Source organism: Polynucleobacter sp. MG-28-Ekke-A2 (assembly GCF_035012985.1).
In the GTDB taxonomy this organism is placed as follows: domain Bacteria; phylum Pseudomonadota; class Gammaproteobacteria; order Burkholderiales; family Burkholderiaceae; genus Polynucleobacter.
In genome coordinates, this window is the sequence record NZ_JAYGQU010000005.1 from 1 (window position 1) to 57,671 (window position 57,671).

General features: G+C 46.2%; 52 protein-coding genes, 1 other RNA gene, 2 pseudogenes and 1 riboswitch (1 of these 56 running past the window's edge). Of the genes and pseudogenes, 21 read left to right on the forward strand and 34 right to left on the reverse strand.

Annotated features, from left to right (window positions below; genetic code table 11):
- Positions 1-444: 444 nt before the first annotated feature.
- The gene (locus tag VC188_RS04580; RefSeq protein ID WP_323483176.1) at positions 445-912 is read right to left on the reverse strand and encodes a DUF1854 domain-containing protein; all 468 of its coding nucleotides are present in this window, start codon (positions 910-912) and stop codon (positions 445-447) included.
- Positions 909-3,242, reverse strand: coding sequence for an ABC transporter ATP-binding protein (locus VC188_RS04585; protein ID WP_323483177.1), 2,334 nt, complete (start codon positions 3,240-3,242; stop codon positions 909-911). The genes VC188_RS04580 and VC188_RS04585 overlap by 4 nt, the downstream gene beginning before the upstream one ends.
- Before the next feature lie 204 nt (positions 3,243-3,446).
- Here VC188_RS04585 and cphA (VC188_RS04590) point away from each other — a divergent pair.
- Together cphA (VC188_RS04590) and cphA (VC188_RS04595) are read left to right on the forward strand one after the other, a co-directional pair.
- Positions 3,447-5,627: pseudogene (gene cphA / locus VC188_RS04590) on the forward strand (cyanophycin synthetase); the annotation flags it as partial.
- 12 nt (positions 5,628-5,639) lie between these two features.
- Complete coding sequence (gene cphA, locus VC188_RS04595; protein WP_323483179.1) at positions 5,640-8,210, forward strand: cyanophycin synthetase; 2,571 nt, start codon at positions 5,640-5,642, stop codon at positions 8,208-8,210.
- Positions 8,211-8,275: 65 nt separating this feature from the next.
- On the opposite strand, the gene VC188_RS04600 is transcribed toward cphA (VC188_RS04595), so the two are convergent.
- The gene (locus VC188_RS04600) at positions 8,276-9,274 is read right to left on the reverse strand and encodes a class 1 fructose-bisphosphatase (protein ID WP_416350489.1); all 999 of its coding nucleotides are present in this window, start codon (positions 9,272-9,274) and stop codon (positions 8,276-8,278) included.
- A gap of 169 nt (positions 9,275-9,443) precedes the next feature.
- Between VC188_RS04600 and VC188_RS04605 the strand changes: the two genes are divergently transcribed.
- Positions 9,444-9,647 carry a type II toxin-antitoxin system VapB family antitoxin gene (locus tag VC188_RS04605; RefSeq protein ID WP_215320319.1) on the forward strand — a complete coding sequence of 68 codons (204 nt, stop codon included), beginning with the start codon at positions 9,444-9,446 and terminating at the stop codon, positions 9,645-9,647.
- Between the two features lie 2 nt (positions 9,648-9,649).
- Positions 9,650-10,033 (forward strand): type II toxin-antitoxin system VapC family toxin, encoded by a 384-nt coding sequence (locus VC188_RS04610; protein WP_216155655.1) that lies wholly within the window; start codon positions 9,650-9,652, stop codon positions 10,031-10,033.
- A 4-nt stretch (positions 10,034-10,037) separates the two neighbouring features.
- Here the strand turns inward: VC188_RS04610 and pepN are convergent, their stop codons facing one another.
- The 5 genes from pepN to VC188_RS04635 form a co-directional block, all read right to left on the reverse strand.
- A complete protein-coding gene (pepN, locus tag VC188_RS04615) occupies positions 10,038-12,647 on the reverse strand; it encodes an aminopeptidase N (protein ID WP_323483180.1) in 2,610 nt (869 codons plus the stop codon).
- A gap of 45 nt (positions 12,648-12,692) precedes the next feature.
- Positions 12,693-13,268, reverse strand: coding sequence for a TMEM165/GDT1 family protein (locus tag VC188_RS04620; protein WP_323483181.1), 576 nt, complete (start codon positions 13,266-13,268; stop codon positions 12,693-12,695).
- A gap of 87 nt (positions 13,269-13,355) precedes the next feature.
- Positions 13,356-14,474 (reverse strand): alanine dehydrogenase, encoded by a 1,119-nt coding sequence (gene ald, locus VC188_RS04625; RefSeq protein WP_323483182.1) that lies wholly within the window; start codon positions 14,472-14,474, stop codon positions 13,356-13,358.
- Between the two features lie 12 nt (positions 14,475-14,486).
- A complete protein-coding gene (locus VC188_RS04630; protein ID WP_416350490.1) occupies positions 14,487-15,869 on the reverse strand; it encodes an amino acid permease in 1,383 nt (460 codons plus the stop codon).
- A 245-nt stretch (positions 15,870-16,114) separates the two neighbouring features.
- Complete coding sequence (locus VC188_RS04635) at positions 16,115-16,864, reverse strand: ThiF family adenylyltransferase (protein ID WP_215320332.1); 750 nt, start codon at positions 16,862-16,864, stop codon at positions 16,115-16,117.
- Positions 16,865-16,886: 22 nt separating this feature from the next.
- Between VC188_RS04635 and pdxH the strand changes: the two genes are divergently transcribed.
- Positions 16,887-17,522, forward strand: a complete 636-nt coding sequence (gene pdxH / locus VC188_RS04640; RefSeq protein ID WP_215320334.1) for a pyridoxamine 5'-phosphate oxidase — start codon at positions 16,887-16,889, stop codon at positions 17,520-17,522.
- 13 nt (positions 17,523-17,535) lie between these two features.
- Here the strand turns inward: pdxH and msrA are convergent, their stop codons facing one another.
- Positions 17,536-18,108, reverse strand: coding sequence for a peptide-methionine (S)-S-oxide reductase MsrA (gene msrA / locus VC188_RS04645; RefSeq protein WP_216155669.1), 573 nt, complete (start codon positions 18,106-18,108; stop codon positions 17,536-17,538).
- Between the two features lie 49 nt (positions 18,109-18,157).
- Here msrA and VC188_RS04650 point away from each other — a divergent pair, with 49 nt between their 5' ends.
- Positions 18,158-19,555 carry a coniferyl aldehyde dehydrogenase gene (locus tag VC188_RS04650; protein ID WP_323483183.1) on the forward strand — a complete coding sequence of 466 codons (1,398 nt, stop codon included), beginning with the start codon at positions 18,158-18,160 and terminating at the stop codon, positions 19,553-19,555.
- Between the two features lie 36 nt (positions 19,556-19,591).
- On the opposite strand, the gene VC188_RS04655 is transcribed toward VC188_RS04650, so the two are convergent.
- Positions 19,592-19,786 carry a hypothetical protein gene (locus VC188_RS04655; RefSeq protein ID WP_215320341.1) on the reverse strand — a complete coding sequence of 65 codons (195 nt, stop codon included), beginning with the start codon at positions 19,784-19,786 and terminating at the stop codon, positions 19,592-19,594.
- 65 nt (positions 19,787-19,851) lie between these two features.
- Here VC188_RS04655 and VC188_RS04660 point away from each other — a divergent pair, with 65 nt between their 5' ends.
- Positions 19,852-21,363: a DEAD/DEAH box helicase gene (locus VC188_RS04660; protein ID WP_323483184.1), complete on the forward strand. Its 1,512-nt coding sequence runs from the start codon at positions 19,852-19,854 to the stop codon at positions 21,361-21,363.
- Positions 21,364-21,365: 2 nt separating this feature from the next.
- Positions 21,366-21,938, forward strand: coding sequence for a chorismate--pyruvate lyase family protein (locus VC188_RS04665; RefSeq protein WP_323483185.1), 573 nt, complete (start codon positions 21,366-21,368; stop codon positions 21,936-21,938).
- 16 nt (positions 21,939-21,954) lie between these two features.
- Here the strand turns inward: VC188_RS04665 and VC188_RS04670 are convergent, their stop codons facing one another.
- Together VC188_RS04670 and hemC are read right to left on the reverse strand one after the other, a co-directional pair.
- The gene (locus tag VC188_RS04670) at positions 21,955-22,779 is read right to left on the reverse strand and encodes a uroporphyrinogen-III synthase (protein WP_323483186.1); all 825 of its coding nucleotides are present in this window, start codon (positions 22,777-22,779) and stop codon (positions 21,955-21,957) included.
- 34 nt (positions 22,780-22,813) lie between these two features.
- On the reverse strand, positions 22,814-23,779 hold the full coding sequence (gene hemC, locus VC188_RS04675) for a hydroxymethylbilane synthase (protein WP_323483187.1): 966 nt from the start codon (positions 23,777-23,779) through the stop codon (positions 22,814-22,816).
- A gap of 43 nt (positions 23,780-23,822) precedes the next feature.
- On the opposite strand from hemC, the gene argH reads away from it, so the two are divergent.
- From argH to VC188_RS04695, 4 genes are all read left to right on the forward strand, one after another.
- Positions 23,823-25,241: an argininosuccinate lyase gene (gene argH, locus VC188_RS04680; protein WP_323483188.1), complete on the forward strand. Its 1,419-nt coding sequence runs from the start codon at positions 23,823-23,825 to the stop codon at positions 25,239-25,241.
- A 5-nt stretch (positions 25,242-25,246) separates the two neighbouring features.
- Positions 25,247-25,798, forward strand: a complete 552-nt coding sequence (locus tag VC188_RS04685; RefSeq protein WP_323483189.1) for a TRAP transporter small permease subunit — start codon at positions 25,247-25,249, stop codon at positions 25,796-25,798.
- The gene (locus VC188_RS04690) at positions 25,795-27,327 is read left to right on the forward strand and encodes a TRAP transporter large permease subunit (RefSeq protein WP_323483190.1); all 1,533 of its coding nucleotides are present in this window, start codon (positions 25,795-25,797) and stop codon (positions 27,325-27,327) included. Before VC188_RS04685 ends, VC188_RS04690 begins: the two co-directional genes overlap by 4 nt.
- A 107-nt stretch (positions 27,328-27,434) precedes the next feature.
- A complete protein-coding gene (locus VC188_RS04695) occupies positions 27,435-28,691 on the forward strand; it encodes a hypothetical protein (protein ID WP_323483191.1) in 1,257 nt (418 codons plus the stop codon).
- Positions 28,692-28,753: 62 nt separating this feature from the next.
- On the opposite strand, the gene VC188_RS04700 is transcribed toward VC188_RS04695, so the two are convergent.
- The 6 genes from VC188_RS04700 to VC188_RS04725 all read right to left on the reverse strand — a co-directional run bounded on the left by VC188_RS04700 (position 28,754) and on the right by VC188_RS04725 (position 34,015).
- Positions 28,754-29,017: a Txe/YoeB family addiction module toxin gene (locus VC188_RS04700; protein ID WP_323483192.1), complete on the reverse strand. Its 264-nt coding sequence runs from the start codon at positions 29,015-29,017 to the stop codon at positions 28,754-28,756.
- Positions 29,007-29,264, reverse strand: coding sequence for a type II toxin-antitoxin system Phd/YefM family antitoxin (locus VC188_RS04705; protein ID WP_216262299.1), 258 nt, complete (start codon positions 29,262-29,264; stop codon positions 29,007-29,009). Before VC188_RS04705 ends, VC188_RS04700 begins: the two co-directional genes overlap by 11 nt.
- 110 nt (positions 29,265-29,374) lie before the next feature.
- Positions 29,375-31,642: an arginine/lysine/ornithine decarboxylase gene (locus tag VC188_RS04710; RefSeq protein WP_323472780.1), complete on the reverse strand. Its 2,268-nt coding sequence runs from the start codon at positions 31,640-31,642 to the stop codon at positions 29,375-29,377.
- Positions 31,639-32,553, reverse strand: a complete 915-nt coding sequence (locus VC188_RS04715; RefSeq protein WP_323483193.1) for an ion channel — start codon at positions 32,551-32,553, stop codon at positions 31,639-31,641. Before VC188_RS04715 ends, VC188_RS04710 begins: the two co-directional genes overlap by 4 nt.
- A 12-nt stretch (positions 32,554-32,565) precedes the next feature.
- A complete protein-coding gene (dcd, locus tag VC188_RS04720; protein WP_071464932.1) occupies positions 32,566-33,132 on the reverse strand; it encodes a dCTP deaminase in 567 nt (188 codons plus the stop codon).
- A 40-nt stretch (positions 33,133-33,172) separates the two neighbouring features.
- Entirely contained in the window at positions 33,173-34,015 is an 843-nt protein-coding gene (locus tag VC188_RS04725; protein ID WP_323483194.1) for a formate dehydrogenase accessory sulfurtransferase FdhD, read from the reverse strand.
- 161 nt (positions 34,016-34,176) lie between these two features.
- Here VC188_RS04725 and metG point away from each other — a divergent pair, with 161 nt between their 5' ends.
- The 4 genes from metG (at position 34,177) to panC (ending at position 37,844) form a co-directional block, all read left to right on the forward strand.
- Positions 34,177-35,847 carry a methionine--tRNA ligase gene (gene metG, locus VC188_RS04730; protein WP_323483195.1) on the forward strand — a complete coding sequence of 557 codons (1,671 nt, stop codon included), beginning with the start codon at positions 34,177-34,179 and terminating at the stop codon, positions 35,845-35,847.
- 104 nt (positions 35,848-35,951) lie between these two features.
- The gene (locus tag VC188_RS04735; RefSeq protein ID WP_215357447.1) at positions 35,952-36,140 is read left to right on the forward strand and encodes a DUF3460 family protein; all 189 of its coding nucleotides are present in this window, start codon (positions 35,952-35,954) and stop codon (positions 36,138-36,140) included.
- Positions 36,133-36,996, forward strand: a complete 864-nt coding sequence (locus VC188_RS04740; protein ID WP_323483196.1) for a ScpA family protein — start codon at positions 36,133-36,135, stop codon at positions 36,994-36,996. The genes VC188_RS04735 and VC188_RS04740 overlap by 8 nt, the downstream gene beginning before the upstream one ends.
- Positions 36,993-37,844, forward strand: a complete 852-nt coding sequence (panC, locus tag VC188_RS04745) for a pantoate--beta-alanine ligase (protein WP_216155709.1) — start codon at positions 36,993-36,995, stop codon at positions 37,842-37,844. The genes VC188_RS04740 and panC overlap by 4 nt, the downstream gene beginning before the upstream one ends.
- Positions 37,845-37,869: 25 nt before the next feature.
- On the opposite strand, the gene VC188_RS04750 is transcribed toward panC, so the two are convergent.
- The 12 genes from VC188_RS04750 to VC188_RS04805 all read right to left on the reverse strand — a co-directional run bounded on the left by VC188_RS04750 (position 37,870) and on the right by VC188_RS04805 (position 49,578).
- Positions 37,870-38,358, reverse strand: coding sequence for a cupin domain-containing protein (locus VC188_RS04750; RefSeq protein WP_323483197.1), 489 nt, complete (start codon positions 38,356-38,358; stop codon positions 37,870-37,872).
- Positions 38,359-38,364: 6 nt separating this feature from the next.
- Positions 38,365-39,804 carry an amino acid permease gene (locus VC188_RS04755; protein ID WP_323483198.1) on the reverse strand — a complete coding sequence of 480 codons (1,440 nt, stop codon included), beginning with the start codon at positions 39,802-39,804 and terminating at the stop codon, positions 38,365-38,367.
- 37 nt (positions 39,805-39,841) lie between these two features.
- A complete protein-coding gene (locus tag VC188_RS04760) occupies positions 39,842-40,513 on the reverse strand; it encodes an amino acid ABC transporter permease (protein ID WP_323483199.1) in 672 nt (223 codons plus the stop codon).
- Between the two features lie 2 nt (positions 40,514-40,515).
- On the reverse strand, positions 40,516-41,244 hold the full coding sequence (locus VC188_RS04765) for an amino acid ABC transporter ATP-binding protein (RefSeq protein ID WP_323483200.1): 729 nt from the start codon (positions 41,242-41,244) through the stop codon (positions 40,516-40,518).
- Positions 41,241-41,900: an amino acid ABC transporter permease gene (locus VC188_RS04770; protein ID WP_323483201.1), complete on the reverse strand. Its 660-nt coding sequence runs from the start codon at positions 41,898-41,900 to the stop codon at positions 41,241-41,243. Before VC188_RS04770 ends, VC188_RS04765 begins: the two co-directional genes overlap by 4 nt.
- 20 nt (positions 41,901-41,920) lie before the next feature.
- Entirely contained in the window at positions 41,921-42,673 is a 753-nt protein-coding gene (locus VC188_RS04775; RefSeq protein ID WP_215320391.1) for a transporter substrate-binding domain-containing protein, read from the reverse strand.
- A 209-nt stretch (positions 42,674-42,882) separates the two neighbouring features.
- The gene (locus VC188_RS04780; protein ID WP_323483202.1) at positions 42,883-43,815 is read right to left on the reverse strand and encodes a methionyl-tRNA formyltransferase; all 933 of its coding nucleotides are present in this window, start codon (positions 43,813-43,815) and stop codon (positions 42,883-42,885) included.
- Position 43,816: 1 nt separating this feature from the next.
- Positions 43,817-45,064: a formyl-CoA transferase gene (frc, locus tag VC188_RS04785; RefSeq protein WP_323483203.1), complete on the reverse strand. Its 1,248-nt coding sequence runs from the start codon at positions 45,062-45,064 to the stop codon at positions 43,817-43,819.
- Positions 45,065-45,203: 139 nt separating this feature from the next.
- Entirely contained in the window at positions 45,204-45,632 is a 429-nt protein-coding gene (locus VC188_RS04790) for a PAS domain S-box protein (protein WP_323483204.1), read from the reverse strand.
- A gap of 82 nt (positions 45,633-45,714) precedes the next feature.
- A complete protein-coding gene (gene frc, locus VC188_RS04795; RefSeq protein WP_215320399.1) occupies positions 45,715-46,965 on the reverse strand; it encodes a formyl-CoA transferase in 1,251 nt (416 codons plus the stop codon).
- Between the two features lie 81 nt (positions 46,966-47,046).
- Positions 47,047-48,756, reverse strand: coding sequence for an oxalyl-CoA decarboxylase (gene oxc, locus VC188_RS04800; RefSeq protein WP_323483205.1), 1,710 nt, complete (start codon positions 48,754-48,756; stop codon positions 47,047-47,049).
- Positions 48,757-48,960: 204 nt separating this feature from the next.
- Positions 48,961-49,578, reverse strand: a complete 618-nt coding sequence (locus VC188_RS04805; RefSeq protein ID WP_072583791.1) for a Crp/Fnr family transcriptional regulator — start codon at positions 49,576-49,578, stop codon at positions 48,961-48,963.
- A gap of 82 nt (positions 49,579-49,660) precedes the next feature.
- Positions 49,661-49,876: riboswitch (cobalamin riboswitch) on the forward strand.
- 142 nt (positions 49,877-50,018) lie between these two features.
- Here VC188_RS04805 and VC188_RS04810 point away from each other — a divergent pair.
- The 5 genes and pseudogenes from VC188_RS04810 (at position 50,019) to VC188_RS04825 (ending at position 53,634) form a co-directional block, all read left to right on the forward strand.
- The gene (locus VC188_RS04810) at positions 50,019-51,986 is read left to right on the forward strand and encodes a TonB-dependent receptor domain-containing protein (protein WP_215320403.1); all 1,968 of its coding nucleotides are present in this window, start codon (positions 50,019-50,021) and stop codon (positions 51,984-51,986) included.
- Between the two features lie 27 nt (positions 51,987-52,013).
- Complete coding sequence (locus tag VC188_RS04815) at positions 52,014-52,301, forward strand: hypothetical protein (protein WP_323483206.1); 288 nt, start codon at positions 52,014-52,016, stop codon at positions 52,299-52,301.
- A pseudogene (locus tag VC188_RS12045) lies at positions 52,282-52,497 on the forward strand (cell division protein ZapA); the annotation flags it as partial. The gene VC188_RS04815 and the pseudogene VC188_RS12045, both read left to right, overlap by 20 nt.
- Before the next feature lie 99 nt (positions 52,498-52,596).
- Positions 52,597-52,815, forward strand: a non-coding RNA gene (gene ssrS, locus VC188_RS04820) — 6S RNA.
- Positions 52,816-53,634, forward strand: a complete 819-nt coding sequence (locus VC188_RS04825; RefSeq protein ID WP_215320408.1) for a sulfite exporter TauE/SafE family protein — start codon at positions 52,816-52,818, stop codon at positions 53,632-53,634.
- On the opposite strand, the gene VC188_RS04830 is transcribed toward VC188_RS04825, so the two are convergent.
- The 4 genes in view from VC188_RS04830 to dctP are tightly spaced (at most 13 nt apart) and all read right to left on the reverse strand, a layout consistent with a single transcriptional unit that may run on beyond the window.
- Positions 53,635-55,164 (reverse strand): malonyl-CoA synthase, encoded by a 1,530-nt coding sequence (locus VC188_RS04830; protein WP_323483251.1) that lies wholly within the window; start codon positions 55,162-55,164, stop codon positions 53,635-53,637.
- Between the two features lie 13 nt (positions 55,165-55,177).
- Positions 55,178-56,533, reverse strand: coding sequence for a TRAP transporter large permease (locus VC188_RS04835; RefSeq protein ID WP_323483207.1), 1,356 nt, complete (start codon positions 56,531-56,533; stop codon positions 55,178-55,180).
- A 1-nt stretch (position 56,534) separates the two neighbouring features.
- Positions 56,535-57,053, reverse strand: coding sequence for a TRAP transporter small permease (locus VC188_RS04840; RefSeq protein WP_323483208.1), 519 nt, complete (start codon positions 57,051-57,053; stop codon positions 56,535-56,537).
- 1 nt (position 57,054) lies between these two features.
- Positions 57,055-57,671, reverse strand: the 3' portion of a protein-coding gene (gene dctP / locus VC188_RS04845) for a TRAP transporter substrate-binding protein DctP (protein WP_323483209.1). 418 nt of this gene lie beyond the right edge of the window; 617 of the gene's 1,035 nt are visible here — the last part of the coding sequence; the start codon falls outside the window, past its right edge; the stop codon is at positions 57,055-57,057.

Here is a 57,671-nt window from a genome sequence, read left to right on the forward strand (position 1 = left end):
ACCCGCTTAAGACCGCCTGACTTTAGAAACTCTTTAACTACCTTTAGCTTGAACTGCTTGCTGTACTTGCTCATAAAACAAAACCCCCTTGGTTGGACATAGCGTCCAACTTTTGGGGGTCAGTTCAGAGGGTGGCTTTTGAAATGCTGTAATTTTTTAAATTACATGCCGCGGTAAGCGCCGTCAAAATCATAGTGACGAGCAGGCTTGTCTTGGCTTGGTTTGCTTTCAGAAAAAAGCTGGTTAATCATATTCAATAAAACAGTCATTTGAATCTCCTTAAGGGTTAGTACCTAGATTATAACCCTAATACTATTGCGGTGCAACAGGCCAAAAAAACAGGAAAAAGTGTAGTAAGTCTCTGTTTTTGTAGGGAATTATCTCAATTTAGGGGGAATGCCCCAGTGACACCTGCCGAACTGGGATTGGCGTGGCAAATCCTTTTTAGCGGAAGCGATCTAGCAGCTTTTTACTAACTTTATCCAAGTGCGTAGAGTCTTTGATGAGAAATTGCAGTCCGTTGGAATCGGCAATAAGCAATGTATTGCCAGCAATTCGACGAATATCTTCCTCACCCTTGAGGCGAATTCGTGTTGGACCTCGATCCGTTTCGATATCCCAAATACTAGGAGTGGCGAACGTAGAAACCTTAGCGATCTTCTCAATGACTGGCATGAACTCGCGCTCCGCCAGTTCTTCCTCGATCAATCCAAGTTCTGCTTCAGAAATAGCGGTGACATCCGGGAACCAACAAAGCTCTTTTCCAGATTGATTCATGATGCCAATACCCGCAGCAGGCGCGGTAATTGGAAAAGCTCTGACAGGATGAACGCCAATGTGTCGCTCACCTTTGTTGTCGATAAAGACTAGACGGCCTAGCGCATCACGCTCTAACTGATGAGTCTGACTCATACTCCACCCCCAATGTGCTTAGCTACTTCTTCCAGTTTTTCTTCTTGCTCTTCTTCCAGACTTTCACCAATAGCACCGCCTTCAACGAGCTCTGCAGCATGACGCAGCTGGGCTTGATACAGGGTGTAATACGCGCCCCGGGCTTCCATCAGCTGATCGTGAGAGCCTATTTCCACAATCTCACCTTTATCTAGAACCACTAAGCGATCTGCTTTTCTTAAGGTGGAGAGGCGATGGGCGATTGCAATCGTAGTGCGGCCCTTAACCAGGTTATCCAAAGCACGCTGAATTTCTTTTTCAGTAGTGGTGTCAACCGATGATGTTGCTTCATCCAGGATCAAAATACTTGGATTAATCAGCAATGCACGAGCAATGGATATGCGCTGACGTTCGCCACCAGAAAGTGATTGACCGCGCTCCCCTACTAAGGAGTCATAACCTAAAGGAAGGCGAAGAATAAATTCATGGGCATGAGCGGCGCGTGCTGCCTCAATAATTTCTTCGCGAGTTGCATCTGGTTTGCCATAAGCAATATTTTCAGCAATCGTGCCAAAGAATAAGAACGGCTCTTGCAATACCAGACCAATACGTTTGCGATAGTCGGCAATGCCGATGCTGCGAATATCACGCCCATCCAATGAAATTGCACCAGAACTCACATCATAGAAGCGGCAAATCAAGTTCACCAAAGTACTCTTACCGGAACCACTGTGCCCCACTAAGCCAATCATTTCACCAGGGGCAATATCCAAATCAATGCCTTTGGAGACAGCACGGTTACCGTAGCGGAAACCTACGCCACGTAAAGAGATGCGACCCTTAACCTCACCTAGAGGCGCTGGATTAATCGGCTCCGGAACGCTAGAGACGTGATCCAAGATATCAAAGATGCGCTTAGCGCCAGCAGCCGCTTTCTGCGTATGAGAAACAATGCGACTCATGGAATCTAAGCGGATATAAAAACGTCCAATGTATGCCAAGAAAGCAATCAAAACACCAACAGAAATTTTCTGGTGCGCAACTTGCCAGATACCAAAACCCCACACCACTAGTAGACCGGTTTCAGTTAGCAAGGTTACCGTAGGAGAAAATAATCCCCATACGCGATTCACGCGATCATTGATTTGTAGATTATGTTTATTAGAATCCACGAAGCGCTTCAGCTCGCGATCCTCTTGGGCAAAGGCTTTGACTACCCGAATGCCTGGAATAGTGTCCGCCAAAATATTAGTTACTTCAGACCAGATGCGATCAATCTTTTCAAAACCAAAACGCAAACGATCGCGCACTATATGAATCATCCAAACAATGAATGGCAATGGTGCCAAGGTAACTAAGGCCAGCAAAGGATCAATGGATACCAGGATGGCCGCGGTCATGGTGATCATCAACACATCGGTAGCAAAGTCCAGCGCGTATAAGGAGAGGAAAACGCAAATACGATCGGTCTCAGCGCCAATGCGGGCAATCAAGTCACCAGTTCTCTTGCCGCCAAAGTATTCCAGCGAAAGTTTGAGTAGGTGCTCGAAAGTAGTATTGCGTAAATCAGCACCAATGCGCTCACTCACCAATGCAAGTAAATAGGTCTTCCACCAACCCAGACCCCAAGCAACAATTGCAGCGCCAAACAATGCCAACAGATACATGCTGGCCAAATGAAAATCAATAGGATTGCCGCGCTCATATGGAATCAACACATGATCCATTAATGGCATAGTGAGGTAAGGCGGAATTAAAGTCGCACCCGTAGATAGCAGGGTCAATACAAATCCCAGCAACAATTGTTTCTTGTAGGGCCGTGCAAAACGCCAGAGTTTAAATAGCGTCCAAGTAGATGGCGGTGCATCGTCCTCAGGATCACAAGTCGGACAAGAATCCGAATTCGCGGGCTTAGGACTTAAGCAAACTGGGCAAACTTGCTTGTCATACTCGCTGACCTCACCATTGCTAACTTCTTCACCACGAGTTAATTGCTTAAAACTGGACTGGAAGCGAAGCGCTTGGGGATTAACCGCCAAGGTGAAATTCCAGGAACTCAGCAATTTATCGGGGGTTTCTAGGCGTAGATGCCCTACTCCAGCATGATCACCGTGGATTAAATGGGTGTTTTTCTCCAACTTCCAGGAGTGAAATACCTTGCCGTCCATCCAAAATAGACCTTGTTCGTTGAGCAAAAGCAGGCTTTTTTCAAAGCGTAAATCGGCGCCTAAATCGAGCTCAACCCACGCTAACAGGGCTTCGGGGCTCTTTATCGGGGAAGTTTCAGCCTCCAAAATAGCCAGCCAATAGCTAGGTAGCACAGGGGCAAAAGGTAGGATTTGTGGCTTCATTGACCTTAAAAGTATAGTGGAGCTGAATTTTTTAGATTTATTGCTCCTGTCAACTTTAGAGGGTCAAAAGCCGTTAAATTGTCTAAGTAGGCCCTTTTATGAATTTTTGTCAATTTTGTGAGTTTTTCAAATAACTATTAGAAACAGAGAGACTGTCTGACGCGTCAACGCCAAAAGCTGGCGCCGACCATCGCAACACTGCATATGCCCCAATTACTAGATAAATCCATCGAGATTCTGAGCGTTAAGCATCTCCGTGGTCCCAATATGTGGACTTACCATCCCGTAATTGAGGTTTGGCTCGATATTGGCGATTTAGAGGACTACCCCTCTAACCTGATTCCCGGCTTTTATGACCGCCTAGTAAAAGCCCTTCCAAGTCTCGTTGAACATCGCTGTAGTTATGGTGAAACCGGCGGCTTCCTGAAACGCGTTGAAGAAGGCACATGGCCTGCACATATTATGGAGCACCTCACGCTTGAACTACAAAATTTAGCCGGCATACCTGGCGGCTTTGGTAAAGCACGTGACGGCGATAGGCGCGGTGTTTACAAAGTGATGGTTAGCGCAATAAATGAGGAGGTCACACTCACCGCCCTCAAATATGCGCGTGATCTTTATTTGGCCATAGCGCAAGACAATGCTGACTGCGTTGCTCTGGTGCAAACCATCATCGAAAATTTACGTGATCTTGGCGATGATCTTTTGCTGGGTCCAAGTACAGCATGCATTGTGAATGCAGCTGAAGAGCGCGGCATTCCATCAATTCGTTTATCTGAAGGCAACCTGGTTCAACTGGGTTACGGCGCTAAACAACGCCGCATCTGGACAGCAGAGACCGATCAAACAAGCGCAATAGCTGAAACCATTTCTCGCGATAAGGATTTAACTAAGAGCTTGCTATGTAGCGCTGGAGTTCCAACGCCTGAGGGCAGAACTGTTACCAGCCCTGATGATGCCTGGGAAGCGGCGCAAGATATTGGCTTACCTGTAGTGGTTAAGCCGATCGATGGCAATCATGGCCGCGGTGTATTTATCAATCTCTATACCCAACAAGAAATTGAAGCCGCTTACGCTGTTGCGATTGATGAAGGTAGCGAAGTATTAGTTGAGCGTCATATTGTTGGTGATGAGCATCGCTTACTAGTTGTAGGCAACAAAGTAGTTGCTGCGGCAAAAGGTGAAACCGTATGGGTCACTGGTGATGGCAAACATACCGTTCATGAGCTCATTCAAATACAGATTAATTCTGATCCCCGTCGCGGCACTGCGGAAGAACATCCTCTTAATCCTGTGCGCATAGATTCTGCAGTAGAGCTCGAGCTGGCACGTCAACAATTAAAGGGTGATAGTGTTCCTGCAATAGATCACAAAGTACTCATTCAGAGCAACGGCAACGTGGCATTTGACGTCACTGATTCAATTCATCCTGATGTTGCCAGTCAAGTAGCCTTAGCTGCTCGTGTCGTTGGTCTTGAAATTGCTGGCGTTGATTTAGTGGCTCAGGACATTAGCAAACCATTGGCAGATCAAAACGCTGCCATTGTTGAAGTCAATGCTGGTCCTGGCCTGCTGATGCATCTAAAGCCTGCCAGCGGCAAACCACAACCCGTTGGCAAAGAGATAGCAAATCACCTCTTCCCGCCTGGAGTGGATTTCCGCATTCCAGTAGTTGGCGTCTGTGGTGAACGAGGCAAAACCCCTGTCGCCGAAATGATTGCCCATTTCTTACGCTTAACTAATGTGTATGTTGGACTGTCTTGCAGTAAAGGATTGTTTTTCGGCAACCGCGCCATTCCCAATTCCAATGCATCGAATTGGGAAAATGCCCGACGCACTCTTCTGAATCGTGCAGTAGAAGCGGTGGTGATTGAGAACAATCATTTGTCAATGTTGATTGAAGGCTTAGCTTACGATCGTTGCCAAGTTGGCGTAGTTCTCAATGTCGATCCAACAGCCAACTTCCCGCAGTACGCTATTTACGATGAAGATCAAGTCTTTAGTGTCGTTCGTACTCAAGTTGATGTCGTTCTTCCAACAGGCGTTGCCGTACTCAATGCCGATGACCTAATGTGTGTGCAAATGGCCGAGCTTTGTGATGGTCAGGTGATTTTCTTTACTGAGAATTCGGACTCTGAGATTGTCAAAGCCCACTTAACAAACGGTGGTCGTGCCGTTGTCATTGGTAAACAGCAAATTACCTTGAAGTCTGGAATGCTGGATCAGAAATCTATTCCTGTGCCGCATCACTCAGAAGCCAACCACTCTACTCCTTGGAAAACCATGAATTTAGGTGCAGCTATAGCAGCAGCCTGGGCTCTGGAAATTCCATTTAACGTTATCGAAGCAGGCGCAGAAACATTCGTGCCTGACGCCACTACTGCTACAGGGGCTTAATTGGAAATTACCCGTATTCGCATGTTGCGCGGCCCAAATCTATGGAGCCGCCACACCGCCTTAGAAGCGATTGTTTCTTGTGATGAGTCTGAACGCTCAATCGACTCTATCCCTCAATTTGAAACCAAGATTCGCGAGCGCTTTCCTCAGCTAGGGAGCATGCGTCGCGGTGGCCACAATGAAGTGCTTTCTTTAGCCCATGCTCTTGAGCATGCAGCGCTTGGTCTTCAAGCTCAAGCGGGTTGCCCCGTTACCTTTAGTCGCACAGTGCAAACAGTCGATGTTGGTGTTTATCAAGTGGTAGTGGAATACACCGAAGAAGTCGTGGGTCGCATGGCTTTCGACTTTGGTTTTGCTTTGATTCAAGCAACACTCAACGATGCGCCATTTGATCTCGCTGCCGCCCTCTCAGAGTTAGAAGCTCTTTACGAAGACGTTCGCCTTGGACCAAGTACTGGATCCATTGTTGATGCCGCATTACAACGTAACATCCCCTACCGCCGCATGACTGAAGGCAGCATGGTGCAATTTGGTTGGGGCAGCAAACAAAAACGTATTCAAGCTGCAGAGACTAGCGATACCAGCGCAATTGCTGAAGCGATTGCCCAAGATAAAGAACTCACCAAGAACTTACTTGCCGCTGCTGGCGTGTCAGTTCCTATTGGCGAAGTAGTTACCACCGCTGATGATGCTTGGCGTGCCGCTCAAAAAATTGGTGGTCCGATTGTTTTAAAGCCGAAAGATGGCAATCAAGGCAAAGGCGTTGTTGCCAACATTCAAACTGAAGAAGAAGTGCGCGCTGGCTTTGTTGTCACTCAAGCCTTTGGCCGTGAAACGATTGTTGAGCGCTATCTTCCTGGTGCAGACTATCGCCTACTCGTCGTTGGCAACCGCCTCTCGGCCGCTGCTCGGCGTGAGCCAGCACAAGTAGTTGGTGATGGCAGTCACACCGTTGCCGAACTTGTTGAAATCGAGAATAAAAATCCATTGCGTGGTGATGGTCATGCAACAGCATTAACCAAAATTCGCTTTGATGACATTGCCATGGCGCATCTTGCAAGCTCTGGTCTTACCCCACAATACGTGCCCAAGACTGGCGAACGCGTTCTGCTCCGCAATAATGCCAATCTCAGTACAGGCGGAACCGCTACTGATGTTACCGATGATGTACACCCGGATGTAGCAGCGAGCGCAGTCGCGGCCGCCCAGATGATTGGACTTGATATTGCTGGTGTAGACATCCTTTGCGAAAATATCTACAAGCCATTGGAACAACAAGGTGGCGGTATTGTTGAAGTCAATGCTGCGCCTGGTTTACGTATGCATCTCAAGCCTTCGTATGGCAAAGGACGTCCCGTTGGCGAAGACATCATCAATATGATGTTCCCACTAGGTGAAGATGGCCGCATTCCAGTGGTAGCGGTTACCGGTACAAACGGTAAAACCACTACCGTTCGCTTGATTTCTCATTTATTAAATGAAACTGGCCTACGTGTTGGTATGACAGGAACTGATGGTGTTTACATCAATCATCGCCTTATCGATACCGGCGATTGCAGCGGGCCTAAGAGTGCCAGAAATGTCCTGATGCATCCAGATGTTGATGCGGCTGTACTTGAAACTGCTCGTGGTGGAATGCTCCGCGAAGGTCTTGGCTTTGATCGCTGCGAAGTTGCGGTTGTAACCAATATTGGCGAAGGTGATCACTTGGGCCTTAATTACATTACCAGCGTTGAGGATTTAGCCATTCTCAAGCGCGTAATTGTGCAAAACGTTGCCCCAACTGGTGCCGCAGTGCTCAATGCGGCAGACCCAATGGTTGTGAAGATGGGTGACAAGTGTTCTGGTCGAGTGATTTTCTTTGCCCAAAATCAACATCACCCAGTTATTGCTGCTCATCGCGCCAAGAATAAAAAAGTTATTTATTTTGACGGCACCTATATTGTTGCGTCCAAGGGATCACGTGTGATGTATCGCTTCCCCATTAGCGAAATTCCCCTGACCCAAAATGGCGTACTAGGCTTCCAAATTGAAAATGCCATGGCTGCGATTGGCGCAGCCTGGGCCCTTGGTCTTGATGCAGAAAAGATTGCTCGCGGTTTACATAGCTTCGAAAGCGATCCGAATTCAGTGCCGGGGCGGTTTAATCAATTCCAACACAATGGCGCCACCGTCATTGCTGACTATGGTCACAACCCCGATGCTATGCGCGCCCTTACTAGCGCAGTTGAGGCCATGAAACCCAAGAAGAGCCACGTGGTCATTAGCGGTGCCGGTGATCGTCGTGACGAAGATATCCGTGATCTAACTCGTATCTTGGGCAACTCTTTTGACAACGTCATTCTTTATCAAGATGCCTGCCAGCGTGGTCGTGAAGATGGTGAAGTATTAAAGCTATTGCAAGAAGGCTTAGTTGGCGCAACTAAGGCAAAGCAAGTTCAAGAGATACATGGTGAATTTAAAGCGATTGATACCGCACTTAACGATCTTGCTGCTGGCGATATCTGCTTAATTCTGATTGATCAAGTGGAAGAGTCTCTTGCCTATCTTAAGCAGCAGGTAAGACCTTAATAACTACTTCTGCCAATAAAAAACCCAATCAATCGATTGGGTTTTTTATTATGAAGTGAGATTACTTATGCGTGATAGTGCATGATGCGATCAATCTCTTCTTTAGAGCCCAGCATTACAGAAACACGCTCATGCAAGTCAGTTGGCTGCAAATCCATAATGAGATCCGTTCCATTAGTAGATGCACCACCCGCCTGCTCTACCAGGAAACTCATTGGATTGGCTTCGTACATCAGGCGCAACTTACCTGGCTTGTGCGGTTCACGCTGATCCCATGGGTACATAAACACCCCGCCACGAGATAAAACACGGTGCACATCCGCCACCATGGAAGCGATCCAACGCATATTGAAGTCCTTGTCACGCGTCCCACTAACGCCAGCTAAGCACTCTTCAACATAACGACGAACTGGGTCAGCCCAGTGGCGCATATTGGACATATTGATTGCAAACTCTTTAGTCGAATGAGAAATCTTGACCGCATCCTTGATAAGCAAAAACTCACCAGTCACCTTATTCAAGGTAAACATCACCACACCATCACCCAGAGTCAAGGCCATCGTTGTTTGAGGACCATACACTACATAACCCGCAGCAACTTGATGACGTCCTGACAATAAAAAGTCAGAGGTCTGTAACGGTGCATTCGGGTCCTGCTTCTTGAGGACTGAGAAAATGGTTCCAATCGATACGTTCACATCAATGTTGGATGAGCCATCGAGTGGATCAAACAACAGTAGATAATCACCTGTACCTTGAACGGGAACTGGGAGCTCCATTTCTTCTGAAGCTAAACCTGCGAGTGATTTACAACCTTTAACGCCATCAATTAATAGATCATTAGCAATGATGTCGAGCTTTTGTTGAACTTCACCCTGCACGTTGCCAGTGCCTGCGGAACCCAACAAGCCAATCAAGGCGCCCTGCGCTACTTCATGACTGAGAGTTGAGCAGGTATTAACAACCGCGATCAGCAAATCTTGCAATCCAGCCGGGACAGCAACTACAGCCGGCTTTGTGGAGGTCAAATATTGCTTGAAATTGATATGGGTACTTGAGGACAAAGGTATTTCTCCAAAGCTCTAATGAAATTAAGGTCTATTTTGCCTTGTTCCGAATGCCAACCTCAAAATATTGATATTTCCCATCTAAATGATCATTTGGGCACTTAACCACTCTAATTTTGATGTTATTTTAGATGTTATAATACATCAATAATGATGAGGAATATATATGAGAACTACTGTCACGATTGACGACGATCTATATCAAAGAGGTTTGGATCTTGCTGACCCTGATATGGATAAAGCTGATCTCTTCAGGGAGGCCATTAACGTATTCATAAGAGTTCAAGTTGCTAAGAGGTTGGTAGCATTGGGTGGTAAATCACCTCAGATGAAGGCTATTCCTCGCCGCAAACCGAAAGATGGCCAGTAATCATGACCATGGTTTTAGTTGACACATCAGTCTGGGTAGCTCACTTTAGAAAGTCAAATGTATCTTTCGAAGCTCTACTACTAAATGACCAAATACTGTGTCATCCCCTAATTCAAATAGAATTAGCCTGCGGATCACCCCCATCGCCACGCTCTAAAACCTTGGGCTATATTAAAAAATTACGACAAGCAACTATAGCCACCCCTTATGAAATATTGGAGTTTATTGAAAAGCATCAACTTCAAGAATCTGGATGTGGGGCAATTGATGTGTCACTCCTTACATCAACTCTGCTTTCAGAAAATGCCCAGCTTTGGACTCTGGATAAGAGCCTAGAAAAGCTTGCAATTCGATTGGGTATTTCGTACGGCAATAAGCTCCATTAACTTCTTAGTTACCCAGCGCCTTTCCAATCACTTCCCTTACATCGGGAGAAAGTGTTGGGCATGCAGAAACACGCTCTAGAGCCGCTTTCATATGATCTTGATAGGGCTGGGCAAATAAACGCCAGCGGTCCAGCGCTCTTGCAAGACGAGCCGCTACTTGAGGATTAATAGGATCTAGAGCGAATACGCTATCGGCCCAGAACTCATAACCACTGCCATCCGCCTGATGAAAGCTAGCTGGATTGTTAGCGCAGAACGAATGAATCACGCTGCGAACTCGGTTTGGATTGTTTAACTTAAATGCAGGATGCTCACGAAGTTTCTTCACCTCAGTAAGGGTGGAGTCAAGACCGTCAACAGGGGGACAACTAGATTGCAAGCCAAACCACTTATCGATTACTAAAGCATCATTCGCAAATCGATTGTAAAAATCAATTAAGCAATCTTTAGCTTGTTTTGCGCCGTGTACCACTAATACAGATAAGGCTGCATAGCGGTCAGTCATATTGTCAGCAATTTGATATTGATTAGCTGCCATTGGCGCCCACACTGCTGGCGCCGCCTCAAGCAACATGCTCAATGCTAGATTTTTCAGGGCACGCTTACCAGCATCTACCCCATCAGACTTAAATGGTCCAGGTGTTTGCATCTGCTGATACAAGGCAGCCCACTCAAGTTGCAACTGTTTGGCAATCTCTTTACGGAAAGCGCGTCGCGCTGCAAATATCTTCTGAGGATCTACGCTCGTGCATTGCTCATACAAATAAGACTCTGCAGGCAGTGTTAAAGCCAGATCCTTAAAGGCTGGATCCAAATTAGGGTCTAGCAAGATATTGCGGTACGCTTCAATCAGTTTTTCATCAGGCAAACGATTATTTAAAATCATTTGCATAGCCAACTTCTGACCAGCCTCCCAACGATTAAATGCATCATCATCGCTTGAGAATAAAGTGAGAAGATCTGCCTCGGATTGCTTGAAATCTAAGTTAATCGGCGCAGAGAAGTTGCGATTAATCGAAAGCACTGGTCGCTCTTCAATATGGTTAAAAGTCCAAGTTTGAGTTTCTTGCGTTAATTCCAATAATTGTTCAGCTTGTTCATTCGCCTTTGTAATTAATCGCATCATCAGTGGAATATGAAAGGGCTTCTTCTCCGGCCGGCCTGGGCTAGGCGGGCAACTTTGCATCAGCGTCAGCTGGTACTGCTTTGTAGCGGCGTCATAGTGCTCTTGCACCTGAACTCTGGGGGTGCCTGCCTGGCTGTACCAATTCTTAAACTGAGTCAGGTCCTTGCCATTAGCATCAGCCATCGCGGCTAAGAAATCATCACAGGTAACCGCCTGACCATCATGGCGCTTAAAGTACAGATCCATTCCTTTGCGGAAGCCGTCTTTACCCAAAAGAGTTTGATACATCCTAACAACTTCCGAACCCTTCTCATAAACAGTAACGGTATAGAAGTTATTGATTTCTTGGTACTCATCTGGGCGAATCGGATGCGCCATCGGGCCCGCATCTTCAGGAAATTGCAATTGACGAAGCAATCGAACATCTTCAATTCGCTTTACCGCCCTACCGGATTCACTACCCATTTGATCAGCAGAAAACTCTTGATCTCTAAATACTGTCAAACCCTCTTTCAGGGATAGCTGAAACCAATCCTGACAAGTGACACGATTACCGGTCCAGTTATGGAAGTATTCATGGGCAACGACACTCTCAATATTGGCAAAGTCTGCATCTGTCGCAGTCTCTGGCTGGGCAAGAACAAACTTGGTATTGAAAATATTCAAACCCTTGTTTTCCATTGCCCCCATATTGAAGTCACTTACCGCCACAATCATGAAGCGCTCTAAATCCAACTCCAATCCAAAACGCTTTTCATCCCAATGAATAGAGGCTATTAGGGAGTCCATGGCATGTCGAGTCTTCTTGAGGTCATGCGGCTCAACCCAGATCTGCAGTAACTTCTTAGCACCGCTGCTAGTGGTGATGGTCTCTTCAATACATTCCAACTTACCAGCAACCAAGGCAAACAAATAGGAGGGCTTAGGAAATGGGTCTTCCCAAGTAGCGCTATGCCATCCATTAGGTAGTTTTTCTGTAGTTAGTAAGTTGCCGTTGGATAACAGCACCGGGCACTCTGCTTCGCGTGCACGCAATGTCACGCGATAACGCGCCATCACATCCGGGCGATCCAAGAAGTAAGTAATCTTCCTGAAACCCTCTGCCTCACATTGAGTGAAAAAGTTCCCGTTGGAAACATACAAGCCCATCAGAGTAGTATTTTTTTCTGGAACGCAAACGCAAATAATTTCTATGACAAACTTTTCTTTACCTTCATTTGGCAGCGTATGAATCGTTAGTGTTTCTGGTGTTAATTCAAAATGACGATGAGCCTCACCATTGATGCGCAAACTAACAAACTCGAGCTCTTGCCCGACCAAAACCAAGGGGGCTCCTGCCTTAAAACTTTTGCCTGGCAAAACCTCAATACGACTTTTCACAATGGTTCGCGCTGGATCCAGAGCGATATCGAGTTCGACTTGATCGAAGGTGTATACAGGCGGGAGGTATTCGAGCCTACGAAAGCTCTGGGGGAGATCAGTTTTCATGAGCCTATTTTAAGTCTTGGCTGGCAGACAGGCTGGTTCGCTATCTCAGGCCCATATTAGGGTAGCCAAACCAATTGCAATAAAGGTGACAGCTGCAACCGCGTGCACCCACTTAATTGGCATGCGTTTCGTGAATTTCTGACCAATCCAGACGGCAGGGGCATTTGCCAGCATCATCCCCAATGTGGTGCCAACTGTTACAGAAACTACATCCTCGAAGCGGGCGCCCAGGGCAATGGTCGCAATTTGCGTCTTATCGCCCATCTCGGCCAAAAAGAATAAGCCTACCGTGAGCAAAAATACCTGGGGAGCCCTATCAATTACCTTTGAGCCGGCTGCATCATCAATATGATCTGGCACAAGTAACCATAAGCCGATTCCTAAAAAACTCAAGCCTAAAATCCAACGCATCACATCTGGAGACACTAAAGTCGTAAGCCAATGACCTAATAATGCAGCACAGGTATGATTAGCAATAGTGGCAATAAAGATGCCTGCAATGATCGCTAATGCTTGCTTGGGATAGCGAGCCGCAAGCATTAATGAAAGCAATTGCGTTTTATCCCCCATCTCCGCCAGAGCAACTACCCCAGCAGAGAGGGTTAAGGCTGAAAAATCCATAAATGATATGGGTCCAGTAAGTTTTGCGTATCAGAGATAGTTTAAATCCTAGGACTCACTAGACCCAATCATTTTGGAAATATATTGCTATGCCACTAAAAGCTCCTCAGCCAGCGCATAGTCTAGGCCCTGAGCCATTGCAACTGGCTTTGATGTCAACACCCCTTTGTGCACACTCAAACCATTGCGCAAGTGATGATCAATTGAGAGCGCTTTCATAACTCCCCGGTTTGCCAAAGCCTCAACAAACGGATAAGTCGCGTTGGTTAAAGCAAAGGTAGATGTTCTTGCAACTGCTCCGGGCATATTGGCAACGCAATAATGAATTACACCGTCCACCACGAAGGTTGGGTCCGCATGCGTAGTAGGCTTGGATGTTTCAAAACAGCCGCCTTGATCAATGGCAACATCCACCACAACCGAACCAGGCTTCATTGTTTTAATCATGTCATGCGTAACCAACTTGGGAGCTGCTGCACCAGGTAGCAAAACCGCTCCAATCACGACATCAGCTTCACATACCTCTTGTTCAATCAGTAAACTGTCAGAATAAAAAGTTCTCACTCGATTGCCATAGAACATATCGATCTGGCGTAAGCGATCAATATCACGATCAAAGATGCAAACATCAGCCCCCATGCCAACCGCTATTTGCAAAGCATTACGGCCCACCACTCCACCACCCAGAATGACAATCTTTGCTGGCGATACACCAGGAACACCTGCCATCAACACACCTAAGCCACCATTGGTCTTTTCTAAATGGGATGCAGCTGCCTGAATAGACATGCGGCCAGCTACTTCACTCATGGGCGCCAATAGAGGGAGGGCGCCATTCATAGCAGTCACTGTTTCATAGGCAATACAGGTAGCGCCTGATTGCAACAAAGCTTTTGTCTGCCTTGGATCTGGTGCTAAGTGTAAATAGGTAAACAGAATTTGATCCTCGCGCAACATGGCACATTCTTGCGCCTGAGGCTCTTTGACTTTCACAATCATCTCCGCCCTTTGAAACACTTCTGCTGCACTATTCACGAGGCCGGCACCGGCAAGCCGATAAGACTCATCCGTTAAGCCAATTTGCTCGCCAGCACCTCTCTGAATCAGAACAGAATGCCCCTGTTTACAAAGTCCACTGACATTACCGGGGGTTAATCCAACCCGGAACTCATTATTTTTAACCTCTTGAGGTACGCCAATAATCATTGCCTTCTCCTATTATTTAAAGTCACGTTGGTTTGCTGTTTTGCGATGTAGGCCCACGACATAAAACATTGCGAGATACACGCCCAATAAACACGGCCCCACGATGAGTGCGATCCATGCATCCTCATGAAAGCCCATCAACACCACCACCAATCCGATAAATGCCAGAGCAAACCATGAGGAATAAGGCCACCAAGGAGCGCGATACCCTAACTCCGCCACTTGCGATTTAGAGAGCGAGCGACGGAATTTGATCTGTGTAATCAAGATTGCAATCCAAACCATTAAGCCAATAAAGGTCACTGCAGCCATCATGTATTGGAAGGCTTTGTCAGGTACGAAGTAGTTCAGCACTACACCTGACATACAGACTCCGACTGTAGTCATCACCGCTCGATGAGGAACGCCATACTTTGAAAGCTTTGAAAAAGATCTAGGAGCGTAGCCGTTAGACGATAAGGAATACAACAAGCGCCCGCCACTAAAGATGCCTGCATTACATGAAGAGAGCGCTGCAGTGATCACGACAAAGTTAATTAAGCCCGCCGCTTCTCGCAAACCCAACCTCTCAAACATCACTACGAATGGACTGCCTTGCTGCCCAACTTGATTCCACGGAAAGATTGCCAAAATAACTAAGATGGCGCCCATGTAGAAAATGAGAATGCGCCAAGCCAAAGAATCTATGGCCATCGGAATAGTTTTTTGTGGGTTCTCAGCCTCGCCCGCAGAAAGACCAATCATTTCTATACCAACATAAGCAAACAAGACCATTTGCAATGACAACAACATTCCGCCGATACCATTTGGAAAGAAGCCGCCGTGTTGCCATAAATTATTCAGGCCAATGGGCTGCCAATCATTCGTAAAGCCAAACAAGATGACTGAACCTCCAAGCGCAATCATCGCGACAATCGCAACTACTTTAATAAGGGCAAACCAAAACTCAAACTCTCCAAATACCTTTACTGCAATCAGGTTGATTAAACCCATCATCACGATAGAAGAAAGTGCCCAAATCCACTGCGGGGTCTCAGGAAACCAAATGCCCATATAGATGCCAACCGCTGTAACTTCAGCAATTCCAACCACAATCCAATAAGTCCAATATCCCCAACCCACCATATACCCCGCTAGTGGACCCACATACGTATTGGCGTAGGCTGCGAAAGAACCGGCTACAGGTTCATGCACCGCCATTTCACCAAGTGTCCGCAGAACAATGAAGGCAACAATGCCTGCCAGCAAATAACCCAGAAGAATAGACGGACCTGCTATTTGAATTGCGCTTGCTGACCCCAGAAATAATCCAACACCGATCGTTGAGCCTAAGGCCATCAAACGAATATGCCGTACTTTGAGGTGACGTTTTAAGCCAGATTGTTCAGTCTGCAAGGGAGACCTCCTTTCGATTTGTCATTGGCAACTTGCCAACGGAGCAAAGTCTAGGGAGGACTGGTGATCAGTACTAGAGGAGGAAAATTACTAAAGTGATAAATTAAATAAATCTATTTAGGAAAATATTGAAATGTCTTTGAAATCAACGCAGAGTTTGAAATAAATTATTTCTGATTGCAAAAGAATCAGTAATTTCCTACAGGGAATCCCCTTAAGGATTTACGGCAATTTTTGAGAAAAATTTACTGCGCAGAGATGAGATTCAGAATTTCTGCTGCAGCTGCAAGCCCACAAGCAGCCGTTACCATCACGGTAGAGCCATAACCCGTGCAGGCGAGGCCTCCGCTGGAAGCCCCCGCTCGTGGTTCATACGAGTAGATCGCGCGAATGCCCATTTTTTTCTTGAGATTTCTAGAGAAACCATGATCCTGTCTTAACCCTTGGCGAACCTTAGCCAATAAAGCATCTTGTTCGGTACGAGAAAGATCTTCGCAGCGTACTGATGTGGGGTCTGACTTGCCACCAGCGGCGCCACACATGACTAAAGCACGATTATTTTTCACGGCCCACACTGATAAAGCAATTTTGGTTTGTACTGAATCAGTCGCATCCAATACCAATGCATTTGCTGGAATGAGTCGATCTAAGTTTTCTGGCTCTAAGAATTCATCGTAAGCAGTCAACTTGATCTCTGGGTTAATTTGCAGAATGCGCTCCTTCATCGCCTCGACTTTTGCTTTACCGAACTGCCCTTCTATGGCGTGCAGCTGTCGATTGGTATTGCTTTCGGAGATATGATCAAAATCAATAATGACAAGGTGTCCAATACCAGTTCGGGCTAAGGCCTCTGCGGCCCAGGACCCAACTCCACCTAGACCAGCCACAACAACCGTTGCATTCAGAAAGCGCTCGCGCAGTTCTGGCCCATAGAGTCGTGAGACCCCGCCAAAACGACGATTTTCTAAGCTGCCTTCTACCTTGTCTTCTGCCATAGCTTATCTTTATACTGAATAAATGGACCCCATTGCACAACTTCGCAAAAACTATACCTTTGGTCAGCTCTCAGAGACCGAGGTTCCCCAAGACCCGCTTCAGCTTTTCAAGCTTTGGTTTGATCAAGCGGTGAAAGCAGAATGTCCTGAACCCAACTCAATGACCTTGGCAACGGCTAACCAGGCTGGCAATCCATCAGCCCGAATTGTCTTACTAAAAGGCGCAGACCAAAATGGCTTTACCTTTTTTACTAACTACGAGAGTCAAAAAGGCAAAGACTTGGCCATCCGCCCTCAAGCAGCCCTCCTCTTCCATTGGCATGAATTAGAGCGCCAGGTACGTATTCAGGGTGTTGTTGAGCGAGTTAGTGCAGCTGAAAGTGATGAGTACTTCCATTCTCGCCCAGCCGCTTCCAGAATTGGTGCCTGGGCCTCGCCTCAGAGCGCCGCCATCCCAAACCGTGAATTCTTAGAAGAAGCGGAAAAACGTTTTAAGACAGAGTTTGGCAATACCCCTCCACGTCCAGAACATTGGGGTGGTTACCGCCTGCGCCCCAATGAAATTGAATTCTGGCAAGGTCGCCCATCTAGATTGCATGACCGCATGCACTACAAACTAGCAGGTGCCAACTGGCGAGTAAATCGCCTAGCGCCCTAGAGACCTTTAATCCTCAGGAATACTGCGGCGCTATGAGTGATTTAAATTTCGCTCTAAATTTAGCTAGCTTAGGTGCAACTACTGCCATGCAATATCCTTGATTAGGATGCTGCTGAAAATAATTCTGGTGATAGTCTTCTGCAGGATAAATAGTTGGCGCAGCATCGATCTGAGTGACCACTGGGTTGACGTAGATTTTTGAATCTTCAAGTTCTTTCACTACTTCATGCGCAATCTGGGACTGTTCTTCGCTATGAGTAAAAATGACTGAACGATATTGCGTACCATGATCGTTGCCTTGATAGTTCAAGGTAGTTGGGTCATGAATCACGAAAAGGATTTCCAATAAATCCCTAAATGAAACAATTTGCGGATCAAACAAGATATCGACAATCTCGGCATGGCCTGACACACCCGTGCAAACAGCCTCATAAGTCGGATTGGGTCTAGCGCCACCGGCGTAGCCAGAAACCACAGACCGAACTCCTGAAATTTGCTGGTAAACCGCTTCCAAACACCAAAAACAGCCCCCACCCAAGGTTGCACGCTCTAAAAGGGGTTCTTTTTTATCTAAATTTGTTTCCATGGCTTTATCCTAATGCCTTATTCCAATACCTGCCAACTATTAATAGACTATGAATCGCTTCACTATCCAGCTCGATGAAATGAAAGCAGCTTATGCTGCAGAACCAAACCCTACTCTCGAAGTGAGACTGGATCGAATTGCCCGCATTGAAAAAATGATTGAGGCAAATGAAGAAAAAATCTGTAAAGCGCTCGAGGCTGACTTCGGAGTACGCCATCCAGTGGAGACAAGGCTTGCTGAATGCCAGATGATCTATCAGGCATGCAAGTACACCCGCAAGCATCTCAAAGAGTGGATGAAGCCAGAGCAAAGAGAAGTTCCATCCTATATGGGCGCTTCACAAGCCTGGGTTGAAAGTCAATCGCTTGGCATAGTTGGCATTCTGAGTCCCTGGAACTATCCGGTTCAATTAGCGCTCATTCCAGCAATCGCCGCTTTTGCTGCTGGTAACCGTGTTTGGTTAAAGCCTTCTGAACGAAGCTCACGCACCTCTGGATTTATTGCCAGCTTAATTCAAGAATATTTTCACCCTAGTGAGTTCTGCGTCACTACTGGTGGCCCAGAAGTAGCTGAGCAATTTGCAGCACTGCCTTTTAATCATCTTTTCTTCACTGGCTCGGGAGCTATTGGCAAAAAAGTGATGCGTGCTGCCGCAGAAAATCTGACACCAGTCACTCTGGAGCTTGGCGGTACAACGCCCGTTATCATTGATAAGAGCGCCAAACTCAAAGATGCTGCTGCATCCATTGCTTACGGCAAATTACTGAACGGCGGTCAAACTTGTATTGCCCCAGACTATGTTTTGCTAGAGCAAGGCATTCAAGCAGAATTTATTCAAGAATTACAAACTGCAGCTCAAGTTCAATTTAGCAAACCAGAAGAACTAACAGGCCCGATTGATGGGCGCCAATTGGAATACTGGCAACACCTAGTCAGCGATGCGCTTGACCGTGGTGCAAAAGTGATTCCTTTACTCAATAACCCTGGTGCTGGTGCAAGACCGTTTGAACCTATCGCATTGATCAATGTTCCGCCAGAAGCCCGCATTCTTCATGAAGAAATCTTTGGGCCCATACTGCCGATCGTGACTGTTGCAGATACCTCGGCAGCGATTGCTTATGTAAACAACAAACCCAATCCCTTGGCTCTATATTGGTTTGGCAAAGACAAAAAGAATATGAAGCGCGTTTTACATGAAACGTGTTCTGGTGGCGTCACTATTAATGACACACTCCTACACATCACCATTGAAGACCTTCCTTTTGGTGGAGTGGGAGCGAGTGGTATGGGGAGTTACCACGGCAAAGCAGGCTTTGATGCCTTCAGCCATCAAAAGTCGATTCTGGAAGTACGCGGCTTTTTTGGTTTAAACCTTTTCAAGGGAACTAAAACAGCGCGTCCTCCATATGGAAAAGTGACTGAGTGGCTTTTGCGTTACCTCAAATAAAGAATCAAACAAGTAATACTTGAATGACTAAGCTCATTAGATGAGGGCTTTATCTCTCCATTTGCTAATTAAGTCGGGAAAACCCTTGTAATCGAGTGCTGAAAATGCCATAATAAGAGGCTTTTTAAAGCAATTTGATTCATCGCCCCCCAGCTCTATTTCAGCGATTAGTTTAGAAGTCATAAACACAACAACGCTGCCGCTTGTCTGATGGTCGATGCCTTTGACCATCGCACCCTATAAAAAACCATGGGTGCAACATACGGAGACATCCCTTAAAGGGGATGTGTAATAGCATGACTTTTTCTAAAGAAACTAATCATGAGTCGAAAGACTCAAAGAGCACTGGAACTGAGTTCCAGAATTTCGCCCTAGCGGCATCACTCCTTAAAAACGTTGCTGAACTGGGTTATACCCAAGCCACATCCGTGCAAGCTCAGGTTATTCCTGCGGCTTTAGCTGGTGGTGACTTATTGGTCAGCAGCCAAACCGGTAGCGGTAAAACCGCAGCCTTTTTATTGCCTTTGATTAATCAACTCATCGAAGACAACCCGAACAACTCACCTGTACCAGGTCGCGCACAACCTAAAGTGTTAGTGCTCTGCCCTACTCGTGAATTGGCTCAACAGGTATCTGCTGATGCAGTGAACTTAGTTCGTGGCATGAAAGGTATCCGTATCGCAACTGTGATGGGTGGCATGCCATACGGCAAGCAGATCCAGGCATTAAAAGGTGCATTGTTAGTTGTTGCAACTCCAGGTCGTTTGCTCGACTTGTGCGATAGCAAAGCAATTCGCTTAGACGATGTTAAGCAACTCGTTATCGATGAAGCAGACCGCATGCTTGACATGGGATTTGCTGACGACCTCGAGGCAATTGATAAGCGTTGCGCAGGCCGTAACCAAACTTTGATGTTCTCTGCAACTTTTGCGCCAAAGATCATGTCTTTAGCAAACGAGTTGACTACAGATGCTAAGCGTATTGAACTTGCTCACGCAGGTGAAAAGCACGCCAACATTGAACAGAAATTACATTGGGCTGACAGCATGTCACACAAGCATAAATTGCTCGAGCACATTTTGGCTGATGCCGATTTGGATCAAGCGGTTGTGTTTGCAAGTACTCAGATTGAGAGCGAAAAAATTGCTGACACATTGCGTGCCAATGGCTATGAAGCAACTGCCCTACACGGCGCAATGCCTCAAGCTGTGCGTATGCGCCGTCTCGAGTCTTTACGTAAAGGTCACACCAAGATTTTGGTTGCGACTGACGTAGCGGCTCGTGGTATCGATGTGCCACGTATTAGCCACGTGATTAACTTTGGCCTGCCAATGAAACCAGAAGACTATACGCATCGCATCGGTCGTACAGGTCGTGCAGGTCGCAATGGTGTTGCTATCACTTTGGTTGAACATCGTGATCGCGCGAAGATCCGCAATATCGAACGCTTCACACAGCAAGATATCGTTGCTTCAGTCATCGCCGGTCTTGAGCCACAAGCCAAGCCAAGCTTTGGTGGTGGCGGTGGTGGCAATCGCTCTGGTGGCGGTCGTTCTGGTGGCGGCTTCGGCGGTGGCAATCGCTCTGGCGGTGGCGGCGGTCGTTATGGCTCAGGCGCTCGCTCAGAGTCTCGCTCTGGCGGTGGCTTCGGTGGTGGTAATGCTGGTGGTGGTCGTTCAGGCGATTCACGTCCAGCTCGCTCTGCTGACTCACGTCCGGCACGCTCTGGTGACTCACGTCCAGCAGGCGGCCCGCGTTTTGCTAAACCAAAGGCCGGCGGTCAACGTCGCAGCTTTAGCGGTAGCTAAAAATGATTCACCGTAATCGTCTCCGTTCTGCATGGAATCGAGTCGGTTCCGGTGAAATCCATCGGGCGCCACGCGAGTGGCAACCTTGGCTAAGCGACACCGGGTCTCTCACCCAAAAAATTGAGAACGGAATTGGGCAAAAGCTAGAAGTTCAGGTTTTGCGCGACTGTCCTCAATCACTTAATAGCGACGAAAGTCGCTATTTTCATTTAAAGCTCAGACGCTGCAGAGTACGTGAAGTACTGCTCTGCTCAAATGGCATTCCTTTAGTGATGGCACACAGCGTTATTCCAACACTCAGCTCCAGTGGCAGTAATCATCAGGTCTTGCGCTTAGGCACTAAGCCTTTGGGCGCAGTCTTGTTTAGCAAAACTCGCAAACACTCCAAGGCAAAGCCACCGCGCGATATTGCACGTCTAGATAAAAGCAGTGAATTGTGGAAAAAGTGCTCTAAGCACTTTGCTGGTTTGGGTTCACCCTTATGGGCAAGACGCACCCTCTATCACTTAAAGGGTCATCCTATTTTGGTAAATGAGATTTTCTTGCCTGCCTTACTACAGACCGCAAAGCGTTAGTTATTCCCTTTTACTTTTAGATTGTCAGCCAAGCTAAGGTTGACTTGATCAAAGCTTCATCACCTGGCTCACTCGTAAAGACTTCACCAAACCCAATCATTTCGGCCGCATCAGCAATATTGTGGTGTGGGCATAGTGCACTGGCGACATTAAGGCTTTGCGTAAATTGGTCTTTCATAACTTCGCCGAGATAACGCACCGCCTCAGAAGAAGTGAGCAACCAAAGTGATTTACTCAAATCCATTTCTCGCACCAGTTGCCAAGACGGATTATCAATATCCAAAGGTACGCGCGTGTAGGTTGAAATAGCTTCCACAGTTGCCCCTGCCTTTTTCAAAGTGTCAGCCAGCCAATCACGGCCACCCTCACCTTTAAAGATCACTACTTTTTTACATTGCCAATTCCGTTTCAGGGATTGAAGCTCTTGCCACAAACCTTCGGAGTCCCAGTTTTCGTTATTTCCTGGGATGATGATGGGGGTGGGATTGTCTTCCGATCCGACGCCATGATTTTTCAGGGCAAGATGGCTGCTGCCACCCATCACACCAATTGGAATAATCTTCTTAGAAAAATCTTGCCAATCTCGCTCCAATAAACGCATCACACTCTCGATGGCATTAGGACTTACAAAGATGGCTAGATCTGCGTCACTCAGGGTAGTAGCGATATGGTCAGCTAAATGCCCATCAGACTTCGGAACAATCGTTAGCAAAGGCAGAGAGAGTATTTCTGGAAGACTGCGCTTTCCGACGCCGCTTGCCTCGATTGCTTTAGTGAGCACTTCAATCAATTGACGAGCCTGACCGCTAGGTCTCGTGACAATGATAGTTTTAGTGCTCATACTGAATGGCTGCTTTTTCTCTATTTTCTATGTATTACTTAGAAATTGTAGGAATTAAATCTGCGGCGCCTTGTGACAGTAAGTCCTTTGCCACTGCAAGGCCCAAGGCCTCCGCATCTTCAACTGACTTCACTTGAGCGCTACCATTAGCCAAGCAAATTGCTTGGCCATCAACACTCGCTACAAAAGAGCGAATGTTCATTTGGTTCTGATCCCATACTGCGTGCGCAGCCAGCGGCACTTCACATGACCCGCCTAATTGGCGAGACACCATACGTTCAGCAGAAACAGCAAACAAAGTTGGCAAATCATTGAGTGGAGCAAGCCACTGTTTGATATTGGGGTGCTTACTTAAAGTTTCGATGCCCAAGGCACCCTGACCTGCAGCAGGAGTGTAAGGATCGTATGGCAAGTAAGCGCGAATGCGTGACTCCAAACCCAAACGCTTCAAGCCAGCGGCTGCCAAAATGATAGCTTGATATTCACCTCGATCTAACTTGCTCATGCGGGTATCTAAGTTGCCACGTAATGGCTGTATGACCAAATGTGGAAACTTTGCGCGCAGTACAGACTCACGTCGCAAACTCGATGTGCCCACAATGGCCCCATGAGGAAGATCCTCAAGACTGGCGTAATCATTAGAAACAAAGGCATCGCGTGCATCTTCTCTGGCCATTACACAAGAGAGGTCGAATCCTTCGGGCATCACCATTGGGACATCTTTTAAGGAATGAACCGCTAAATCGGCACGGCCATCCTCTAATGCGGTTTCGAGCTCTTTCACAAAAAGGCCCTTACCACCCACTTTAGAGAGGGCTCGGTCCAAAATCTGGTCCCCACGGGTGGTCATGCCCAAAATCTGGACATCGCAGCCTGGATAGAGCTTTTTCAGGCAATCCCGGACATGCTCAGCCTGCCACATGGCTAGGCGACTTTCACGGGAGGCAATTACGAGGCGCTTTGGAGCGTCAGATGGGGAAGAATTCAGGGTTGGGGACATAACATTTAAAATAATCAAAGACCTACACCAATATACTGTGTTTATGAGCTCATCAAATAATTCCTTAGCCAACAAAGCCCAAGCTTGGTCGGCCCGTTTTGCAGAACCTGTCGACGAACTCGTTCAGCGTTATACCGCTTCTATTGGCTTTGATCAACGCTTTGCCATGGTTGATATTGCCGGCTCCCTGGCCCATGCTGAGATGCTGGCTACCCAAAAGATCATTAGCAGCCAAGATTTGGCCGATATTCAGAAGGGTATGGCTCAAATCAAGAGTGAAATCGAGTCAGGACAATTTAATTGGCAATTAGCACTAGAAGATGTGCACCTGAATATCGAAGCACGCTTAACCGCATTAGTAGGAGATGCTGGCAAGCGTTTGCATACCGGTCGTTCACGCAATGACCAAGTAGCAACGGATTTACGCCTATGGTTGCGTAGCAGCGTTGATGACATTGCAGTCACCCTAAAGTCTTTACGTCTTGCACTATTAGATTTAGCTGAAAAGCATGCATCCACGATCATGCCAGGTCACACGCATTTGCAAGTTGCGCAACCGATTACATTTGGTCACCACTTGATGGCCTACTTTGAAATGTTTAGCCGTGATGCCAGTCGATTAGTAGATTTGCGTGCTCGTTTCAATCGTCTGCCTTTAGGTGCGGCAGCATTAGCCGGAACCACCTATCCGATCGATCGCGAACAAGTAGCTAAGGCCTTAGGATTTGATGGTATCTGCAATAACTCATTAGATGCCGTTTCTGATCGTGACTTTGCAATTGAGTTTTGTGCCTTCTCATCGATTTTGATGATGCACGTGTCGCGCCTGTCTGAAGAGCTGATCTTATGGCTGAGCCCACGCTTTGGCTTCATTGATCTACCAGATCGCTTTTGCACTGGCAGCTCGATCATGCCGCAAAAGAAGAATCCGGATGTTCCAGAATTAGCTCGCGGTAAGACTGGCCGCGTATATGGCGATCTGATTTCTTTGTTGACTCTCATGAAGGGTCAGCCACTGGCATACAACAAAGATAATCAAGAAGATAAAGAACCTCTGTTTGACGCAGTAGATACCGTTCAAGATACCTTACGCATTTTTGCTGACATGGTTCCGCATATTGAAGTGAAAGCAGAAGTGATGAAGAAGGCTGCTGAAGAAGGTTTTGCAACAGCAACCGACTTGGCTGACTACTTGGTTAAAAAAGGTTTGGCTTTCCGCGATGCCCATGAAGCAGTTGCACATGCTGTTAAGGCTTGCGTTGGCAGAAACTGCATGCTTACCGATCTCAGTCTTTCTGAGTTGCGTTTTGCATGCGGCTTAGATAACCGCCCTGAATTGATTAGTGATGATGTGTTTGCATTGCTGACTGTTGATGGCTCAGTGCAATCACGCCAACATGCTGGTGGCACCGCCCCAGAGCAGGTTCTCGCTGCTATTAAACGGGGTCGCGCAGACCTCTAAAGTGCATGGGGTTTTGGTCCAAACTCTCTGCGGGGATTGACTACGTAAACCAGCTTCTGGGCAAGGCAGCCAGCATTATGATTTTGCTGTCTTGTATCGTGTCAGCACTCAATGCCCTGCTGCGCTATGGATTCGATGTCAGCAACAACTGGCCATTAGAACTTCAATGGTATCTCTTCGCTGCAGCCGTTATGCTCGGCACGTCTTACACACTCAAACGCAACGAGCATGTACGGGTAGACTTAATCTACTCCCAACTCTCTGATCGAGGACGTTTGTGGGTTGATCTCTTTGGTTTAATTTTCTTTTTAATGCCAGCCTGCCTCTTATTTGCTTGGCTCTCTTGGACGACACTCTTTTACCCATCATGGTTGGTGATGGAGCACTCTTCAAACTCTGGTGGATTGGCGCGCTACCCCATTAAGTTTGTAGTGCCCTTTGGGTTTTTTATGCTGAGCCTGCAAGGTGTCTCAGAAATCATTAAGCGTATTGGTGCTTTGCAGGGTAAAACAACTCTCCCGGCCGAAGACCTTCATTACGAAAAGCCGATGCAATGATTCCATTAGAGTGGATGCCGCCCTTGATGTTTGGTGGACTGATCGTCTTTATGTTGATCGGCTTTCCGGTTGCATTCTCATTAATGGCAGCGGGATTATTTTTCTCAGCCATTGCGATTAGCGAGGGTTTCTTTGGCATCCCATTTTTGCAAGCTATTCCGCAGCGCATCTTTGGCAGCGTGCTAGCCAATGATCTACTGCTAGCCATTCCCTTCTTTACCTTCATGGGCGCCATCTTAGAGCGTTGTGGTCTTGCAGAAGAAATGCTCGACTCGATGGGCCAACTGTTTGGGCGCATACGTGGCGGTCTTGGTTACTCTGTCATCATCGTTGGATTTATCTTGGGCGCTATCACTGGCACTGTAGCTGCTCAGGTGATCGCTATGGCGATGATTTCTTTACCAGTGATGATGCGTTACGGCTACAACATGCGCTACGCTACGGGCGTTTTAGCAGCCTCTGGGACCATTACACAGTTAGTGCCCCCATCATTAGTATTAATTGTGCTGGCAGACCAACTTAAAACACAAAGCGGCAGTGCAGATGTGGGAAGCATGTATCTCGGTGCATGGGGTCCATCGCTTTTGCAGATCGCCCTCTTTGCCCTGTATACCTTCTTTCTGAGTCGTGTTCGCCCTGACTATCTACCGCCCGTACCAGAGAGCGCCCTCACACTTAAAGGCTGGGCGCTTTGGAAAAAATGTCTCATGGGGATCATCCCATCAGCGGTCCTGATCTTCCTGGTTCTAGGCACCATCATGACTGGTATTGCCACCCCTACAGAATCGGGTGCTATGGGTGCAATGGGAGCTCTACTCTTAGCGTGGCTTCGCAGAGCAAGCATTCCGAACCTCAAAGGACTTATACAAGAGGCTTATCAAAACACGATGCGCATTACTGCCATGGTGGTGTTCATCCTCATTGGATCAACTTGCTTCTCTGTCGTCTTTCAAGGGGTGGATGGTGGCTTCTGGGTTGAGGAACTCTTCTCTAATCTTCCTGGTGGTTGGATAGGCTTTCTGATCGTTGTCAATTTGTTTGTTTTCTTTTTGGCTTTCTTCTTAGACTTCTTCGAAATCGCCTTCATCGTTGTGCCGATGTTGGCACCAGTGGCAGTGAAATTACTCTCACCTGTATTACTTGATTCCATGAATGGCAATCCTCAAGCTGCAGCCAGTGCAGCCTTAGTTTGGTTTGGCGTCATGCTGTGCGTAAATATGCAAACTTCATTTATGCATCCGCCCTTTGGCTTTGCCCTCTTTTACCTGAGAGGAGTAGCACCTAAAGAGGTGAAAAGTAGCGATATCTACTGGGGTGCTCTCCCCTGGGTAGGCCTGCAGTTGGTGATGGTCGTGCTAGTGATGGCATTCCCTGCGCTGGTAACAACACTCCTAGATAAGCCCGCCGCTGTGATCGAGAGCAAAGACTTTAATTTCACAGGAGGCGAAGAGGGTAAGCCAGAAGCGCCTTCAACGAAGTCAGATGAGGATGCTCCTATGACATTTCAACTGGATAAGCCAATCAAGTAGCATCCCCCCCCTTCAATTAAAGGGGGGTTTTCCCCAAATTCGTGCCAGAAGTGGGTCTTTGCCTTAAAAATCCATTACGCTAGGAAGAATTCAAAATGGTTAACAAAATGAACTTTTCTTCCTTAATTCGCAAGACACTTCTATTGTGGATATTTCCTCTCGTGCTAAGTGGTTGCGGATCAGCAACAGCCCCTGACTTCAGCGCGATGTCCTCAAAGTATGCCAACACACTGGAGCAATATCAGATTAATATGATTTTTCAGAATATTTTGCGCTCATCTGAAAATCGTCCTGTTAGCTTCTTAGATATGCCCACCATTAATGGTTCAGGCTCAATCACTTCAACACCCTCGCTTAGCGCCTTATTTGCTGGCGGGGCTTTTCCGGCAAATGCTAGCTACCTACCCATCAGCGGAGGTTTGGCAACGCTCACGCCAGGTGTATCACTAACTGTTGGCAATAATTTCAACTTCACACAATCCTCTCTAGATAATGCCGTTTTCTGGAAAGGCTACTTGAGTGAACTGCCAATTGAAAACGTGAGATATTTTGAACACAATCACATTCCCAAAGAAGTACTACTAAGCTTAGTAGTAGATGAGATCGTGATAACCAAGCCAAATGGCGATACTCACACGCTCATCAATAATCCGTTGAGACCAGAGCATCCTGAGTTTCAAAAACATCTATATAAATTAATTAACTATGGTTTGGGTGCCTATCTCGTAGATACATCTCAAAAAATAGGTCCGCCAGTGAGCGCCAACAATATTAAGTCTAGGTTTGGTGACAACGCTTTCCAGGTAATGAAAGAAGCGGGGATAACTTTGCAAAAAGTGAATGGCTCGTCAGAGCTGCTATTTCAGCCCATTCAAGTTTCAATGCAATACAAGCTTTGCATTAAAACCAATAAGTATGAAAACTTTATAAGGCAGGAATATGGCCCAGAAATATTCTGCGAGGAAACTCTTGCCGAGCAAACCAAACAGCCAAGTGCAGCAAAGAAACTACAACCAAAGATCGCTATTCGTATTCGCTCTACAAACAATATTTTTGAGTATTTAGGCGAGGTGGTTAGAGCACAATTAAATACACCACCCTACATTGTTACCCTCCCGCCAACTGCGACTACATTTCGGGACAATAAAGGCTCTAAAAACGAATTTGCTTTATTCATAGTCGATAAGAATAAGCCAACTCCGAGACCCTTCGCAGCTATTGAAGCCTTAGATGACAGCATTTATAGCATCCCTAGCCAGGATAATGGTTACTCACCTCTCGCAATTAAGCTGCTAGCCCAATTTATGTCCTTGCAAAAAATTCCAGGAAGTATTCCGGCTTCACCGTCGGTATTGCTGAAATAGAAACTGCTCTAGCATTAATAAATATGGCCCCTAGGGGGCCATATTTATTGAAGAGTCATGCATTACTCGTAGTGGTAGCGGCAGGCAATAATCACTAGCTGATCATTTTCAATGGCATACACAAGGCGATGAACATCATCAATTCTTCTGGACCAAAATCCTGACAGACTCTCTCTAAGCTCTTCCGGCTTTCCGATTCCCTCTTTGGGATTTCTCAAGGACTCTTTGATCAAAGAGTTAATACGCCTTAAGGTTTTTTTATCCTGCCCCTGCCAATAAACGTAGTCAGCCCATGCTGCATTTGTCCACACTAACCTACTGAGCATCCACCAAAGCCTTTGCTTTGGTCTGTCCTTTGCGATATTGCGCCAATGATTTCTCCAAATGCTTTACGTTAGCCGGAGATTTTAATAAATGGAATGTTTCCATCATGCTGTTATAGGTATTTAAAGACATGACTACAGCATCCTCCGCATCTCTACGCGAGATCACAGCAACATCACAATCAGCAACTACCTGATCAATGACTTGTTTAAATTGATTTCTAGCATCAGAAAAATTGATGACTCTCATGGCAACCTTTAACTTGTTCAATATATCGTACAAGTATAAAGATTAACCAAATACAGCGCAAGTAAAAAACCCCGCTTTAGCGGGGCTTTGGGATGAAAAACCGATATAGATCAGAGAGTTATGTCACGCTCTTGTCTCACACAGTCTACGTAATACTCACTCTTACCATCGATACTGGCTTTAACGAGCCCATGAATATCCGTCTCAAATCCAGGGAACTTCTCATTAAAGTCTCTAGCGAAGTAGAGATAGTCAATGATGCGTTTGTTAAAGCGTTCACCCGGAATCAGAAGCGGAATGCCTGGAGGATATGGAGTAACCAACATGGCTGTTACGCGCCCCTCTAATTGGTCAAGCGGCACACGATCCACTTCTTTGTGTGCCATCTTCGCCCATGCCTCTGAAGGCATCATGGCTGGAACCATATCTGAGGTGTACATCTCAGTAGTCATGCGCGCTACATTGCGGCTCTTATAGAACTCATGAATTTGCTGACAAATATCTTTTAAGCCAACGCGCTCATATCGTGGATGTTTAGCGACAAACTCAGGCAATACTTTCCAGAGTGGCGCATTCTTATCAAAGTGATCCTTGAATTGCTGCAACTCTGTTACGAGCGTGTTCCAACGACCTTTGGTAATACCGATCGTGAACATGATGAAGAATGAGTAGAGACCGCACTTCTCCACGATCACGCCATGCTCAGCAAGATACTTTGTCACGATGCTCGCTGGAATGCCCATAGAGCCAAAGTTGCCCTCAATATCCAAACCAGGCGTAACCACTGTTGCCTTAATAGGATCGAGCATATTGAAGTCTTTGGCCAATTTGCCAAAATCATGCCAAGCAGCAGAGGGTTCCAATACCCAATCTGAACGCTCGCCAATACCTTCTTCGGCCAAATGATCTGGGCCCCAAACCTTGAACCACCAGTCAGCCCCAAACTTATCATCCACCTCGCGCATGGCGCGGCGGAAGTCCATTGCTTCAGCAATAGACTCTTCAACCAAGGTTGTGCCGCCAGGAGACTCCATCATGGCCGCAGAAACATCGCATGAAGCAATAATGGCGTACTGAGGGCTGGTAGACGTATGCATTAAATAAGCTTCATTGAAGCAATCTCGATCCAGCTTAGTATCTTCAGCATCCTGCACTAATACCTGCGATGCTTGGGATAAACCAGCCAGCAACTTGTGAGTGGACTGAGTTGCAAACATCAAACTCTTCTTGGTGCGCTTACGATCTGAACCAATGGCATGCATATCCTTGTAGAAAGGATGGAATGCGGCATGTGGCAACCAAGCTTCATCAAAATGCAATGAATCTACTTTGCCATCAAGCATCTCTTTAATCATTTCAACGTTGTAAACGATGCCATCGTAAGTGCTTTGCGTCAGCGTCATTACACGAGGTACAACATTCTTATCTTTGATGAACGGATTAGCATCAATTTTCTTCTTAATGTTTTTCCATTCGAACTCTTCCTTCGGAATCGGACCAATAATGCCCAAGTGATTACGAGTAGGCATCAAGAAGATGGGAATCGCGCCCATCATGGTGATGGAATGAATCACAGACTTATGACAATTGCGGTCAACCAAGACCACGTCGCCAGGAGCAACCGTAGAGTGCCAAACAATCTTGTTTGAAGTCGATGTGCCGTTAGTAACGAAGAACAAATGGTCTGCATTGAAGATGCGTGCTGCATTGCGCTCGCTCTGTAGCACTGGGCCCGTATGGTCCAGAAGCTGACCCAACTCCTCCACGGCATTACAGACGTCAGCGCGCAACATATTCTCACCAAAGAATTGGTGGAACATTCTGCCTACTGGGCTCTTTAAGAAAGCAACGCCACCGGAGTGACCTGGGCAATGCCAAGAATATGAACCTTCAGAAGCGTAGTTAGTTAACGCGCGGAAGAATGGGGGCGCCAATGAATCTAAATAGACCTTGGCTTCACGAATAATGTGACGTGCCACGAATTCTGGGGTGTCTTCATTCATATGAATGAAACCGTGCAACTCGCGCAAGATGTCATTTGGCATATGACGTGAGGTACGTGTCTCGCCATACAAGAAGATAGGAATATCTTCATTACGTTTACGAACTTCAGTAATAAAAGCACGCAAGTTATTTAAGGCTGGAAGATCATTATCTTCTGAGTCAGAGTCAAACTCCTCATCATCAATCGAGACGATGAATGACGATGCACGAGAAGCTTGCTGAGCAAACGAAGTCAGGTCACCATAGCTCGTTAAGCCAATAACCTCCATGCCTTCATTCTCAATCGCCTCGGCGAGGTCACGAATTCCCGAACCCGAAATATTTTCGGAGCGGAAGTCTTCATCAATAATGATGATTGGAAAACGAAATTTCATAAAAACTCCCCTACTAATTTATCCGAGACATTCGGAACCCACTTCTCAAAGTTGGCTAAATCTATTATCCGGCCGCCATCTGGCGAAACCGTGACTATATCGACAAAAGTCGCATTTTGCTGCACATCTCTTGGTAAGTAAACATGGCGAGCATAGACTTGATTAGCCAGGCTCTCGTGATACCCCGTAAAGGTAATTAAAAGGTGCCAATGGCCATTCAATTCCGCTTTACCCAAGAAATCTTTTAGTGGACTTGCCTCATCCACGCTATGCATCGCCGTCCAGGTCAAGGAAAAGACTGGACTCTCGGAGCGATGGAGCTGCAATTCAACAGATCGACGATAGCGCTCACCCTCGCTTGTCATGCTTTCTGCAATGAGCCATAAGCGTAACTGCGCCTCCACAATATGGGAGCTGCGATCATTGGCTACGCGGAACTTCAATGTCTTGATACCGTCATGATTACCAACCACAGCTACTTTAGAGAAACGTATGCCTGCAGTAGGCCTAGTAAAACGCGCAAAAGCTAAACCCGTAGTCAGCGCGGAGTAAACAATTCCAAAGAACGCCTCAAAAGTCACAATCGCATTAGGCCAACTACCAATCGGAGTCATTCGACCATATCCAATGGTTGCCATCGTTTGCACGCTAAAGAAAAAGACATCTAACAAAGAGTCTGGTCGAGCATTGGTAATGGCCCCGTCTCCACATGCGATATAAGCAAAAGCAAATATAAGGTTTGTACCAAGATATACAAAAACAACTAGCAACATAAAGCTAGTCCAGGTGGTACCTAGCAGCCAATGGTAGAAATTATTCTCTGGACGCGCCATTTCTGAGCGCGAGAGTGTGGCGCGATATTCTTCTAGATTAATCCGCGATGGACGGCGATTAAATAGAAATTTACGCACTGCCGTAATGGCTTAGGTCTTAGGCAGGGTAACGCCCCGCTGACCTTGATACTTACCACCACGATCTTTGTATGATGTTCCACACACTTCATCACTCTCAAAGAAGAGTACTTGCGCACATCCTTCACCCGCATAAATTTTTGCAGGCAATGGTGTTGTGTTTGAAAACTCAAGAGTGACATAACCTTCCCACTCAGGCTCAAATGGCGTGACGTTCACAATAATGCCGCAGCGAGCATACGTACTCTTACCAACGCAGACAGTTAATACGCTACGTGGAATCTTGAAGTACTCTACTGTTCTTGCCAATGCAAAAGAGTTTGGTGGAATGATGCAAACATCACCCTTGAAGTCGACGAATGATTGCTCATCGAAATTCTTCGGATCAACGATGGTGCTATTGATATTTGTAAAGATTTTGAATTCGTCTGCGCAACGAATGTCATAGCCATAGCTTGAAGTGCCATAACTTACGATTTTGTTGCCGGCGGCATCTTGGCGAACTTGCCCAGGTTCAAATGGGCTGATCATGCCTTGCTCGCCCATGCGGCGGATCCAGTGGTCTGATTTAATAGTCATGACCGAATTGTAAAACCTTCGCCCCCACCTGCAGACGAATTTATTGGGGATTTTGGCTAAAAACGACCCTCTCAGGGGCGTTATAGATCTCAAAGTGTTTGCCAGAGCAGCGAGAGAGGATGGTGAGATTGGTTTTACGCGCCAGCTCCAGACCCATCAAGGTCACGCCCGAGCGGGTCAGGAGGAAAGGGATGCCCATCTGAGCTCCCTTAATGACCATCTCTGAAGTCAGGCGCCCAGTAGTAAAGAAAATCAAATCCTTGCCCGGCCTATTGACTAGCCACATCAAGCCAGAAATGGAATCGACTGCATTATGGCGACCAACATCTTCAATAAAGTGCAACAGTCGCACCCCATTCTGACCGTCTCGCTCAAAGACCCCACAGGCATGGACCGAGCCAGACTTCTTGTAGATGGTGTCGTGAATTCGAATCGAGTCAATCAAGGCAACTATTGCCTCTTGAGAGAGTAGCGGTCCCTCCGGTAGCTGAATTGCATCCATCTCCTCAATCAATCCACCAAACATGGTTCCCTGACCGCAACCAGTCGTTACTACCCGCTTGCTGGTTAGGGCATCAATATCTACAGTACTCCGGCGGGTCTTAACAGCAGCTGAATCGGTCTCCCAGTCCACTTGGATACTCTCAATATCGTCCGGAGACTCCACAAGACGCTGATTACGCAAATAGCCCAAGACCAACGCTTCTGGGGCACTCCCCAAAGTCATGAGCGTTACGACTTCACGCTTATCCAAATAAATGGTTAAAGGGCGCTCCCCCGGAATATGGGTAGTTTTAAGGCGACCCAGCTCATCCATGACCTCGACCTCATGCACCAAGGGCACGGAGGCAGAAGACATCTGAATGGTTGGTTTTACTGCCATAAAATACTCTCTAAGGTCGGGCGAAACTCAATTTTATCGGGGTTTAAGAACACTCCGCGGAGCTTTACTTTAACCGCAGACTAAAATCACTGCATTAGCCAGCATAATTGAGTGCTGCACCCTATTTAACCTTCTTACCTTCTTATTTAAGTCCGCATTACATGAGCAGTTCTCAACGCCGCCTTCTTGTTACCTCCGCCCTACCGTATGCCAATGGTCAGATCCATATCGGCCATTTGGTGGAATACGTTCAGACCGATATTTGGGTTCGCTTTCAAAGAATGCGTGGTCACGAGGTTCACTATGTGGGCGCTGATGACACGCATGGCACCCCCATCATGTTGCGCGCTGAAAAAGAAGGTATCACCCCTAAAGAACTCATCGCTAATGTTTGGAAAGAACATAAGCGTGACTTTGATAACTTCCTCATTTCGTTTGATAACTACTACACCACAGATAGTCCTGAGAATGAGAAGTTAGCGCAAAGTATTTATCTCAAACTGCGTGATGCTGGCTTGATTGAAAAACGTGCGATTGAGCAAGCATACGATCCCGTTAAAGAAATGTTCTTACCGGATCGTTTCATCAAAGGTGAGTGCCCTAAGTGCGGCGCTAAAGATCAGTATGGCGATAACTGTGAAAAGTGTGGTGCAACGTATTCACCTACTGACTTAAAGAATCCTTTTTCAGTAGTGAGTGGTGCAACACCCATTAAAAAGATTTCGGATCACTACTTCTTTAAGTTGTCTGATCCACGTTGTGAAGAGTTTTTACGCGACTGGACGCAAGTTAAAACACCGCTGCAGCCAGAAGCTCGCAATAAGATGAAAGAGTGGGTTGGCCAGCCTGGCGAAAGTAAGCTGGGCGACTGGGATATCTCCCGCGATGCCCCGTATTTCGGGTTCGAGATCCCTGATGCACCAGGTAAGTACTTTTATGTGTGGCTTGATGCCCCGATTGGTTATTACGCTAGTTTCCTCAATTATTGCCAGACTAAAGGCCTTAATTTTGATGAGTGGGTTAAGCCAGATACCACTACTGAGCAATACCATTTCATCGGTAAAGACATTCTGTATTTCCATACTTTGTTTTGGCCTGCTACTTTGAAGTTTTCTGGCTATCGCACACCGACTAATGTATTTGCTCATGGCTTCTTAACCGTTGATGGCGAGAAGATGAGTAAGTCACGCGGCACACTGATTTCTGCCAACAGCGTGATTGAGTGCGGCTTTAATCCTGAGTGGTTCCGTTACTACTTCGCAACCAAGCTCAATGACAGCATGGAAGATTTAGATTTAAATCTTCAAGACTTTGTTGCGCGCGTGAATAGCGACTTACTCGGTAAGTACATCAATATTGCTAGTCGTAGCGCAGGCTTCTTAGTGAAGCGATTTGGTGGTGTAGTTTCTGATGAAGCAATGAGTAATCCATTACTCAAAGAGATTGCTGCTGCTAGCGAAAAAATAGGTGAACTCTATGAGGGACGCGAATATGCAAAAGCACTGCGTACCGTAATGGAGCTAGCTGACAAAGTTAACGGCTTTGTAGATGAGAACAAGCCATGGGAAATCGCTAAAGATCCAGAACGTGAAGCAGATTTACAGCGGGTTTGTAGTATTACGTTAGAGGCATTCCGGATGATGAGTCTGTACCTCAAGCCAGTGATTCCTCAAGTTGCAGCTGGCGTTGAAGAATTCTTCTCCTTGCCGCCCCTTGCCTGGTCAGACATTAATACTCCGCTTTCCAGCAAGAACCCTATCAAGCCCTATAAGCACCTAATGACCCGAGTGGAAGCCCCTCAAATTGAGGCTTTGCTGGCTGCAAACTTGTAAAAAGCCCCCCTAAAAAGCACCTATAATGGCGGTTGTAGTCCCTAGATAACTTTTCGGATTAATTTCATAAGTTATTGAATTTATTGAGTATTTTAGGAAATGCCATGGCAAGATATCAATCTGAAATCACCCAGTTCTTAACTGAACTCAAAACCGAGCATCCAAACCTCGAGGCTGAACAGCAAGCTGGTCGCGCCCTCCTTTGGGATAAAGAGCCATTGAGCGTTGAAGATCAACGTCGCGCCAAAGAGGCAAAACTCAAGCAACGCGCTTACGTGTACTCGAATGACTGAGCCTAGCGCACAGCCGATGTCGGATTTGCTAGATAGCACCCCATCAGTTACTGATGGAATGTCGGCTGCTTTCGCCAAGCTGTATGGCGAACCACTTTTTAAGCTCCCTACTGATCTTTATATTCCACCAGATGCTTTAGAGGTTTTTCTAGAGGCATTTGAAGGTCCATTAGATCTATTGCTGTACTTGATTCGCAAACAGAACTTCAATGTTCTCGATATTCCGATGGCACAGGTTACTCAGCAGTACCTGAGCTATGTTGATCAAATCCGCCATCACAACCTTGAACTGGCTGCCGAGTATCTACTCATGGCCGCCATGTTGATTGAAATTAAGTCCCGCATGCTCCTGCCAATGAAGAAGGCAGATAGCGAAGAAGAAGTAGAAGATCCGCGCGCAGAATTAGTGCGTCGCCTCTTAGAGTACGAGCGTATGAAGTTAGCAGCGCAAGAGCTCGATCAGATTCCACAGCAAGGGCGTGATTTCCAAGTAGCACACGGTTACGTGGATACCACCGTCGCCATTGCTTGGCCAGACGTCAACGTAGAAGACTTGCAAATGGCTTGGCGTGACGTTTTGCACCGTGCCAAACTCACTCAGCACCATACGATCACCCGTGAAGAATTGTCTGTCCGTGACTTTATGACGCGTATCTTGCGTCGTTTGCAAAGCACTAAGTTCGTAGAGTTCGGCGAGTTGTTTGAAGATGCAATTAAGTCTGGTAAAGGTATTCCAGTGGTGATTGTGAACTTCATCGCGATGCTTGAGCTCTCACGCGAAGCCTTGGTAGAAATTACTCAAGCTGAGCCCTATGCTCCAATCTATGTGCGCCTCGCCTATACGCCTGTTGCATGAAAATCATCAGTGACATTCAAGAGTTACGTGACCATCTAAGAGGTCAAAACCGTGCCTCGTTTGTTCCAACGATGGGCAACCTTCACGAAGGCCACCTCTCGCTGATGCGCCTAGCAAGACAACATGGTGACCCTGTAGTAGCCAGTATCTTTGTGAACCGCCTGCAGTTTGGTCCTAACGAAGATTTCGATAGCTACCCCCGTACTATGCAGGCGGATATTGATAAGCTTGAAAAAGAAGGTGTGTACATCTTATTTGCGCCTACCGAGCGAGATCTTTATCCGCAGCCACAAGAATATCGAGTCGATCCACCGCAGCAGTTGGGCGACATCCTTGAGGGCGAGTTCCGTCCAGGCTTCTTCAAGGGGGTTTGTACTGTTGTATTAAAGCTCTTTTCTTGCGTGCAGCCCAAGGTTGCCATATTTGGTAAAAAAGATTATCAACAACTGATGATCATTCGTCAGATGGCTAAGCAGTTTGCCCTACCAGTCGACATTATTCCTGGTGAAACCATTCGTGCAGAAGATGGCCTTGCCCTCTCCTCTCGCAATGGCTACCTCTCAGTTGAAGAGCGCGCAGAGGCTCCAGAACTCATGAAAGCTTTAAAAGAAGTTCGTGAACGCGTGCTGCAACTCAACAATCGCAACAGTCAATCCATCTCTGAGATTGAAAAAACAGCGGTTGCCTCTTTAGCTAAACGCGGTTGGCAACCGGACTATATCGCCATTCGTCAACAAAGCGACTTAGCACCTGCAAGCAATGAGCAACTGCAAGCTGATGAGCCTCTCGTCATTCTGACAGCAGCTAAGCTGGGTAAAACGCGTTTGATTGATAACCTCGAAATCTAAGTCTTGGGGTCGGTCGAGATATTGATCAAGCCCTTGTAAGGATCTCAATAGCTTTGATGTTATGTGCAGAGTGACCAAACCCTCTTAACAAGCTGTCACGCTGACCAATTTCAAAATCTGCAAATTCAAATCCGGGTGCTACAGCACAGCTAACTAAGCAAAACAAGTCTTGATGTATAAGTTTGGCAGCAAACCAAGTATTGGCCGGAATAGTGGCCTGCAAGCATTTCGAATTTAGCCCCAGTTGAATGGTTTGAAGTTCTTTGTTTTCATCAAAAAAGTGGATGATGACATCACAGCCGCTATGAAAGTACCAAGTCTCATCCGATTTAATGCGATGCCATGATGAAAAGTCTTCACCCGCCAGAAGATAATAAATACTGGTATAGGCGCTCTTATGTCCCGCGCCATCAGCACTAACAAGGGTTGGCGATCGATACATTTCTCGATAAAAGCCACCCTCAGGGTGCCGCAGAAGCTTGAGAGTCTCAACTAAGGCATTCACTGTTTGCATATGTCTCTATCGAGCTCTATATATTTTTGCAGCAGCATTTTGCTCGATGACTTTTTTCTTAAAGGCTGCTATCAACGCTTTCTGATTCAGGCTTCTACGAGTCTTAAACCAGTAGAAGAAACCAAGCAGCACAAACCATAATGGCAAGAAGTACAGCGCAATGCGTGTGTTCTCATTCAGGCCTAGAGCGTAGATGACAATAGCAAAAAATATAAATGCAACATAAACCATCGTTTTACCCAGAGGAGTCTTAAACTTCGACTCATCATGAACTTGGGGTAAACGCTTGCGATACGCAAGATAGGCAAACAAAATCATCGACCAAATATAAATAAAGAGAATAGCTGTTACGCTACCAACCAATTCAAATGCGCTCATCATGGACTGTGTGGTTGTCAGTATGAGGGATGCCGATAGCACAAGCCCCGTTCCAAAAAAGATGCCTCCAGTAGGAATCTTATGGGAAGATAACTTTCCAAAGATGGATGGCGCATGATGATTCTTTGCCAGGCCATATACCATGCGCGATGTGGCGTAGATGCCGCTATTGCTCGATGAAGTAGCCGAACTAATCACCACTCCGTTGATCAAGGATGCGGCACTTACCATTCCCACCAGCGAAAACATACCCACAAAAGGACTTTCGTCAGGAGAGATATCCACCCAAGGAGTCACCATCATTAAAACCATGACAGTGCCAATATAGAAAATCATGATGCGGAAGGGAATTTTATGAATTGCATCCGGCAGCATTCGCTCTGGATCCTTTGTTTCTGCCATCATGGTGCCAATGATTTCCATGCCAGCAAATGCGAAGATGGCGGTCTGTAAGCCACCAAGCAAGCCCGATACCCCATTAGGAAAAAGTCCTCCGTAGGACCATAGGTTACTGATATGAGCGGTAACCCCACTCGGAGAAACAAAACCGGTAATGCATAAGTAAATCCCTAGAGCAATCAGACTAATAATGGCAATGACTTTGATGATAGCCAACCAAAACTCTAGCTCCCCAAATGCTTTAACACTAAGAATATTTAAGGCGAGCAATAAAAGCACAATAGAAAGAGCGGATATCCAAGGGGGTAAGTTAGGCCACCAGAAAGCAATATAGCCAGTAATCGCAATAATCTCAGCAATCGCAGCAACGATCCAAGCAAACCAATACGTCCAGCCCATAAAAAATCCTGCTGACGGCCCCAGTAAGTCTTCAGAAAAATCAACAAAGGATTTGTAATTGAGGTTCGATAGGAGCAACTCTCCCATAGCTCGCATCACAAAATATAAGATGCAGCCAATGATGGCATAAATCAAAATGATGCTGGGGCCAGCAATCGATATGGTCTTTCCAGAGCCCATAAATAAGCCGGTGCCAATACAGCCACCGATAGCGATCATTTCGATTTGTCGCTGACCTAAACCGCGCTCTAATTTATGATGACTTTCCATACAAATCCAATTTCTGGTAAAACAAATTTAGCTGAATTCAGTTAATCGGCATTAGCACCCGTCGCTCAATCATTCTGGCAACCAAGACAATAATGGAAACTAAGAGTAAATATACTAAAGCGGTGAGTAAGTAGGCTTTGAAAAACTGAAAATTAGTGGAGGCTAACTCCTGCATTCGAGCAAAAAACTCGGTGTACTGAATCAAAAACGTAATCGAGCTATCTTTGAGGTTGCCTATCACTTGGTTGGTTAATGCCGGCACTGAAGTACGCAACACTTGCGGCAGAGTAATCAAGCGAAATACCTGTGACGGCCTAAAGCCTTGTGCCCTAGCGGCCTCTAACTGAGTCTTATCCAGGCCATTAAACGCCGTCTTTAGATATGCAGCATTGTAAGCAGCCACATTTAAGGTAAATCCGATCACTGCAACTGTGAAAGGATTCAATCGAACCCCCCACTGTGGAAGTCCGTAATACATTAAGAATAAAAGCACGATCAAAGGCATGCCGATAAAAAAGGAAATGTAGCTATTAATGGCATTGCGGATAAGGACATTTTTACTGAGCGTCAGATAGAAGACAAAAACACCTAATAAAAATCCCGTAACACTAATAACAACTGCTAATTGGAGGGTATTAGAAAGTCCAGCCAATATGAGCGGCATCTGCTCAAGAAGGTCACGCTCAAAACCGCTCCAAGATCCTGCCATGACTACTCTCTCTTACCAAAAAAAGCTCGTAGCTCTGGGTCGGAATGATTATTCGCAAGAACATCAATACGCTCATCTGCACGAATAACACCCCTATCCAAAAATAGCACCCGATCTGAAATGGAGCTTGCCAAACCCAAGTCATGAGTTACACAAATCATGGTGATTCCATTGCGATGCAGGCGATTTATGAGATCTCCAACATCGCGAGACATGATGGGATCGAGTGCTGAGGTTGGCTCATCCAACAGCAATACGGCTGGGTCCATCGCTAAAGCTCGTGCAATAGCAATGCGCTGCTTCTGTCCACCGGATAATTGAGATGGGTACTTACTTTGATGGGACGTCATCTCAAATCGAGACAACTCATGTAAAGCCTTCTCATTGGCTTCTTTAAGCCCCATACCCTCTAATTTACGCAATGCTAATGTGACATTTTCTAAGGCAGTGAGATGGCTATACAAAGCAAATTGCTGAAACACAAAGCCAATTTGCTTGCGTAATTGCCGCACATCTACATTGGGGCCCAAGATCTCATTACCCTTGAACTGAATTGATCCGGAGGTAGGCTCTACTAAGCGATTTAAGCACCTCAAGAGGGTTGATTTTCCGCTTCCAGAAGAGCCCATCAGGACCTTCACCTCACCTTGCTGCAAGTCTAGGTTAATCCCAGAGAGAACTAAATGACCCTCAAATTCCTTAGTGAGGTCTCGAATGGAAATCACCGTCATACAGCAACTTCTTTCATGCCTGGAATCTCATAATGTTTTTGAATCAACTGAACGCCGAATAATAAGATCCGATAAATCACAAAATAAAGAACTCCAACCATCAGATAAACATCAATTCCCTTTAGGGTGTTGGCTGTTAATGTCATGGCTTCCTTAGTGATTTCTGGAATACCTACGGTATAAGCAAAAGGAGAATATTTCAGCACGGAAGTAAATTCATTGACCATGCCGGGAATGGAGAAACGGAGCATCTGTGGAATTTCAATATATCGAAGCACCTGGATACGACTCATGCCCATTGCCCGTGCAGCAACTATTTCAGCTGGATCGACAGAATTAAATGCCCCACGAAAGACTTCCGTTAAGTAGGCGCCGCCTACCAAACCCAGACTAAGCGCCATCGCCATTAAGGGCGGCGGCTTAATACCTATCCCAGGAAGACCAAAGTACACCATGAATAGGAGAACGAGTACTGGAACACCACGAAAGATGTAGGTATAGATATCAATTAGAAAAGAAATGCTTCTGATAGAGAGTCTATGTAGGCTAGAAAGGAGTAGACCGACAACAAGGCCGGTCATACTACAAACCAATGTCACGATAACGGTGTAGACAACACCCTTACAGAGTTCTAGCAGAATACCTAAAAGACTCATGACGAACTTTTACTAGAGGATTACTTCATCCACTTATCTAAGATCGCTTGAATTTTTTCTGGCCCTAACTCCGTTAAGTACTTATCAAAGTCATCACGTAACTTGGAGCCCTTGGCAAAAGCAAATCCCAACTTATCGTAACCCTTGAATACATAGGCACTTTCCAATGGAAGCTTTAGCTTGTTTTCGTAATTTAAGAACACGGGCTCTTCAATAAATGCTAAATCAATATTGCCATTCTGCAGATCAGTTACCACCTCAGCATATGAGGGATAAAGCTTTACCTTACTCAAAGAGTAGTAACCCTTAGGTTCCAGCTCATTTCTGATTAAGTCATCATAGGCCATACCACGCGGGTAGCCAATCGAATATTTCTTGAGTTGATTTAAGTCCGTAATCTTAATGTTCTTACTTTTAAGACTTACGAGATGCCAAGAGTTATCGTAATAAGGCTGAGAAAAATCCATCGCCTCTTTGCGCTTATCCGTGATTGAGATGCCAGAAAAGGCAACATCGGCTTGACCGCTTGAAACAGCACCAAGCATTCCCTGCCAATCATAAGGAGTTACTTTTAAAGTGCAGCCACGGGATTTGCAATAGCCCTGGAAAATATCCATATCGACGCCAACAATCTGACCATTTTGATCAAATAGCATTGGTGGTGACGCAGGCGATACGGCTACCTTAATTTCACTTGAATTCGTCCCCTTAGAGCAGGCAACCATTCCTAGGCTTAGGGCACAAATCAGTAATAGCAAAAATCGGCGTTTCATAGACAAAATCCTTGTAGTAAAAATCGGGTCAATTAAGCTTAAAAACATTCCGTAAATCTGACCAATAATGCACCAAGATCAGAAGCGGCACAATGAAAAGTATTTCATTAAAAGGTATTGGCAGAAAGGCTGTTTGCAAATGATGATTCTTTGACAGGAATTGCAGAACAACACAATTCATGCCGTCATTGGGTTGTTTGCCAACCGATCTAAAGAATAAAGAACCGCCCTACTTCTAGATTCAGCTCTTTAGCCAATTCAGCACCAGTGACTTTGCCCGCAGCACCTTTAGCCTTCAGGACTTCAATCTGTCCACCGTGGCAGGTTACGAAGAAAGAATCTAGCGTGATTTGGGTTACTTCACCAGGCTTACCTTTAACGGCACCAAATGTAGCAGCTACGTGTTTGTGGCAATCGAAGATCTGCACTTTTTGCTCGCCAAACTTTGTCCAAGCACCTGGCGCTGGATTACATGCGCGAATCAGGTTATAGATTTGACTAATATGAGTCGCCCAATGAATCTGTGCAGCATTCACATCAAACCAGCCTTCATAGTTGGCCTGTGATTCATCTTGAACAACTTCTTGATGCTTACCTGCAACTACAAGATCAGCAGCCTCTAGGAGGGCTCGTACACCGATCGGGAATAAATGATCAAAGTAGATCTTGCCTAAGGTGTCATTGGGTCCAATGGCTACTTCTTTTTGCAAAATGACTTCACCTTCATCCAAGCCATCGGATGGGCGGAAGATAGTTAAACCTGTTTTCTCTTCACCTAATGCGATTGCCCAATTGATAGCGCTTGGACCGCGATATTTAGGTAGCAAGGATGGGTGATATTGAATCGTGCCGTGCTTCGGAATCTTACAAAGCTCTTGCGGCACAAACTGAAGCACATAAGCCATTACACAGATATCGGCATTGGCGTCAATCATGGCTTGGGCAGCCTCTGGACCCTTCAGTGAAGCAAACTGCAAGGGGGTTAAGCCCCTTGCTAACGCAGCTTCTTTTAAGACTTCGGGTTTGCTTGATTTGGGATTATCGGGTGGGCAGAAAACAGCAACCACTTCGTCGCCGTGATCTAAAAAGGCTTCTAACACCGCCTTACCAAAATCCGCACTCCCAATCAAAGCAACACGCATCTTAGATCACCTTCTCGTGACGTAATGCGATCAATTCATCGGTTGAGTAACCGAGCTCACTGAGAATCTCATCAGTATGCTCTCCAAGTAAGGGTGAACGCTCTACGTCAGTTGGACTATCGGACAACTTAATTGGGTTGCCAACAGTAAGGTACTTGCCACGAATTGGATGATCCACCTCAACCACTGTCCCAGTCGCGCGTAATGCAGGCTCTTCAGCAATTTCTTTCATGGACAGAATTGGGCCGCATGGGATATCGTATTTATTCAATACGTCCATGACTTCAAACTTCGTCATGGTCATGGTCCACTTTTCGATCTCGCCGAAGATTTCCATGAGGTGTGGCAAGCGTGCCATTGGCGATGCGAAACGCACATCGGTAATCCAATCTTCACGCCCAATTACTTTACAAATCGCCTCCCAAACTGGCGCCTGTACGATCACATACATGTAAGCATTTGGATCAGTTTCCCAGCCCTTACACTTCACAATCCAACCAGGCTGACCACCGCCAGAAGCATTGCCGGCGCGGGGTACGGCGTCACCGAACTCGCCGTTCGGGAATTGTGGGTACTCTTGCATCAGACCAACGCGCTCTAAGCGTTGTTGATCGCGCAACTTCACGCGGCACAAGTTCAATACGGCATCTTGCATTGCTGCCAACACTTTCTGACCACGGCCAGAATGAGTACGTTGATATAGGGCTGTAACAATACCAAGCGCTAAATGCAAACCAGTTCCACTGTCACCGATTTGTGCACCAGTCACCATGGGAGGGCCGTCATCAAAACCAGTAGTAGATGCAGAACCACCAGCGCACTGCGCTACGTTCTCATACACCTTGCAATCTTCGTATGGACCAGGGCCAAAGCCTTTTACGGAAGCCATGATCATCATCGGATTGAGTTCCTGAATGCGCTCCCAAGAAAATCCCATGCGATCAAGCGCGCCTGGTGCAAAGTTCTCAACTAATACGTCGCACTCTTTAATGAGACGCTCTAGGATTTCTTTACCCTTTTGGGTTTTGGTATTCACGGTAATGGAGCGCTTGTTATGGTTCAGCATCGTGAAATACAAACTATCTGCATCAGGAATGTCACGCAATTGACCGCGTGTTGCATCGCCTTCACCGGATTTTTCTACTTTGATGACGTCTGCACCAAACCAAGCCAGCAACTGAGTGCAGGTTGGGCCTGATTGAACGTGCGTAAAGTCGAGGATTTTGACCCCTTCTAGTGCTTTTGCCATGATTTAAGTCCTAATAAGAATGAAATATTGAATTAAAGCAATTTTACCAGTGGGAAATGGGAGAAATTGAGGCGTGCCCGTTTTTTGGGCATGGATTCCGTCTAAACCTGCATTTACTCTTGTTAGGGTCTATGTACGGCTAAGTCTGGGGATTTTCAAGATCAGAAAGGCGCTTTTTAAGGGCCCTTTCTTCGGCAAAACGCTCTGACTCATCCCGAATGACGGCAACCACTCCGTTAGCCTTCCCCGAGGCGTCAAAGAGCATGCCTACAGTAAAAGCGATCGAAAGGGTTCTACCATCCTTATGTTTGGCTGGAACCTTTAATAGCGAAGCGCCATAGCGGGTTGTACCAGTCTCCATAGAATGGCTATATCCCTCATTGTGTTTTTGACGTTGGCGTTCAGGAACGATGAGATCTAAAGTATTCCCAAGAGCCTCTTGCTCTGAATAGCCGAAAATGCGAGTAGCTGCTGGATTCCACAGTACGATCTTTTCATGGGCATCGGCAACCACAATCGCATCCCCTATGCATTCTACTAACTGGTGCAAATCAATATTGGTGTTCATGTGATCAGTCTATAGAGTTTTTGAGAAATAAAAAAGGCGCTCACTAGGAGCGCCTTTAAATTAATACCAGTGTTACTTGTTATTAAACTGCTTTGGCTGTGTGTAACTTAGCGATGTCATCAGCGCTATAGCCAAGATCAGCCAATACTTCGTCAGTGTGCTCACCCAATACTGGTGATGGACCAACTTCGATTTCCAAATCAGAGAACTTGATTGGGCTACCAATAGTCAAGTACTTACCACGTACTTTGTGGTCCACTTCAACGATAGAACCGCTCTTACGCAAGTCAGGTGAGTTAGCCAATTCTTTCATAGAGAGAACTGGAGCACATGGAATATCGAACTTGCGAAGAATGTCCACAGCTTCGTACTTAGTCTTGTCTTTGAGCCACTCTTCGATGGTTGCGAAGATGTCAAAAATCTTGTCTTGACGGGCTTCAGCTGTCATGTACGCTGGATCAGTTGCCCACTCTGGCTTACCAATCGCACGAGTAATCGGCTCCCAAGCGTGACCTTGAATTGTGAAGTAAATGTATGCGTTTGGATCTGTTTCCCAACCCTTACATTTCAACACCCAGCCTGGCTGACCGCCACCACCAGCGTTACCGCCACGTGGAACTACGTCAGTAAATGAACCGTGTGGGTACTGTGGGTACTCTTCCAAGTAACCAATCTTGTCCAAACGTTGTTGATCGCGCAACTTCACGCGGCACAAGTTCAATACAGCGTCTTGCATTGAGCAAGATACTTTTTGACCTTTGCCAGTTTTTTGACGCTGCATCAATGCAGTCAAAATACCAATCGCCAAGTGCATACCAGTATTAGAGTCGCCCAAAGCAGCAGCAGAAACAGTAGGAGGACCATCCCAGAAACCAGTTGTAGAAGCAGCGCCACCAGCACACTGAGCTACGTTCTCATACACTTTTAAGTCTTCGTATGAGTGGCCATCGCTAAAACCTTTAACAGAAGCCATGATCATTTTTGGGTTCAATTCTTGGATACGCTTCCAAGAGAATCCCATACGATCCAAAGCGCCCGGACCAAAGTTCTCAACCATGACGTCAGAAGTTTTGATCATCTTCTCTAAAACTTCTTTACCTTCTTGAGTCTTAGTATCCAAAGTCAAAGAGCGCTTGTTACCGTTCAACATTGTGAAGTACAAAGCATCTGCGCCTGGAATATCGCGCAATTGGCTACGAGTTACGTCGCCAGAACCTGGACGCTCAACCTTGATTACGTCAGCGCCGTACCAAGCCAACAACTGAGTACATGCAGGGCCTGCCTGTACGTGTGTGAAGTCAATAATGCGAATACCGTCTAATGGTTTAGTCATGTGTGTTTCTCCTTAAGTCTTTCTTGTTTACTTCAAATTTAGCTCAAAAATATTAACTTTTTATTACCGTTTGTTAATATCTTATTTCTTAGCAGCTGCGGTGGATGGGTTTAAGTTCGTTAAACGTCCACTCTCAGTACCTGCAGTTTCATCAATAACAGCATTAATGAGGGCTGGTTTACCGGCAGCAATCGCTTCTGTTAACGCTGCTTCTAATTCTGCTGGGGTAGTTACGTAGTAACCAACACCACCAAACGCTTCAATCATTTTGTCGTAACGAGCATCTTTAACAAACACAGTTGGTGCAACATCAGCGCCGCCTGTTGGGTTAACGTCAGTACCGCGGTATACGCCGTTGTTGTTGAATACAACAGTCGTGATTGGCAAGTTGTAACGGCAAACTGTTTCCAATTCCATACCGCTAAAGCCAAATGCGCTATCGCCTTCAACTGCAACTGTTGGCAAGCCGCTAGTAACGGCCGCGCCAATTGCATAACCCATACCGATACCCATAATGCCCCAAGTACCAGAGTCAAAACGCTTACGTGGCTTGTACATATCAACGATTGCACGGCAATAGTCGAGTGTATTTGCACCTTCGTTTACCAAGTTCACATCTGGGTTCTTCTTGATCACATCACGAATCACACGTAATGCGCCATGGAAGTTCATTGGATTTGCTTCTTTAGCCAATGTCTCTGCCATCTTGGCTAAGTTCTTATCCTTCTTCTCAGTGATCGCAGCAATCCACTCAGCACTTGGCTTAGGAACAGCAGAGATGCCCTTCAAGAGTTCACCAACGCATGAACCGATATCACCAATCAATGGAGCAGCAATTTGAACGTTGCTATCCACTTCGTTTGCTTGAATATCAATTTGGATAAATTTCTTAGGCTCTTTGCCCCAAGTTTTACCTTTACCGTGTGCCAGCAACCAGTTCAAACGTGCACCAACCAATAACACTGCATCAGCTTCAGCCAATATAAATGAACGCGCTGCAGAAGCAGATTGTGGGTGATTGTCTGGCAACAAACCTTTAGCCATCGACATCGGCAAGTAAGGGATACCTGATTTTTCAACTAAGTCACGAATCTCTTTATCGGCTTGAGCATAAGCAGCGCCCTTACCCAAGAGAATCAATGGACGCTTAGCGCCCTTCAACACATCTAATGCACGAGCAACTGCATCAGCCGCTGGGATTTGACGTGGAACTGGATCGATTACTTTGAAAATGGATTTCTTAGCTTCATCAGCAGGCATTGTTTGAGCAAGCAGCTGAGCTGGCAAATCTAAATACACGCCGCCTGGACGACCAGAAACGGCAGCGCGGATTGCGCGAGCAAAACCGATGCCGATATCTTCAATATGATTAATACGATATGCAGCTTTGCAGTATGGCTTAGCAGCATTGAGCTGATCCATCTCTTCGTAGTCACCCTGTTGCAAGTCAACGATTTCACGCTCGCTTGAACCAGAGATCAAAATCATTGGGAAGCAGTTCACAGTGGCGTTAGCTAAAGCTGTCAAACCGTTCAAGAAACCAGGAGCAGAAACAGTCATACAGATACCCGGCTTTTGCGTCATATAACCAGCAATAGCAGCAGCATTACCTGCGTGTTGTTCATGACGGAAGCCGATAAAACGCAAACCTTCTGCTTGCGCTAAACGGCATAAGTCAGTAATTGGAATACCAACGAGACCGAAAATAGTATCGAGGTCGTTTGCTTTCAGGGCGTCAATGACGAGGTGAAAGCCATCGGTTAATTGTGTGTTTTGATTATCAGTTGTCATAGAAATTTATATAGAAATTGCGGGTTTGCTCTTCTAGAGCCAATGCAATTTAGCTTTCGCTAACGTCTCCAATGTAGTTATAAATCGCATAACGGGTTTTGTGTCCCGCTTAGGCTGAGATGAATATTAGGCTTGGGGAAGAGGTTCATCATTGACTTCGGTCAATTTCCCCTTAAATCCTGTAATTACGGGCGGTTTTGCCCCTTAAACAAAGAGCTCTTTATGCTTCGTTTTAAGGCGACTTAGGGTCTCAGGAGAGAGATTGAGGTAAGCCGCTAACTCCTTCTTTGGAAGAAGCTCGAATAAATCCTCATATTTACGCAAGAAACGCTCTACCCGGCCTGGAGCATCGAGCATATGCAAGGTAATGGTGTGAGCCATGATTTCACTCATCAGGCGCATCACCTCAAACTCAAAGCTCTCTTTGAGAGGTTTGTGCTCCTCCAGGAATTCAGCCCACTTCTTCATGGGCATCCGAGCTACACGCGCCTTAGTGACACACGCAATACTGTATGGGGCAGCGGTTTTTAAGCGCCATGCGGCATAGCTGGTTTCAATATCTTTTTCGATAGCAAAACGCAAAATCATCTCTTTGGCATCCGCGCTCGAAACAATCCGTTTCAGAATGCCATCCAAAACGAAGTACTGCTCCATCTGGTGATCACCTTGATGCAGCAAGATTTCTGATTTTTTGAGGTCTGCAATTTCTAAATGGCGCTCTAAATCAGCCATTGCCGAGGGATCCAAGCTTTTTAAGACCGAGTTTTGACTCAACTGTAGGCGAATCAGGTTTTTTTCGGGATGCTTATCTAATACGGTCATGAATCCTTGCTCCAAGACCCTCTATTGTAGGCTTCTTTACCTCTCAAAGCCTTGGATCCCCTCTTGGCGCACATCAAATCCGCTAGAATGATGAGGTCATGGTGCTTTATTGCAGTGCAATAAAGTTAAACGGGAAACACTAAACGTGTGCTGCCCCCGCAACGGTAGGTAAATGCGTCTTTTCTAGCGGTCAAAGACGTCAGGAGTCTGACAAAGCCACTGTGCGCGTCAATCGCATGGGAAGGCCAGATTCTGATATTTACTAGCCCGGATACCGGCCAAGACAGGTGGAATTTTGCGGACGGGGACCTTCGCGCGCCAATAAAGCGCTTAGTTTCTTCATACTGCGCCCAATTGACGCCTGAACTCTTGCAAGTGAAATTCTGTTCGACCCAGCTTACGGGGAAGTGAGCTAGGCAATCGATGACAGAAAGTGGATCATGAAGCAGCAGTTCAACAACAAAAAAGCCGCACTCCTTTTGGGTGCCCTCATCAGTATTAATGCCTTCGCACAAAACAACGCACCAATAGTTTTAGCAAGTGTAACTAGCCCACTTAACCCCATCATCGTCACCGCAACGCGCACGCCAACCAAAGCGAGCGATGTATTGGCTGATAACGTTTACATTGGCCCTGAAGAAATTGAGCAAGCCGGACAGACGAGCTTGGTTGAATTGCTGCAACGACAAAAGGGTGTGACCATTTCTAGTTACGGAACAGGCGGATCTAATGCCAGCGTTTTCTTGAGAGGCACTACCAATAATCAGACTCTGGTATTGATCGATGGTGTGCGTATTGATGATGCAATTAATGGTGGCACTAACTGGTCAGTCATCCCACTGACCATCATTGATCATATTGAAATCGTATTTGGCCCTCAGAGTAGTCTTTATGGCTCTGATGCCATCGGTGGCGTAGTGCAAATCTTTACCAAAAAAGGGGATGGCCCCGCTAAGGTGGGCGCCTCTTTTGGATATGGTAGTTACGGCACGAGTATCAGTGAAGCCAGCATTAATGGATCTACTCAAGACGATCAAAAAATTCGCTACTCGCTTGCCGCAAGCCAAACCCTCTCTATGGGCTTTAATACCATCGCACCTAACAATAAGGATGGGCTTACCGCATCAGGCAGAACGGGCTACGCTCAAGACAGCATTACTGGCAGACTATCCCAGGAGTGGAGTAAGGGACAAGAGTTTGGATTGCAGTTTTTAAATAGTCGCCTGAATAACCAACTGCCCGGGTTTGATCCGCAAGAGTTTTTATATCAACAAACTCAAAATCAAGTTTCTCAATTGGGAACCTATTCCCTCTACTCTAAAAATCAAGTGATGGAAAACTGGCGCAGCCTCCTGCAAGCATCCGCACAAACAGGAACCGCACTAAACCATGCTCCTGGCACACCAGATAATCCAGCATACGACAGCACTCTGAATCAAAGACAAAATATCTACACCTGGCAAAATGATTTCGCTATTGGCGCTGATGTTTTGCAAGTATTAGCGGAAAGAAAAACCCAAAAAGTTTCCAGCAATCAATTGGACTACAACAACGGTGACTTCAACAACTTGACAGCGCCCTACCCTTTTTTGGGCTTTAGTCAAACCCGTAACACCAATTCAGGTGCTATTGCTTATCAACTGAAAAGAGAAGCGCACTTAGCTAACTTCTCACTCCGCAATGACAGCATCACAGGTTACGGACCACAAACTACAGGCGCAGCAGCGTACGGCTACTTCTTCACCAAAGAATGGCGTGCGAACATTAACTATGGAACTGGCTTTAGAGCGCCAACATTTAATGACCTCTACTACCCAGGATACGGAAATACAGCCATCCTTCCTGAGAAAAGTAAAAATACTGAAGCAGGACTTCATTACGAAAAACCAGGTCTTGATGGGCATGTCGTGGTCTTTAGTAACTCCATCTCAAACTTGATTCAAGTTAGCAATTCTGACACGTGCCCGGTGGGAACGGGCATCTTTGGCTGTGCATCCAACGTGGCAAGCGCCAAAATTACTGGTAGCACTTTGAGTGGTACCGTACAAATGTCCTCACTCAGCTTAAAAGGCTCCTTCACACAGCAAAACCCAGTAAACGAGAGCACTAATAGCACTCTGATAAAACAAGCTAAGCAATACGGCAATGTGGCAGGTGAATATCTTTATCTCAAATTAACTGCCGGGATCGGGGCCACCTTTTCCGGAAGAAGGGATGATTTTCAGGGTGCGAACACCGGCATGGGCGGCTACACCATCTTTAACCTCTATGCCAACTATGATTTAGAGAAAGACTTTAGCGTCTTTGCCCGCTGGAATAATGCCTTAAATAAGACTTACCAACTTAGTTATGGCTATAACACCCCGGGCTCAAACGTATTTGTAGGACTACGTTACGCCATGAAATAAGCTCTTTTTTCAGACTACAATGCCAGTATGAAAGAGACCGCCCCTCCTTCCACTGGCGACCTAGCCTTAGGTATGGATGCGCTTAGCGCATCCATCAATCGAGTGGCTGGAAAAATTCAGGTTATTGCTGAAGCTGTGCAAAGCATTAATCAAAATCGAGTGCAGCTTGAGGGTAAGATTGATGAGGCACAAAAGCGAGTTCAACGCATCTTGAGTCGCCTGCCAGAACAAAGCGACGGTCGCCAACTCAATCTACTTGGCGAAGCTATCCCACCAAATAACCCTGAGGATGACAATGAGCCAACAACGCATTGAGGTAAGTCTTGCCGGTCAGAGAATTACTCTGGCAACTAGTGCCGAGCATGAGCCATTACTCCGTGCAGCGTGCGTCTTGGTAGATGAACAAATTCAACTGGCTATTAATGGTGGTAACCGCAGTATTGAAAGAGCGAGCATGATGGCCGCACTCAAAATTGCTGGCGATCTTATTACCTTACAAAAAAATCCATCACAGCAAAGCAGTTCTTCCAATGTCAGCACAGATGAAGTTACTCGCCTACAGGGTGAGATTCGTGCACTTGAAGACCAGGTAGATGCTTTGATGCAAACCCTTTCCCTGCCTGGTTCGCCAAGGCCAATAGTTCCTTGAACCGATGCGCAAGCATCCGGAACGATCTTTACCTTGTGGGCGCGAGCGTTTTGCAAGTTCACAGTGCCAACTTAGACTTGGTTACTCCCTGAGCCTCTTAATGCACCCGAAACAGAGTAGCCGTTCCACCTTGAACCTTAGGGTTCAGGATGACGGCCTAGCGGCTAAGGCGGGGAATTCATGTTACTAAACGACATCTTGATGTTGATGTTGTGTGGTGCCATCTCTGGCTACCTGGCAGGACTGCTGGGTATTGGTGGCGGTATGATCCTGGTGCCCTTCATGATCTTGGTTTTTAATCATCTAGGATTTAGCCAAGAAGTGATTGTGCACATGGCCATTGCAACAGGCATGGCCACCATACTGTTTACAACCACCTCCGCAATTTGGGCGCATCACAAACATGGCTCGATTGATTGGAAATTAGTTTCTTATTTAAGTCCCGGAATGATTTTTGGTGGATTGGTTGGTGGCAGTGAATTATTCGAAGCACTCAAGACCTCATGGCTCTCACTCTTCTTTGCCGTCTTTATTGTTTACACCTCAATCCAAATGCTGCTCAATAAGAAGCCTAAAGCAGGTAGAGATTTGCCTGGGACGCTTGGATTATTTTCTTTTGGCACCTTTGCTGGAGCTCTTGCAAGCTTAGTAGGCGCAGGCGGGGCATTTATTACTGTGCCATTTATGCTTTGGTGCAATGTCAAGCCGCATACAGCGATGGCTACTTCATCTGGCTTGGGTTTTCCAATTGCAGCAGCAGCAACTATTGGCTATATGTATGGAAGCTGGGGCAATCCTAATCTTCCGGCAGGCTCTCTGGGCTTTGTTTATTTACCGGCGGTTGCGTGCATTGTGACGGTCAGTATCTTTACTGCACCCTTGGGTGCAAAGATGGCCAGAAAACTCGATATTGCTCAGCTCAAACGAGTTTTTGGCATCATGCTTTTTTTCCTTGCAGCCTTCATGTTTAATGAAAGTCGCAAGGCATTCGGCTTCTAATTACGCTGCGTACTGCTGACGCAAAATATTCTTTTGCACCTTACCCATAGCGTTACGAGGTAAATCAGCAACAATCTCTACGCGCTTTGGAATCTTAAAGTTTGCAATTTGTGTTTTCAAAGTAGCAATCATTGCTTCTGCATTGAGTTTTGCTCCAGCCTTAGGCACCACTACTGCCATCACTGCCTCACCAAAATCAGGATGCGGAATACCAATCACGGCACTTTCATCAACACCAACCATGTCATCGATAAAGCTTTCGATCTCTTTCGGGTAAACGTTGTAGCCACCAGAAATAATCAAATCTTTGCTACGGCCAACAATGCACAAGTAATCATTTGGAGCTTTGCCGCCATTGGCATCGCCACCCCAACGACCGACGTCGCCTGTTTTAAACCAGCCATCCTTGGTAAATTCTTCGGCAGTCTTCTCAGGCATACGCCAGTAGCCTGCAAATATGTTCGGGCCCTTCACTTGAATACTGCCAATCTCGTTTACTTTGCATGGCTTGTTATCTTCATCCACTACACGCACCTTAACGCCAGGCAATGGTAGGCCAACTGAACCACCTACGCGCTTGCCTTTGTAAGGATTAGAAACCAACATCACCGTCTCACTCATGCCATAACGCTCAAGAATCGGCTGGCCAATCACTTCTTTGAAGGTATTAAATGTTTCTGTCAGCAAAGGAGCTGAGCCGGAAACAAATAGGCGCATATTGCTTGCTACTTTTTTAGTAAATCCTTTGTCAGCCAATAGACGTACATAGAATGTAGGTACACCCATCATCACTGTGGACTGTGGCATGTGCTTAATCAGCTGTGCCGTATCTAAACGTGGCAACCAAATCATCTTGCTGCCATTAATCAATGCGCCATGCGCCGCCACAAACAATCCATGAACGTGGAAGATAGGTAAAGCATGTAGCAATACATCGCCTTTTTTCCAGCCCCAGAACTTTTGCAACACTTGTGCATTGCTGCCAAGATTCTTATGAGTAAGCATTGCGCCTTTACTGCGTCCTGTTGTACCAGAGGTATACAGAATCGCTGCAAGATCATCATCTTTTGCTGGAATAGTCTTGAATTTGTCGCTCAGATTTCGTGCACGCTCTAATAAGGTACCCGTACGATTCTCATCCAGCGTAAATACATGCTTAGTGCCAGCCTTGGAAGCCACCTTAGAAACCCAAGAGAGATTCTTGCTGCTGCACACAACCACTGCGGGCTCAGCATTCTCTAGGAAGTACTGGATTTCAGCTGACTGATAAGCGGTATTCAGCGGCAAATACACATAGCCCGCACGAATCGTTGCTAGATAAAGAAAAAGTGCTTCAGGAGACTTCTCAACCTGCACTGCAACCCTGGCTCCTTTTGGAAGCTTCAGGCTAGCAAGTAAATTGGCAAGCTTGGCGGTTGCTGACTCAAGGTCACCCCAAGAGTAATAAAGACCGTCGTGCGTCTCGAGAGCGCACGCTTTTTTATCCTTTGGAAAACCTTTTTCCAATACTGAATACAAATTCATGAAAATATTCCTTGATTTCTTAAACTAGAGGCGCACCCATTACCCTATTAGATAATCCAGTGGCGATTTCTGGGAATACGCAAAGCAATACAACAGAAAAAAGCATGATGAATACAAATGGCATCACGCCGTAGATGATTTCACGCAAGGTGATATCAGGGGCAATATTCTTAATAACGAAAATATTCAGACCAACTGGTGGATGAATTAAGCCCGTTTCCATCACAATAGTCATCACCACGCCAAACCAGATTAAATCAAAGCCAGCGGCACGCAGAGGTGGCAAGAAAATTGGCGAAGTCATCAAAATAATTGAGACGGGTGGCAAGAAGAATCCTAGGACGATCACCATTAGTAGAATGGCTCCCAATAGCACCCATCTGGAAGTATTTAGATCAACAATTGCCTGTGCAGCAGACTGACTTAAATGCAAGTAACTCATCACATTTGCAAATAAGAGGGACATACCAATAATGAACATCAACATCGCGGATTCGCGGATCGTGACATCTAATAATGGGTACAGGTCCTTGAAACGCCACATCTTATAAATCACTGCAATTAATAGAAATGCAAAGACTGCGCCCAATCCCGCTGTTTCAGCAGGCGTTGCATATCCTCCGTACAAGGCAACCATTACACCGATCAATAAAACTAAGAAAGGCAGCACTCTAGGCAATGAGCTCATTTTTTGCTGAATGGTGTAGGTTTGACGCTCCAATATGGGCGTAGAAACCTTAGTCACGGCATAAGCCTCGTAAGCGCTGGTGTACTCTTTACGGAAGCGATAGACCGTGTAGACGGAAAAGAATATGACCAGCATGACGCCAGGGCCAATAGCCGCCAAGAATAAGCGTCCCAATGATTGCTCTGCTGCCACAGAATACAAAATCATGGTGATTGAAGGTGGCAATAAAATTCCCAAGGTGCCACCAGCAGCAATAATGCCTGCTGCAAAACCTGGAGAGTAGCCACACTTACGCATCTCAGGAATTCCTGCGCTACCAATTGCAGAGCAGGTTGCGGGGCTAGATCCGGCCATAGCAGCAAACAGCGCACAAGCAAATACGTTCGCAACTCCTAAGCCGCCAGGTATCTTACCCATCCATACATGAAGAGCATCATACAAATCCTTACCCGCACGTGAACGGCCAATAGCGGCGCCTTTCAAGATAAACAATGGTATGGACATCAAAGTAATACTGGACATCTCCTCATACACGTTCTGCGCAACCGTATCTAATGATGAAGCAGGCATGAAGAAATACATAAAAATAATTGCAACAATACCTAAAGCAAAAGCAATTGAAATCCCCGAAAACATAATCACCAGGGTTACAAAAGCAAATAAAAGACCAATGGTAAGAATAGACATATTAGTGACCCCCACTCACAACATCAGTAGTGATCGTTTTTCTGATGAAAATTTGTAGAAATAGTTGAAATGTGAGCAATGCCATGCCAGCAAACATCATTAAATAGGGAATCCACAAGGGAGGAGCCCATGTGGAGTTAGTTACTTGACCATCTACCCATGCTTCCTGAAGCAAATCCCAAGTTTTCGTAGAAAAAAAGGCAAAAAATAGGCAGGAAATCACATCAATAACAATTCCGCGCACTTTATTAACCGGGTGAGGCAACAGGCCCTCAATTGCAGAAATTCCTATATGGCCACGCCTCTCTTGCACATATGAACTGCAGAGAAAAGTTACGCCCACCAAGCAAAATAGAGCAGCTTCATCTTGCCAGTCGTTCGCCGTATGAAATAAACCACGAGACATAACGCTGTAACTCAGAATGAGGGCCGCAGCCATCAGGGCGAGTGAGCCCAGTAACACCAAGAATTTATTCACTGCCGACATCACCCTGTCGGCAGCTTCTAGAATCAACATCATTTTATGAAAGCTTTTCTGCCGAGCGCATCATTGCAGCACAAGTTTCATTACGCTCCGAGAATTCTTTCCAAGCAGAATTCTTAGCCACTGCCTTCCATTTATCAACTACCGACGTATCCATTTCAAAAACCTTGTTGCCGGCTTTAACAAATGCAATGGATGCATCAATATCATCCAACTTGGCCTGTTCGGTACCAAATTTTTCCATATCCACCCCGACCGCCATAATGACGTCGCGTTGTTTTGGTGTTAAAGAATCAAACACCGTTTTTGACATCATGAGTGGCTCTAACATATACCAATAGGATTTATTTTTGGCGGAGGTAAAGTTTTTAGTTAACTCCGCAAGCTTGAATGACATTAAGCTTGCTGATGATGTGTAGGCTGCCTCTAGTGAGCCGGTTTGCACGGCCTGATAAATCTCATTCGAAGGAATCGAGGTCATTACGGATGCACCGGCTGCCTTAAGCATGGCATCAAATTCACGACTGCCACCCCTCACCTTAACGCCCTTAACGTCGTCCGGAACCACGATAGGACCAGAACGTGTAGCAACGCCACCAGCCTGCCACACCCAACTAACAATCACAATACCCTTGGACTCCATGACCTTATTCA

Bases quoted from the DNA above. Each gene is read 5' to 3' on its own strand.
- VC188_RS04805 (WP_072583791.1), bottom strand. From the start codon at position 49,578: ATGACCGTATTAGATAAGCATCCCGAAAAAAACCTGATTCGCCTACAG.
- VC188_RS04780 (WP_323483202.1), bottom strand. From the start codon at position 43,815: ATGCGTGTTGCTTTGATTGGGAGTGCGGATTTTGGTAAGGCGGTGTTA.
- dcd (WP_071464932.1), bottom strand. From the start codon at position 33,132: ATGACTATTAAATCAGACCACTGGATCCGCCGCATGGGCGAGCAAGGC.
- VC188_RS04690 (WP_323483190.1), top strand. From the start codon at position 25,795: ATGATTCCATTAGAGTGGATGCCGCCCTTGATGTTTGGTGGACTGATC.
- VC188_RS04840 (WP_323483208.1), bottom strand. From the start codon at position 57,053: ATGATGTTGATTCTAGAAGCTGCCGACAGGGTGATGTCGGCAGTGAAT.
- VC188_RS04665 (WP_323483185.1), top strand. From the start codon at position 21,366: ATGATTCACCGTAATCGTCTCCGTTCTGCATGGAATCGAGTCGGTTCC.
- VC188_RS04825 (WP_215320408.1), top strand. From the start codon at position 52,816: ATGTTACTAAACGACATCTTGATGTTGATGTTGTGTGGTGCCATCTCT.
- hemC (WP_323483187.1), bottom strand. From the start codon at position 23,779: ATGTCCCCAACCCTGAATTCTTCCCCATCTGACGCTCCAAAGCGCCTC.
- pepN (WP_323483180.1), bottom strand. From the start codon at position 12,647: ATGAAAACTGATCTCCCCCAGAGCTTTCGTAGGCTCGAATACCTCCCG.
- VC188_RS04605 (WP_215320319.1), top strand. From the start codon at position 9,444: ATGAGAACTACTGTCACGATTGACGACGATCTATATCAAAGAGGTTTG.
- VC188_RS04765 (WP_323483200.1), bottom strand. From the start codon at position 41,244: ATGACGGTGATTTCCATTCGAGACCTCACTAAGGAATTTGAGGGTCAT.
- VC188_RS04735 (WP_215357447.1), top strand. From the start codon at position 35,952: ATGGCAAGATATCAATCTGAAATCACCCAGTTCTTAACTGAACTCAAA.
- VC188_RS04695 (WP_323483191.1), top strand. From the start codon at position 27,435: ATGAACTTTTCTTCCTTAATTCGCAAGACACTTCTATTGTGGATATTT.
- VC188_RS04710 (WP_323472780.1), bottom strand. From the start codon at position 31,642: ATGAAATTTCGTTTTCCAATCATCATTATTGATGAAGACTTCCGCTCC.
- frc (WP_215320399.1), bottom strand. From the start codon at position 46,965: ATGACTAAACCATTAGACGGTATTCGCATTATTGACTTCACACACGTA.
- panC (WP_216155709.1), top strand. From the start codon at position 36,993: ATGAAAATCATCAGTGACATTCAAGAGTTACGTGACCATCTAAGAGGT.
- VC188_RS04740 (WP_323483196.1), top strand. From the start codon at position 36,133: ATGACTGAGCCTAGCGCACAGCCGATGTCGGATTTGCTAGATAGCACC.
- VC188_RS04580 (WP_323483176.1), bottom strand. From the start codon at position 912: ATGAGTCAGACTCATCAGTTAGAGCGTGATGCGCTAGGCCGTCTAGTC.
- VC188_RS04835 (WP_323483207.1), bottom strand. From the start codon at position 56,533: ATGTCTATTCTTACCATTGGTCTTTTATTTGCTTTTGTAACCCTGGTG.
- VC188_RS04610 (WP_216155655.1), top strand. From the start codon at position 9,650: ATGACCATGGTTTTAGTTGACACATCAGTCTGGGTAGCTCACTTTAGA.
- argH (WP_323483188.1), top strand. From the start codon at position 23,823: ATGAGCTCATCAAATAATTCCTTAGCCAACAAAGCCCAAGCTTGGTCG.
- VC188_RS04755 (WP_323483198.1), bottom strand. From the start codon at position 39,804: ATGGAAAGTCATCATAAATTAGAGCGCGGTTTAGGTCAGCGACAAATC.
- VC188_RS04685 (WP_323483189.1), top strand. From the start codon at position 25,247: ATGGGGTTTTGGTCCAAACTCTCTGCGGGGATTGACTACGTAAACCAG.
- VC188_RS04585 (WP_323483177.1), bottom strand. From the start codon at position 3,242: ATGAAGCCACAAATCCTACCTTTTGCCCCTGTGCTACCTAGCTATTGG.
- oxc (WP_323483205.1), bottom strand. From the start codon at position 48,756: ATGACAACTGATAATCAAAACACACAATTAACCGATGGCTTTCACCTC.
- VC188_RS04725 (WP_323483194.1), bottom strand. From the start codon at position 34,015: ATGGCAGTAAAACCAACCATTCAGATGTCTTCTGCCTCCGTGCCCTTG.
- VC188_RS04660 (WP_323483184.1), top strand. From the start codon at position 19,852: ATGACTTTTTCTAAAGAAACTAATCATGAGTCGAAAGACTCAAAGAGC.
- VC188_RS04620 (WP_323483181.1), bottom strand. From the start codon at position 13,268: ATGGATTTTTCAGCCTTAACCCTCTCTGCTGGGGTAGTTGCTCTGGCG.
- VC188_RS04705 (WP_216262299.1), bottom strand. From the start codon at position 29,264: ATGAGAGTCATCAATTTTTCTGATGCTAGAAATCAATTTAAACAAGTC.
- VC188_RS04760 (WP_323483199.1), bottom strand. From the start codon at position 40,513: ATGGCAGGATCTTGGAGCGGTTTTGAGCGTGACCTTCTTGAGCAGATG.
- VC188_RS04790 (WP_323483204.1), bottom strand. From the start codon at position 45,632: ATGAACACCAATATTGATTTGCACCAGTTAGTAGAATGCATAGGGGAT.
- VC188_RS04700 (WP_323483192.1), bottom strand. From the start codon at position 29,017: ATGCTCAGTAGGTTAGTGTGGACAAATGCAGCATGGGCTGACTACGTT.
- VC188_RS04770 (WP_323483201.1), bottom strand. From the start codon at position 41,900: ATGAGTCTTTTAGGTATTCTGCTAGAACTCTGTAAGGGTGTTGTCTAC.
- metG (WP_323483195.1), top strand. From the start codon at position 34,177: ATGAGCAGTTCTCAACGCCGCCTTCTTGTTACCTCCGCCCTACCGTAT.
- VC188_RS04815 (WP_323483206.1), top strand. From the start codon at position 52,014: ATGAAAGAGACCGCCCCTCCTTCCACTGGCGACCTAGCCTTAGGTATG.
- msrA (WP_216155669.1), bottom strand. From the start codon at position 18,108: ATGGAAACAAATTTAGATAAAAAAGAACCCCTTTTAGAGCGTGCAACC.
- VC188_RS04810 (WP_215320403.1), top strand. From the start codon at position 50,019: ATGAAGCAGCAGTTCAACAACAAAAAAGCCGCACTCCTTTTGGGTGCC.
- VC188_RS04775 (WP_215320391.1), bottom strand. From the start codon at position 42,673: ATGAAACGCCGATTTTTGCTATTACTGATTTGTGCCCTAAGCCTAGGA.
- VC188_RS04750 (WP_323483197.1), bottom strand. From the start codon at position 38,358: ATGCAAACAGTGAATGCCTTAGTTGAGACTCTCAAGCTTCTGCGGCAC.
- VC188_RS04635 (WP_215320332.1), bottom strand. From the start codon at position 16,864: ATGGCAGAAGACAAGGTAGAAGGCAGCTTAGAAAATCGTCGTTTTGGC.
- frc (WP_323483203.1), bottom strand. From the start codon at position 45,064: ATGGCAAAAGCACTAGAAGGGGTCAAAATCCTCGACTTTACGCACGTT.
- VC188_RS04655 (WP_215320341.1), bottom strand. From the start codon at position 19,786: ATGGTCAAAGGCATCGACCATCAGACAAGCGGCAGCGTTGTTGTGTTT.
- ald (WP_323483182.1), bottom strand. From the start codon at position 14,474: ATGATTATTGGCGTACCTCAAGAGGTTAAAAATAATGAGTTCCGGGTT.
- pdxH (WP_215320334.1), top strand. From the start codon at position 16,887: ATGGACCCCATTGCACAACTTCGCAAAAACTATACCTTTGGTCAGCTC.
- VC188_RS04670 (WP_323483186.1), bottom strand. From the start codon at position 22,779: ATGAGCACTAAAACTATCATTGTCACGAGACCTAGCGGTCAGGCTCGT.
- VC188_RS04650 (WP_323483183.1), top strand. From the start codon at position 18,158: ATGAATCGCTTCACTATCCAGCTCGATGAAATGAAAGCAGCTTATGCT.